This is a genomic window from Streptomyces sp. NPDC059828, assembly GCF_042731955.1.
In the GTDB taxonomy this organism is placed as follows: Bacteria; Actinomycetota; Actinomycetes; order Streptomycetales; family Streptomycetaceae; genus Streptomyces.
Map to the genome: position 1 here is coordinate 41,008 of NZ_JBHWIW010000016.1, position 55,486 is coordinate 96,493.

Here is a 55,486-nt window from a genome sequence, read left to right on the forward strand (position 1 = left end):
CTGGGGGGCTACCCCCGCGCCGGCTGGTGGTGGGGCCGGGGGTGGGGTGGGGTGACCGCGGCCGTCCGGGCGGGGGGCGCGGGGGCCCCCCCGCGGCGGGGCCCCGCCCGGGGGCCCCCCCGGAGCGGGGCTGTTCGCCTGGTGCGTCAGAGCGACTGCGCCGCCGGCTTGACCATGCCCCGGACCGTGCGCGACTTCACGAACTCGCCGATCGCGGTCATCTCCCACTCACCGGAGTACTGCCGGATGAGCTTCGCCATCATGACGCCGGTCTGCGGTTCCGCGGTGGTCAGGTCGAACCGGACCAGTTCCTCACCTGTGGCGGCGTCGAGCAGTCGGCAGTACGCCTTGGCGACCTCGGTGAACTTCTGGCCGGAGAAGGAGTTGACGGTGAACACCAGGCCGGTGGCCTCGGCCGGGACCCGGCCCAGATCCACGACGATCACCTCGTCATCACCCGCGCCCTCACCGGTCAGATTGTCGCCCGAGTGCTTGACCGCACCGTTGAGGATGGAGAGCTTGCCGAAATAGCAGCTGTCCAGATGATTGCGCTGGGGGCCGTAGGCGATCACCGACGCGTCCAGGTCGATGTCCTTGCCACCGAAGGCAGGCTCCCATCCGAGACCCATCTTGACCTGGGAGAGCAGCGGACGGCCGCCCTTGACCAGGGACACGGTCTGGTTCTTCTGGAGGCTGACCCGCCCCTTGTCCAGATTGATCTTCCCGCTCGCGGCCGCGGGTGCCGCAGGCGCGGCAGCGGGGGCGGAGGCGGCGGGGGCCGCCGCGGCAGGCGCGGGTGCCTGTACGGGGGGTGCGGCGGCAGGCTCCTCGTCCACCGAGACCCCGAAGTCGGTGGCGATGCCCGCCAGGCCGTTGGCATACCCCTGGCCCACGGCGCGTGCCTTCCAGGCGCCGCCCCGCAGATAGATCTCCACGACCACCAGCGCGGTCTCGGTGCCCAGCTGGGGCGGGGTGAAGGTGGCCAGCACGGAGCCGCCGTCGGCGTCCCGGATGGTGGCCGTGGGCTCGATGCCCTGGAAGCTCTGGCCTGCTGCGTCCGGGCTCGCCGTGACGACGATCTTCTCGATCCCGGCCGGGACGGCCGCGGTGTCGACGATGATCGCGTCGGGGGCCGCGCCCCCGCCTGATCGATGGGTGACACCGGGCCCCGAGGGCTGGTTGTAGAAGATGAAATCGTCGTCGGAGCGCACCTTGCCGTCGGCCGTGAGCAGCAGGCCCGAGACGTCAAGCCGTACGGGAGCGGTGACGTCCACCGCCACACGCGTGGCGGCCAGGGGGATGTTCGAGCCGGGGGTCATAGCTGTCATGACTGGGGTAACGAGCGAGGCGGCTTTGCCGTTCCCTTACCTTCGGCACCTTCGGCCGAATGGCGTCTATCGCCGACCCGACCGGTTCCTCGGATGCTGGCGGGCCTGCCGCTCGTTCCCGAACCGGTACGCCCCAGTCCAGCGGGCCATCACGAGCTGCGCGTCGCCCGACTCGACCTCGGACAGGAAGGTGCCGGCACGCGCTCCGCGCAGTGTGGCGGCGGAGCGGCCGCGGTGGGTGATGGTGACGGTGCCGTCACCACGCTGCTCGTAATGGAATCCGGAAGGTCTCGGCATGACCGGAATGATGCCCGCGGCCCACCAGGTCCGTCATCCCTATTCCGCGGGCGCCGGTCCCACCCGGGCCCGGCCCGTCGCGCGCATGGCCCTTCACACCGGGACCGCGCGCGCCGCGCTCTCACGGCGGCGCGCGGTGCGGTCGAGGAGCGCCAGCCACACCGCGGGGACCGTCCCCAGCACGCCGACGACGGGGAGCAGCACCCGCACATCGGCCACCGCGACCAGACCCGCGCCCAGGGCGACACCCACCGCGTTCGGCACGAACAGCAGGGAGTTGGCGGTCGCGGCGGTACTGCCCAGCACCGCGTCCGGGGTGTCGCGCTGCACCGCCGTCATGGCCGCGATCAGCACACACGGGAGTCCGAGCCCGATCGCCGCACTGCACACCAGGGCCAGCCCGTCATACGGCAGCGACCGCAGCCCCACCGCCACCGCGAACAGCGCGATGCCCGCCGCGGCGAAGGCCGTGCCCGTCAGCCGCCTCGACAGGGGCCCGGCCACCAGCCCTGCCAGCACGGATCCCGCACCCTGCACCGTGTACAGCACCCCCGTGAAGCCGGGCCCGCGACCGAGCACCGTGTCGACGACCGCGTACACCACCGCGCCGTTCAGCCCGGCGACCAGCATCGTGGCACCACCCGCCAGCACAAGCGGCCGCAACGTACCGGACCGCCACAGACAGCGCGCACCGTCGGCGGCGGTGGCCCACGGGCGCCCCGGTACGCCCGGGGCCGGGCGTACCGGACCGGTGTCGCGTATCCGCATCGCCGCGAACGCCACCGCGGCCAGTGCGAACGTCGCCGCGTCGAGCAGTGCCACCGCCGACCCGCCGAACCGGGCGAACAACCCCGCCGCGACCAGCGGCGCGATCAGCTTCGCGCCTTCGTTCACCGTCATCCTCAGCCCGTTGACATCGGCGAGCAGCCGCTCGTCGACCGTGCTCGCGACCAGGGCGGATTCCGCCGCATCCGCGATGACCCCGCCCGTTCCGTACACCGCCAGGACGCAGAAGAGCAGCCAGACCCGTCCGGCGGAGCCGACCAGCACCAAGGAGGGCAGCAGCAGGGCCATGGCGGCGGCCACCGCGACGACGAGCGTCCGTCGGGGCACCCGGTCGGCGACCGACCCGAGCCAGGGCCCGGCCAGCGCGGGAGCCCACAGGGCGAAGACCGCCAGGGCCGCCAGACTGTCGGATCCGGTCAGCGACTTCACCCAGATGCCGGAGACCAGCCACATCGCGGTGGTGCCGAAGCCGGAGACGACCACTCCGGTGAGATACAGCGCCGTGTCGCGGCGCTGAAGAACTGTCAGGTTGCGCATCCGGGCATGCTGGCAGGGTGAATGGCTTGCCCGGATGGGGAAGCCGCCCTGATGACGGGCCGGTGGGTGCCTTAGATAGCAGATGACGTAACACGGCCCCGGTCCGGGCGGATCCGGCGGCTGACCGACCAGCCGCCGGAACCGGCCCACCGCGGGTGCCGCCGCCACCGCCGAGGAGAGCCATGCCGACTTCGCAGCATCACCACCCCCTCGACCGGTACTTCCGGATCAGCGCACGGGGATCGACCGTCGCACGGGAGGTACGCGGCGGCTTCGCCACCTTCTTCACGATGGCCTACATCCTTGTGCTCAACCCGATCATCCTGGGCGGCGCCGAGGACAAGTACGGTCACACGCTCTCCGGACCGGCGCTCGTCACCTCCACGGCGCTGGTCGCCGCCGTGATGACCGCGATCCTGGGCCTCGGCGGCAATCTGCCGATCGCCATCGCCGCCGGTCTCGGCCTGAACGCCGTGGTCGCCTTCCAGCTCGCCCCGCTGATGAGCTGGGCGGACGCGATGGGCCTGGTGGTGGTCGAGGGCATCGTCATCTGCGTGCTGGTCGTCACCGGACTGCGTGAGGCGGTGATGCACGCCATCCCGCAGACGCTCAAACAGGCCATCAGCGTGGGCATCGGGCTCTTCATCGCGTTCATCGGCTTCATCGACGCCGGCTTCGTCACCCGGATCCCGGGAGAGACGGGCACCGTGCCCGTGCAACTGGGGGCCGGCGGTCAGCTGTCCGGCTGGCCGGTGCTCGTCTTCTGCCTGGGGCTGCTGTTCACCTGCGCGATGATGGCCCGCAGGATGCGCGGCGCGATCCTCATCTCGATCGTGGTGATGACGCTGATCGCGATCCTCATCGACGAGCTCGCGGACGTCGACCCCAACGCCTGGGGGCTGACCGTCCCCGACGTCCCCCCGAACATCATCGCCGCCCCCGACTTCCAACTTCTCGGTCAGTTCAGCCTGTTCGGCGCGTTCGGACAGGCCAGTGCGGTGACCATCGTCCTGCTGGTCTTCACGCTGCTGCTGAGCGACTTCTTCGACAGCATGGGCACGATCGTCGGCGTCACCAACGAGGCGGGACTGCTCGACGAGAACGGCGACGTCCCCAACCTCGGCCGGGTGCTGCTGATCGACGGTGCGGCGGCGGTCGCCGGCGGTATGGCCTCCTCCTCGTCCGCCACCTGCTACATCGAGTCGGCGTCGGGCGTCGCCGAGGGCGCCCGCACCGGGCTCGCCTCCCTCGTCACCGGTGCCCTCTTCGGCCTCGCGCTCCTGTTCACCCCGCTGGCCACGGTCGTCCCTGCCCAGGCCGCCGCCCCCGCCCTCGTCGTGGTGGGCTTCCTGCTGATGACCCAGGTACGGCACATCGACTGGGAGCGCTACGAGGTCGCCATCCCCGCCTTCCTGACGATCGCCATCATGCCCTTCACGTACTCCATCACCAACGGAATCGGGGCGGGATTCCTGTCGTACGTCGTCATCAAGACCGTGCTGGGCAAGGCACGCGAGGTGCACTGGCTGCTGTGGACCGTATCGGCGCTGTTCGTCCTCTACTTCGCGATCGGTCCGGTCGAGGAACTGCTCGGGATCAGTTGACCCGGTGGCCGTGGTCGTCGACGTGGCTGCGGCCACGGTCGCCCGTGCGGGGGCGGGCCTCGTGCCACAGCGCCGCACCCGTCAGCGCCGCACCGAGCCCCTCCCAGAGACCCACCCCCAGAAATCCGGCCGGCGCCCGCCCGGTGACCACCGCGGTCGTGAACACCGCACAGGTCAGCAGCCGGAACGGCACCGTCCACCGGAAGAAGGCCCGCCAGTCGGCCAGGGCGGCCAGGATGTAGTACACGCCCATGTTGACCGCGGCCATCGAGGACGCGGTGAGGAACACCAGCGTGTGGTCACCCGGCGCCCGGTCCCCGCCCGGGTCAGGCACCGGGGCGAAGCCCATCAGACTGATCAGCGCATCCGGAGCGACCAGCCCCACCACGCCGAGCGCGGCGGCGAGCACACCGAACACCGCCATGGTCCAGCCGGACAGGGAACGGGGCAGGGGGCGCACTGAAGTCCTCCGGTCTGCAAGGAAGTTGAAGCCAGGATGGCCGACCTCCTGCATATCGTGCGCCCGGCCCCGCCCGCCCACCGGGGTGCTCAGCGCAGCGCGGCTCGCATCATCTTCTGGGCGACCGGAGCGGCGAGACCGTTGCCGCTCACCTCGGAGCGTTCCGCCCCCGAGTCCTCGATGATCACCGCGACGGCCACCTCGTCACCGCCGGCCGTGTCCTTCGCGTACGACGTGAACCAGGCGTACGGCGTCTTGCTGTTGTTCTCCCCGTGCTGGGCGGTCCCGGTCTTGCCGCCCACCTCGGCACCGTCGATCCGCGCGTTGGCGCCCGTGCCGTCCTCGACGACGGTGACCATGGCACTGCGCAGCTGCCGCGCCGTGGACGAGGACACGATCCGCTCCGATCCCGTTTCCTCGTCGCTCTCCACGGTCGAGCCGTCCGCGTCGACGACCTTGGAGACCATGTGCGGGTCCGCCATGATCCCGTCGTTGGCCAGGGCCGCGGACACCATCGCCATCTGCAGGGGAGTAGCCGTCACGTCGAACTGGCCGATGCCGGTCAGCGCGGTCTGCGCCGCGTCCATCCCGGACGGATACACGCTCTTGGTGGCGCGCACCGGGACGTCCTGTTCCGCGTCGTTGAAGCCGAACTTCTCGGCCGTCGCCCGTACCTTCTCCTGCCCCAGGTCAGCGGCCATCTTCCCGAAGACGTTGTTGCAGGAGTACCGGAGCGCGGTGCGGATGCTGGCGTTCTCGCACGGCGCGGACGGATTCTCGTTCGGCAGCACGGTGCGGGTGTTCGGCAGCGTGTACGGGGACGGGCTGTCCGTGCGCTCGTCCACGGAGGAGTACAGCCCGTCCTCCAGCGCAGCCGCGGCGACCACCAGCTTGAAGGTCGAGCCAGGGGGCAGCGGCTGGCGCAGCGCCCGGTTGAGCATCGGCTGGTCCTTGCTCTCCGTGAGCCGCTTCCAGGCATCGCCATCGTGCGTGCCGCTGATCGTCGACGGATCGTACGACGGGGTGCTCACCATCCCCAGGATCCGGCCGGTCTTCGGGTCGATGGCGACCGCCGCGCCCTTGTTGTCGCCGAGCGCCTCGTAACCGGCTTTCTGTACGGCCGGGTCGATGGTCGTCAGCACGTCCCCGGGCCGCTCCGGCTTTCCGGTGAGCACGTCCAGCGGGTTCTTCAGACGGTTCGCCGAGCCGTCGAGCACCTCCCCGTAGATGCCCTCGAGCTGGGTGGCACCGTACGCCTGCGAGCTGTAGCCGGTGACCGGGGCGTAGAGCTCGCCATCGGTGTAGGTCCGCCGGTACGCGAGATCGCCGCTTCTGGTCCTGCTCGAACCCGTGACCGGTGCGCCGGCCACGACGATGTCGCCGAGCGGCTGCGCGTACTTCGCGATGGTGTTCCGCCGGTTGTTGCTGCCGTCCGTGAGTGCCTCGGCCCGATACGCCTGCACCCAGGTCGCCTGCACCAGCAGGGCGAGCACGAGGAGGAGGCTGAAGACCGCGGCGTGTCTGATCGTCTTGTTCATCCCTGGTGAGGACGACCGGCCCGGAGGCTTTCGTTCCGTTCTGCCGGCTTTCTCAGGAGATCCTCATCCGGGATCCTGCGCCGGTCCGGTCTCAGCGCACCGGAAATCCGAAGTCGTATCCCTGCTGCCGAAGCCACGGCAGGACCTCGCGCAGAGCGGCAACCGTCTGGCTGCGGTCTCCGCCCGCGTCGTGGAAGAGAATGGTGGGCCCGTTGGAGACCTCGTTCTTCACGGTCGCCACCATCTCGGCTGCCCCTGGTCGCTTGAAGTCCTTGGAGTCCACGTTCCAGCCCAGTGGCCGCATGCCCTGCGCGGCGGCGATCTGACGGCTGTAGGGAGTGAAGGCGCCGCCCGGGGCGCGGTAGTAGAGCGGCTTGACGCCCCCTGAGGCCTCGGTGATCATCTTTGCCGCGTCCAGGATCTCCTGGGACTGACGGGCACGTGTAGCGCTGCCCATGGTCGTGTCGTGGGAGACGGAGTGGTCGCACAGCAGGTGCCCGTCCGCCACGACGGCCTTGACCAGATCGGGATGGGCTTTGGCCTGCGTTCCGACCATGCAGAAGGTCGCCTTGACACCGTTGTCCTTGAGTACGGCGAGGACCTGAGGTGTCCAAGTCGGGTCCGGACCATCGTCGATCGTGATGTTGACGCCCTTGTCACCCACGTCGGAGGCGTGCGCGATGTCCATGTTGACGGTGGGTGCCGGCAGCTTGGGATCCGGAACGGAGGTCTGGCCCACGATCGGCTTCGGCTCCGGCTTCGCGGATACGGCCGACTCCGTTCCGGGAGGGGCGGCCTGGCTCGTCCATGCCGCTGCCAGGGCGGTGATCCCCGCCACACCGATCGCCGCCACCATTACACGGCCGTTCATCCCCAGGCTTCGACGCCGCCCCATGTCCGCTCTCCGCTCTCCCCTGCGCCTGACTTGCCACCCGGGAGGACGGGAGTGACGGCGTGACGGATCCGCTTATTACCAATCCCGAACATTTCCGTGGCCGGAGCCGCCCCTCTCGGCGCCGACTGCCCCGTCCGTGCCCGCCTTCACCGCTCTGCGGTGCCCACGGCGGACGCGGCCGGCGTTCGCGTCGGCCTCGGCTGCCGGACACTCAGGCGGGTGGACCCGGGGTGATGAAGCCCGACTCGTACGCCGCGATCACGGCCTGGGTGCGGTCACGCGTGCCGGTCTTCGCCAGCACCGCCGCCACGTGTGTCTTCGCCGTGGCATGACCGACCGCCAGCCGCTCACCGATCTCCGTGTTCGTCAGTCCCTTGGCCATCAGCCGCAGCACGTCCGCCTCGCGCTCCGTCAGCCGCGCCGCCCACCTCGGCGGTTGGGGAGCGAGACGGGCATGGGCGGCGGCGAGACCGCGCAGTGCGGCCGGATACAGCAGCGAGTCGCTGCGCGCCACCAGTCGCACCGCCGCCACGAGGTCCTGGGCACCGGACCTCTTGAGCAGGAAGCCCGCGGCACCGGCGCGCAGGGCGTCGTACACGTACGAGTCGTTCTCGAAGGTCGTCACGACCACGATCCGCGGCGCCGGGTCGAGAGTGCCGAGTATCTGCTCGGTGGCGCGTATGCCGTCGACCTCCGGCATTCGTACGTCCATCAGCACCACATCGGGCCGCAACCGCCGCACCAGCGAAACCGCCTCCGCGCCCGTGGTCGCCTCGCCCACCACTTCCAGGTCCGGTTCGGCGTCGATGATCACCCGCAGCGCGGTGCGGACCATCCGCTCGTCGTCGGCCAGGACGACCCGGACCGTGCTCGTCGAACTCGCTGTGTTCGTCGTGCTCGTCGCCGTCACCGTGCACCTCGCGCGCCGGCGAGCGGGAGCCTGGCGGTCAGCAGCCACGCACCACCGTCGACGGGGCCTGCCTCGGCATGGCCGCCGAGCAGGGCGGCACGCTCGGCGATTCCGCGCAGTCCACGGCCGCCGCCGGGCCGGACCACGGCTCGCCGGTCCGGCAGCGGGTTCTCGACGGTGATCAGCAAGATGTCGTCCTCCCGGGCGATATGCAGCGATACGGGTCGGCGAACTCCGTGTGGTGACCCGGCGGCATCGGTGCCGCCGTACCGCTGGGCGTTGCTGAGTCCTTCCTGCACGATGCGGTACGCGTCACGCGAGATCCGCTCCGGGACCCGGGCGAGATCGGCGCCGAGTCGGTACGCGACGGTCAACCCGCAGTTTCCGATGAGGAGTTCCAAGGACTCCAGGGTGGGTCCGGTCAGCCCATGGGGTTCGTCGGGTTCGTCTTCCTGCCGCAGCAGCCCCAGCACACCGTCGAGTTCACCGACGGTACGGCGCGTGGTCTGCTCGATCGCGGCCAGCGCCTCCCGGACGAAGGCCCGGTGGCCCGGTGCGTCACTGTCCAGGACCCTGAGTGCGGCCCCCGCCTGGAGGGTCACCGCGCTCAGCGCATGCCCCACCGAGTCGTGCAGCTCGCGTGCCAGCCGGTTGCGCGCGGCGAGCTCCGCCGCGCGCCGCTCGGCCGCCGCGACCCGGTCGGCGGGCGTCGGCCCCAGCAGCGCCGGTGCCAGCCACGCGAGCAGCGCCCCGGCCGCTGCCGCGCAGCCGACCAGCGCCAGCAGCATCGCGGCCCCGGCGAACGGCGCGAGGGCCAGGACCCAGGGCCGGTCGAGCGCCGCGGGCAGCCGCACCCACTCGCGGACCCCCGCCGACAGCGGCAGCAGCGCCGTGGTCACGGCGAACGGCGGAAGGGCCAGCGACGCCCCGCTGATCAGCCCGCCCACCCCGACGTGCAGGGTGAACCAGCCAGCCGTGCGCAGCCTGGCCCCCCGCGAAACGGCCGGGGCGTCCGCGAAGAGCTCCGGGGCCACCCCGCACAGCGCCTTGGCCGCGGCCACCGACATGAGCCGGGTCAGCGGGAACACCGCGGTGGCCGCGGCCAGCGGCAGGGCGACGGCGTACGCCCCGAACTGCGCCGCGTACGAACCGCCGAAGATGCCTTCCGCCCCGAGCAGCGGTCCCATCGCGACCATGCCGAGCAGCCAGTACGGCATCAGCAGGGCACCGCCCAGGATCAGATGCACCCAGCGCCGCCGCGCCCGGGCGCCGAACAGAGCCGCGAAACGGCGCCTCATGCGCCCCATGTGCCGCGCCGCCGCAGGAGGACGGCGGTACAGGCAACCACCAGCAGACCGACGATCATGCCGCCAGCGTAGGTCAGCGTGGTCAACTGCGAGACATCTTCGGTGCCTTCGGCCGCGGGCAACGCCGCGGCGATCAGCAGCCAGACGCCCCAGCAGCCGACCGCACCCGATCCCAGCCAGGCCATGCCCAACGGCAGGCGTACCGGAAGGGCCCGCCCACTGCGGAAGGCGAGCATCAGCAGGCCGGCGGCCGCGGCGACGAGATACAGCGCGTCGACCATCTGGAGGACGTGGAAATCCGGCCCGCGCCGGGCCGCTTGGGTAGGGGAGAGGCCGGTGGTCGCGCCGAGCGCCCAGAGTGCGTGCAGCGCGATGAGGAAGAGCGCGAGCACGGCACCGGCCACGGCGGCCGCCCTGAGCCCCCGGCCGCCGGCGGGCAGGTCCCCGACCCGGCCCTGCCACAGGTGCGCCCAGCGCTCGCGGGCGTACAGCACGAACAGCGTTCCCAGGCAGAGGCCCTGGATGATGAAGCCGGTGTAGACGACGTGGAAGACCCACGGATCGAGGAACTTCCCGTCCATGGCGGCCTCTGGATCCGCCGCACCGTTCGTGGCCGCGAGAAGCGCCTGCACCGGAAAGCCGACCATGATCGGCAGCAGCAGTCCGCCCGCGCCCCACATCGGTACGGCGAGCAGCCAGGACGGCAGACACCGGCCCCAGGGCTGGGTCAGCAGCAGGGCGAGGACGATGACGGCACCGTCCATCAGCACGGTCACGCTGTTGGCGACGGCCATCAGCACGCGGTGTTCCAGCAGCACGCTGCCCTCGGGTATGCCGATCCGGCTGCCCGCGATCCAGGCGACCTTGAGGGCGAGATACGGGACGCAGGAGGCGATCTCGACGGCCCGCAGAACCTTGCGGGCCCGGCTGGGCGGCGCCGGGGGGACAGCGGTGAGCGGCGTGTGTGTCATGCAGACCACCCTCGCGGCCCGCACCCTCACGGCACCTCCTGCCCGGAGAGGAACCGTCTCCGCCGTGCGGCGGAGAGCCCACCGCACGTGGGGGGACAGGAGGACACCTGGTGTCCCTTGACCCTGCCAAACACCCGGAAATAGGGTCCGCACCGTTGCGCACATCGATTCCGGGGAAGGAAAGCCGTGGTGGAAGCAGCACCAGTCTGGAGCGTGGACCCCCGAACCGGGAATCAGCGCGAACAGGTCGCGGTCGAGGCCACGGCCGCAGAGGTCGACCAGGTGGTGCGCGCCGCGCACGCCGCCCGGGCCGCGCTGGCCGACCGTACGGTCCGCGCCGCGCTGCTGCGTACCGCCGCCGACCTCCTCGACGAAGCGGGCGAGTACGTCATCGAGGCCGCCGACGCCGAGACCGCGCTGGGTCCGGTGCGCCTCACCGGTGAACTGGCCCGGACCACCGGGCAGTTGCGTGCCTTCGCCGACGCCGTGGACGAAGGCTCCTTCCTCGACATCCGTATCGACCACCCCGACGCGGGCCGCACCCCGCCCCTGCCGGACCTGCGCCGCTGGCGGATCCCGCTCGGCGTGGTCGCCGTCTACGCGGCGAGCAACTTCCCGCTGGCCTTCTCGGTGCCCGGGGGCGACACCGCCAGCGCGCTCGCGGCCGGCTGCCCCGTCGTCATCAAGGCCCACCCCGACCATCCGGCCACCTCCGAACTGTGCGCGTCGGTGCTGCGGCGCGCCGCTCAGCGGGTGGGACTGCCGGAGGACCTGATCGCCCTGGTGCACGGGTTCGACGCGGGAGTGGAGCTGGTGCGCCACCCACTGGTGGCGGCTGCGGGGTTCACGGGTTCGGTACGCGGCGGGCGGGCGCTCTTCGACGCCGCGGCGGCCAGGCCCGTGCCGATCCCCTTCCACGGCGAACTCGGTTCGCTCAACCCGGTGGTGGTCACCGAGGCCGCCGCGGCCGAGCGGGCCGAGGCGATCGGCGCGGGCCTGGCCGGGTCGATGACCCTGGGCGAGGGCCAGTTCTGCACCAAGCCGGGCTTTGTGCTCGCGCCTGCGGGCGATGTGGGGGACAGGCTTCTGAAGTCCCTGACAGCGGCGGTGAGCGAGACCGAGCCGGGGGTGATGCTCGACCACCGGATGCGGGAGGCCTTCATCGCGGGCGTCGCCGAACGGGCCTCGCTGGACGGCGTGGAGACACCCGTGACACCTGGCGCAGGAGGTGAGCACACCGTCAGCGCGGGCTATCTGACCGTACCCGCCGGGCTGCTGGCCACCGAGGGCCCGCACGATCTGCTCCTGGAGGAGTGCTTCGGCCCGGTCACCGTCGTCGCCCGCTACGAGTCCCGCGTCGAGATCGAGGCGGTACTCGCCCGGCTGCCGGGCAATCTCACGGCGACGGTTCACCTCGCCGGGGCCGAGGCCGCGGACGGCACCGCGGCGGAGCTGCTCGACTCGCTCGTGCCGCTCGCGGGCCGGGTGCTGGTCGACGGCTGGCCGACCGGCGTGGCCGTCGCCCCCGCCCAGTACCACGGCGGTCCCTACCCGGCCGCCACCTCCACCTTCACCTCCGTGGGCGCCAGCGCGATCGAGCGCTGGCTGAGACCGGTCGCCTACCAGTCCGTCCCGTCCGTCCTCCTCCCTCCGGAGCTGCGCGACGGGAATCCGCTGGGCCTGCCGCGCCTGGTCGACGGCCGCCCGGAGGGTCTGGAAAGCTGACCGGGTGACCGAGGAGACCACCCTGCCGGAGCTCCCTTTCCCGCTCCGCCCGTACGGCCCCGATGCCCACTGGTCGTACGAGAACGGCACGCTCACCGGCTGGGCGGGTGCCCGCCAGGACCGATTCGTCCCGCCCACCGCCGATGCCCTCGACCCGGTCTCCGACGCACCCCGGCTGCTCGGCGCGCCCGAGGGCGACTTCCAGCTGATCGCGCGTGTCAAAGCCGGCTTCGGCGCGGCCTTCGACGCGGGCGCGCTCTACCTCCACGTCGCCGAGCGTGAATGGGCCAAGCTCTGTCTGGAGCTGTCCCCCGACACCCCGACCGTCTGTACGGTCGTCACCCGGGGGCACTCCGACGACGCCAACTCCTTCGCCGTCGACGGCGACCGCGCCTGGCTGCGCATGAGCCGCACCGGCGGTGCCTTCGCCTTCCACGCGTCCACGGACGGCACCCACTGGACCTTCGTCCGGATCTTCCGCCTCGGCACCCCCGACCAGGCGGAGGCCGCACTGGTCGGCTTCATGGCCCAGTCCCCCGTGGGCGAGGGCTGCGTCGTCGCCTTCGACCACATCGAGTTCCGCCCTTCCTGGCCGGACGGGCTGCGCGACGGTTCCTGACCCGGAATGCACCGGCGTCCACGTGTGTTGCCCCACCGAGCGGCGGCTTCGCCCGTCCGCTCGCCATGACACCCCGACCGAAGAGAAAGCTGTTCCATGCGCGTCGAGATCTGGAGCGACATCGCCTGCCCGTGGTGCTACATCGGCAAGGCCCGCTTCGAGAAGGGCCTCGCGGCCTTCGCCCACGGTGACGAGGTCGAGGTCGTGCACCGCTCCTTCGAGCTCGATCCGCACCGCGCCAAGGGGGAGACCGCCCCGGTGATCGAGATGCTCGCGAAGAAGTACGGGCGCACCCTCGATGAGGCGCGGGCGATGGAGGAGCACGTCGCGGCCACCGCGCGTGCGGAAGGACTCGGTTACCGCATCGAGGGACGCGACCACGGCAACACCTTTGACGTGCACCGTCTGCTGCACCTCGCCAGGGTGCGAGGGCGCCAGGACGCGCTGCTCGACCTCGCCTACCGGGCGAACTTCGCCGAGGAGCGGTCCGTCTTCGACCCCGAGGTGCTGGTCGGGCTCGCCGTCGAGGCCGGTCTGGACGCCGACGAGGCCCGGTCGGTCCTCGCAGACGAGGGCGCCTACGCGGACGAGGTGCGGGCGGACGAGCGCGAGGCCGCCGAGCTGGGGGCGAACGCCGTGCCGTTCTTCGTCCTCGACCGGCGCTACGGCGTCTCCGGCGGGCAGCCTGCCGAGGTGTTCACCCGCGCTCTGGAGCAGGCCTGGGAGGGCCGGGACGGCACGCCCGTGGACACGGGCGGGGCTGTAGGAGCCTGCGAGGCCGACGACGCGTGCGAGGTTCCCCCGCGTCGTTGATCACCCGGGGCCGGGCGGTGATTCCGCGAGCGACGTAGTGTGCACGTACATGGACACTCTGGGAGGCGCCGAGTTCGCGCCCACATCGACCTATCTGAGCACGTCCACCTGCGGGCTGCTGCCCCGGCGTTCGGTCGAGGCCGTCAGGCGGCTCGCCGAGGACATCGCCGCCGGATGGGCGGGAGGCTCGGGCAGTTTCGAGGCCACCGAGGCCGCGCGTGCGTCCTTCGGGCGGATCGTCGGCGTCGGCGCCGAGCGGGTGGCGATCGGGGGCTCGGTGGCCGTCCATGTCGGGCTGATCGCGGCCTCGCTGCCCGCGGGGGCCGAAGTCGTCGCGCCTGAGGGGGAGTTCAGCTCCGTGGTCACCCCCTTCGTGGCCCGGGGCGATCTGAAGGTGCGGTACGTGCCGCTGGAGCGGATCGCCGAGGCGGTCGGTCCGGGAACGGCGCTGGTCGCGCTGTCCGCCGTGCAGTCGGCCGATGGGCGGGTCGCGGATCTCGCCGCCGTACGGGGCGCGGCGAGCGCCCATGGGGCTCGTGTGCTGCTCGACGCCAGTCAGGCCGCGGGGTGGCTGCCACTGGAGGCGGGGGAGTACGACTACACCGTCACCGCCGGCTTCAAGTACCTGCTCTGTCCGCGCGGGGCCTCGTTCCTCACCGTCACGGAGGACGCGCAGCGGTCGCTGGCCCCGGTTCATGCGGGGTGGCTGGCGGCCGAGGACCTGTCGCGGGGCTCCTATGGGCCGGTGGAGGAGTTCGCCCGGTCGGCCCGGCGCTATGACGAGCCGCCGGCGTTCCTCGCGTACCACGCGGCGGAGCACTCACTCGCGCTGGTCGAGCAGGTCGGGGTGGAGCGGATCCACGCCCACGGCACCGCGCTCGCGGCTCGCTTCCGCAGGGGGCTCACGGAGCTCGGGTACGCCCCCGTCCCGGGGGAGTCCGCCATCGTGGCCGTGCCCGGGCTCGGGGACCGGGAGCCGGAGCTGGCCCGGGCCGGGATCGTCGTGGCGGCCCGCGCGGGGAACATGCGGGCCTCGTTCCACCTCTACAACTCGGAAGCGGACGTCGACAGGGCACTCGACGTGCTGTCCGGCTGAGCACCGATCTCCGGGCACTCGGCCGTCTCCGGGCACAGGTTCTCCTCGACCCTGGCCAGGAGCCGGCCGAGCTCGGCGCGTTCGGCCTGGTCGAGGCCGGCGAGTGTGTGCTCCTCCAGCTCGCGCCAGGCCCGGCTGACATCGGCGAACAGCGCACAGCTGGTCTCCGTCGCCTCGACGAGCACCGCACGCCGATCGGCAGGGTCGGGGCAGCGGCGGACATGCCCTGACTGCTCGAGGCGCTGGAGCATCTTGGTGATGGTCGACGGGTCGAGCTCACAGATCTTGATGAGCTCCGACTGCCGCACCGGCCCCTTCTGCCACAGCAGCATCATCACGGCCTCCTGGCCGGGATAGAGCCCGACCTGCCGCAGGAGCCTGCCCGCGGCCATGCGGTGCAGCCGGGCCACCCGCGTGACGGCGTGGCCCACCGGTCCGCAGGCTGCGGCCTCGGGCGGCTGGTCGCCGGTGCAGGAGGGGGCGACCTCGGGCTTCATCAGGCCTCCTGGAGTCTTGAGAGCGGGGTCGTCGGGGTAGCCCCCGACGTTCCCATATGTTCCTCCTTCCAGATTACCTTGGTCGGCCAATCAATGGGGTACAGTGAACCTCGAGCCAATTGCTTGGCCGACCAATGTTCCCGTTCAGGAGGCCCCCCATGACCACCGCCTTCGACCCGATCGACCTGTCCGGTACCCGGCTCGCCAACCGCGTCGCCATGGCCCCGATGACCCGCAGCCGCGCCTTCGGCCCCGGTCTCACCCCGACCGACTCCACCGTGGAGTACTACACCCAGCGCGCCTCGGCCGGTCTGATCATCACCGAGGGGATCCAGCCGTCCGCCGTGGGCCAGGGCTATCCCGACACCCCAGGTCTGCACAGCGCGGAGCAGCTCGCCGCCTGGCGCCGGGTCACCGACGCCGTACACGCCAAGGGCGGCCGGATCTTCGCCCAGCTGATGCACGCGGGCCGGATCGGCCACCCGGATGTGCTGCCCGGCGAGCTGACCCCGGTCGGACCGTCGGCGGTCGCAGCCGACGGCCAGGTGTTCACCCAAGAGGGCCCCAAGGACATCGGCACACCGCGCGAGCTGACCGGCGACGAGGTGCGCGCCACCATCGAGGACTTCGCCGCCGCCGCTCGGCGCGCCGTCGAGGCCGGCTTCGACGGGGTCGAGCTGCACGGCGCCAACGGCTACCTCATCCACCAGTTCATCGCGCCGAACACCAACCGCCGCACCGACGAGTGGGGCGGCGACGCGGAGTCCCGTATCCGCTTCGCCGTCGAGGTCACCAAGGCCGTGGCCGAGGCCATCGGCCCCGAGCGCACCGCCATCCGGATCTCGCCGACCAACCCGTACAACGACATCGCCGAGCCGCTGGACGAGGCGGAGCGGGCCTATCCGGCGCTGCTCGGCGAGCTGGAAGCGCTGGGCATCGCGTATGTGCACATCCTGGAGGCCACCCCCGCGCTGCGACCGCTGACGCTCGACCTGCGCAAGGAGTTCTCCGGCACGATCGTCCTCAACCCGGCGACCGACGGGCCCACCGGCCACGACGCCCTGACCCTGGTCGAGGACGGGATCGCCGACATCGTGGCGTACGGCGCGCTGTTCCTCGCCAACCCGGACCTTCCGGCCCGGCTCGCGGCGGGCGGACCGTACAACACCCCCGACCCGGCCACGTTCTTCGGCGGGAGCGACAAGGGATACATCGACTACCCGGCGCTCACCGGCTGACCGACGGCGAACGGGCCGGTCGCGCAGCACGCGACCGGCCCGTTCTTCCCTCCGGTGTGATCAGCGCACCGGGGTGAAGTCCCGCGCCCCGATGAACGACGGCCGGGGCACCGGCGCCGCGAACGGCTCCTGGGCCGTGTTCTCCACGCTGTTGAACACGATGAAGACGTTGCTGCGCGGATACGGGGTGATGTTGTCCCCCGACCCGTGCATCGCGTTGCAGTCGAACCAGGTCGCGGACCCGGCCTTGCCCGTGAACAGCCGGATGCCGTGCCGGTCGGCGAAGGCGGTCAGCACCTCGTCGGAGGGCGTGCCCGCGTCCTGCATCTGAAGCGACTTCTTGTAGTTGTCCTTCGGTGTCTCACCCGAGCAGCCCAGGAACGTCCTGTGCGATCCGGGCATGATCATCAGACCGCCGTTGGTGTCGAGGTTCTCGGTCAGCGCGATCGACACCGACACGGTCCGCATCCGCGGGAGTCCGTCCTCGGCGTGCCAGGTCTCGAAGTCCGAGTGCCAGTAGAAGCCCGAGGCCCCGAAGCCCGGCTTGACGTTGATCCGGGACTGGTGGACGTACACGTCGGAGCCGAGGATCTGCCGTGCCTTGCCCACGACCCGTTCATCGCGCACCAGCCCGGCGAACAGCTCGCTGATCCTGTGCACTTCGAACACCGTGCGCACGTCCTGGGACTTCGGCTCGACGATCGAGCGCTCGTCGGCCCTGATCGCCGGATCCGAGACCAGGCGGTCGAGCTCGGTGCGGTAGATCGCCACCTCGGCCGGGGTGATCAGCTCATCGACCGCCAGGAAGCCGTCGCGCTCATACGACTGGAGCGCCGACGGGGCGATCGGTCCTGGCGCCCCCGGCGTTGACCAGACGACCGGGTCCTGACGGGGGACGGCCGCCTCGGTCGCCCCGCGGGTCGGGTAGAGATCGGTGATCGCGGTGGTCATGTGTCAGCCCTCCTCGGTCAACAGGGGGTAGACGCCGTTCTCGTCGTGGTCCTCCCGTCCGGTCACGGGCGGATTGAAGACGCAGACACAGCGGAAATCGGTCTTGGGGCGCAGCGTGTGACGCTCGTGCCCGTCCAGCAGGTACATCGTGCCGGGCTCGATCCAGTGCGACTCGCCGGTCTCGTCGTCGGTGAGCTCGGCCTCGCCCTCGACGCACAGCACGGCCTCGATGTGGTTCGCGTACCACATCGACGTCTCCGTACCCGCGTACAGCACGGTCTCGTGCAGCGAGAAGCCCACCTTCTCCTTGGCAAGCACGATGCGCTTGCTCTCCCAGGTGCCGGACTTGGCCCTGACGTGCCGGTCGGTGCTCTCGATGTCCTTCAGTGAACGGACGATCACGGTGGATTCAGAACCTTTCTCTTCCGGGCTTCCAGGTGTGTGGTGATGCAGGTGTGCGGTGATGCAGGTGTGCGGTGATTCAGGCCGTCTCGCGGACGGCGCGGGCGAGGGTGCTGAGGCCCTCGTCCAGTTCGTCGGGCGTCACGGTCAGCGGCGGCAGCAGTTTGACGACCTCGCTCTCCGGGCCGGAGGTCTCCAGCAGCAGACCCAGCTCGAAGGCGCGGGCGCAGACGGCGGACGCCCGGCTCTTGTCGGCGAACTCCATGCCCCAGACCAGGCCCCGGCCGCGGAAGTGGACCCCGGCCGCCGAGTTCTCGTCGGCGATCGACAGGAGGGTCTGCTCGACCTGCTCACCGCGGGCGATGGTCTGCTTCTCCATCTGGCCGTCGGCCCAGTACGTGTCCAGCGCGGCGGCGGCGGTCACGAACGCCGGGTTGTTGCCGCGGAACGTGCCGTTGTGCTCGCCCGGCTCCCAGATGTCCAGCTCGGGTGCGAACAGGCAGAGCGACATGGGCAGTCCGTAGCCGCTGATCGACTTGGACAGCGTGACGATGTCCGGGGTGATGCCCGCCTCCTCGAAGGAGAAGAACGCACCGGTGCGGCCACAGCCCATCTGGATGTCGTCCACGATGAGCAGCATGTCCTGGCGGTGGCAGAGGTCGGCCAGCGCACGCAGCCACTCGGCGCGTGCCACGTTGATACCGCCCTCGCCCTGCACGGTCTCGACGATGACCGCCGCGGGCTTGTTGAGGCCGGAGCCCTGGTCCTCCAGCAGACGCTCGAACCAGAGGAAGTCCGGCACCTGACCGTCGAAGTAGTTGTCGAACGGCATCGGCGTGCCGTGGACCAGCGGTATCCCGGCGCCCGCCCGTTTGAAGGCGTTGCCCGTCACGGCCAGCGAGCCCAGCGACATCCCGTGGAAGGCGTTGGTGAACGAGACGATCGCCTCGCGGCCCTTCACCTTGCGGGCCAGCTTGAGAGCGGCCTCCACGGCGTTGGTGCCGGTCGGGCCCGGGAACATCACCTTGTACGGCAGATCACGCGGCCGCAGCACGATGTTCTGGAACGACTCCAGGAAGGCACGCTTCGCGGTCGTCGCCATGTCCAGACCGTGGGTGATGCCGTCACGCTCCAGGTAGTCCAGCAGCGCGCGTTTGAGCACAGGGTTGTTGTGGCCGTAGTTGAGTGATCCTGCGCCGGCGAAGAAGTCGAGGTAGGAATGGCCGTCCTCGTCGGTGAGGCGAGCGCCCTGCGCACGGTCGAACACGGCGGGCCAACCGCGGCAGTAGCTGCGCACCTCCGACTCCAGGGTCTCGAAGACACTCAGGGCGGGCGGGGTGATGGTCACAGCGTTCTCTCCTGGTGTGGGGTGTTCTGGCTGGAACGAGAGCGGGGAACGAGGGGCTGGATCGGGGGCGGGCCGAGAGCCGGGCTCTGGCGGCGGCCTCGCCGGGGCCGGCGCTCAGCCCGCGATCGGCCCGATGCGGTACAGCACTTCGGGCTGATGCCCCCCGTCGGGGAACAGCCCGCCGTCGAAGAGCACCTCGCGCTCGAGGCTCGCGCCCCGGCGTGCCGCGAAGGAGGCGAAGAGGCGGTCGGACGCGGTGTTGTCGGGCGTGACGGTGGTCTCGATCGCGCGGATCCCCTGTGCGGCGGTGACCCGCACGGCCAGCGCCTCCAGGAGTGTCCCGGCGAGTCCGCGGCCCCGGTGCGCCTCGTCGACGGCGACCTGCCAGACGACCAGGGTGTCCGGGCGCTCGGGCCGGATGTAACCGGTGATGAACGCGATCGGTTCGCCGTCCGTGCCGCGGGCCACCGCGGACGTCGCGGCGAAGTCGCGGCACCACAGCAGATAGCTGTACGAGGAGTTCAGGTCCAGGACCTCGGAGTCGCGGGCTATTCGCCAGATCGCGGCTCCGTCCTCCACGCGTGGGCTGTCGATGCTCAATGTGGTGGTCATGCGAATTGAATTTACCGAGCAAATTGCTGGATTGCATGTGGCCAGGGGGTTGGGTGAAGCGTGGTTGTGTGTTATCGCGCGTGCGCGGGCCTGGCGCGAGTGGTTTCCGAACTGGGCGATTTTGTGGGGGAGTTATCGGGGCAAAGAATCTCTGATGTGGAGTCGGTCACATGCGGGCCGAGCTGGGGATCGTGCCCGGAATGAGGCGCTGCATCCTTGCGGAACCTTGGCGTTTAGGGTGAGGGAAACGGGGCAGGAGAATGCGGGGAGCTACTTTCTTTGGAATTCCTCTGCGTATTCCTGAATTCAGGACCTATTTGTTTCCGTAAAGGTGGTGGGTGGGGGGTGGTGCGGGCTGGGCGGGGATGCCGGGAATTTCCCGGGAGGCCCGGGGGCCGGCGGAGCCGGCGTCCCCTGCCGGTGGCGCCATCGGGGCTCGTAGAGTGCATGCCATGAGCGATGGTGTGGTGCTGCATGTGAAGGGTCGGGTGCTCGTCGGTCCGGAGGAGGTGCGGGACGAGCTGTGGGTGGTCGGTGGCCGCATCACCTTCCAGCGCCCCGTGACCGCGGACGTACGCACCGTGGACGGCTGGGTACTGCCCGGTCTGGTCGACGCCCACTGCCACGTGGGACTCGACGCACACGGCGCCGTGGACGAGGTGACCAGCGAGAAGCAGGCGCTGACCGACCGTGACGCGGGCACCCTCCTCATCAGGGACGCCGGTTCACCCGCCGACACCCGCTGGATCGACGAGCGTGACGATCTGCCCAAGATCATCAGGGCTGGCCGGCATATCGCCCGCACTCGCCGCTACATCCGCAACTACGCCCATGAGATCGAGCCGGAGGACCTCGTCGCCTATGTCTCGCGGGAGGCCCGCCGCGGCGACGGCTGGGTCAAGCTGGTCGGCGACTGGCTCGACCGCGAACACGGTGACCTGGGAGCCTGCTGGCCGCGTGAAGCCGTCGAGGCGGCCATCACCGAGGCGCACCGGCTGGGTGCCCGGGTCACCGCCCACTGCTTCGCCGAGGAATCCCTGCGGGACCTCGTGGAAGCGGGCATCGACTGCATCGAGCACGCGACCGGGCTGACGGAGGAGACCATCCCGTTGTTCGCCGAGCGGGGTGTCGCGATCGTGCCGACTCTGGTCAACATCGCGACGTTCCCGAAGCTCGCGGAAGGCGGCGAGGGCAAGTTCCCACGCTGGGCGGCCCATATGCGACGACTGCACGAGCGCCGCTACGACACCGTGCGCTCGGCGTACGACGCCGGCGTGCCGGTGTTCGTCGGCACGGACGCGGGTGGCTCGCTGCCCCACGGGCTCGTCGCCGCGGAGGTCGCCGAGCTGGTGAAGGCCGGCATCCCCGTGGTGGAGGCGCTCTCCGCGACCGCGTGGGGCGCACGAAGCTGGCTCGGGCGCCCGGGGCTTGAAGAGGGCGCCCCGGCGGACCTGGTGGTGTACGAGGCGGATCCGCGGGCGGATGCGGCGGTGCTGGCCGCGCCGCGAAGGGTGGTCGTCAACGGTCGTGTGATGGCCTGACGCGCGCGTCGGGGGGCCGAAACGTCCACGGGTGAGCGATCGAATGCGAGCACGAAACCACACTTTGGAGTGAACTCACGCCGGGTGCGCGCGGGTTCACTCTTGGTGCGTAAGTATGCGGATGTTCCAGTCGCCGCCGTCGTACACGCGTCCCCGTGGTGGACGAGCCCGGCGACGCCTTGTCTCTTGTGGGGGTTTCACCACCGTGAACAGCAACACCTTCCGCATGCCCGCACGCCGCCCCGGATTCGCGGCCTCGGCGGCCGTCGTCGTCGGACTGGCCGTCGCAGGTCCCCTGGCCCTCGCCGTGCCCGCTCATGCCACGGGTGGCTCCGAAGGGCAGGCGAGTGCGGTCGTCCTGCGCACCGGCCTGGATGTCTCCCTTCTGAACAAGACCGTCCAAGTGCCGCTGAGGACGAGCCTCAACGAGGTGCATGCGCCCGGGAACGCGGAGAAGACCGCGCTCACCGTTCAGCTGGAAGGCGTCGACGAGGGGCGGCCGTTCAGCGTGCTGAGCGCGGACGCCGCCAGTGCCAGGGCCACCGCGAACCGGGAGCGTGCCGAGGGTGTCACCACTCTCGCGCACGCCAAGGTGCACGTCCCCGGCCTCGCCCTGCTCTCGCTGATCGAGGTCGAGAAGGTGACGGCGAAGGCGGTGTGCGCGGTGGGCGAGAAGCCGCAGGCCGCGGCCAATGTGCTCGGCACGGTGCGCGCGTTGGGGAAGAAGGTGACCCTCACGTCGGGGGCTCCGTCGAAGGTCGAGGTGCCGGGGGTCGGCACGGTCACGCTCGATCTGTCCCGTACGGAGACGACGTCCCGCACGGCGGCGGCGACGGCGCTTGAGCTGAAGGTGTCCGTGAACCCGCTGAAGCTGAACGTCGCGGAGGTCGAGGGCACGGTGACACTGGCGGCGGCGAGCTGCGAGTCCCCGGAAGCAGCCGCACCCGCACCGGATGTGCGGACCCAGACCGGAGCGGAACCAGCCGCCCCCCAGGTCTCGGCGTCCCCGGCCGCGGCCTCACCCGGGCCGAGCTCCGAGGGCCTCGCCGCGACCGGCGGCGGCTCCACCACCCCGTATGCCGCTGCGGCCGGTGTCGCGCTCCTGGCGACCGGCGCCGCCGCGGTGGCACTGTCGCGCCGCCGCGCCCGGGACTGACGCCGCCCCCGCGCCGAGGGGCCCGAGTGCTGCCACCGGGGCCGGCGGCTGCCCGCCCCGGGCCCGCGGGCCGGTGCTCCCTGCCCCGTAGCGGCCCGCCGGCCGGTCATTGCGGTCCGGCCGAGGTGCCGTACCGGTCAGGGGTTGCGGCCGGTCACTGCGGTCCGGCCGATGCGCCGTACCGGTCAGGGCTGAGGCAGCACCGTCGACGGCGCTGCGCCGTGCTCGGGGAAGACCCATGCCGCAGCTGTCGTCGAGACCCGAGCCGAACGGCCGGGCTGGACCGGCCTGCGGCGGGGGCCTCCGCGCTGCCGTGGCGCAAGCGCGGCTTCGGCCTCCGAGCCCGGGAAGGCCGGAGCTCAAGCGCGGCCCCGGCCGCCGCTCGTGGTCGCGCCCACTGCCGCCAGTGCCTGGTCCAGTGCCTGGAGGAAACGATTCGTCGTGGCGCGGTCGCGTACCGCCACCCGGAGCCAGTTCCGGTCGAGACCAGGGAACGTGTCGCCGCGTCGTACCGCGAAGCCCAGGCCCCGCAGGAGCTCGCGTACCCGGTCCGCGCGCTCCACGTGGATCAGCACGAACGGGCCCTGCGCCGTCGGCACCGTGCGCACCTCGTCGAACTCCGCGAGACCGGCCAGCAGATGCGCCCGTGCGGTGGTGATCTGCTCCGCCGCCCCGGCCGCTTCCACCAGCGCCCGTGACGACACACAGGCCTCGGCCGCCGCCAGCGCCGGAGTCGACACCGGCCACAGGGGCTGGGCCTGCTCCAGCGCGGCGATCGTCTCCGCGGCGGCCAGCACATAGCCGATCCGCAGTCCGGCGAGCCCCCAGGTCTTGGTGAGGCTGCGCAGTACCACGAGCCCCGGCACGTCGGTCACCGACGCCAGCGCCTCGCGCTCGCCGGGCACGGCGTCCATGAAGGCCTCGTCCACCACCAGGATCCGCCCCGGGCGGGCCAGCCGCGTGATGGCGCCGGCCGGGTGCAGCACCGATGTGGGGTTCGTCGGATTGCCGATGACCACCAGGTCCGCGTCGTCGGGTACGGCTCGCGGATCGAGCCGGAATCCGTCCTCCTCGCGCAGCACCACCCGGGTCACCTCGTGCCCCGCGTCCCGCAGCGCCGCCTCCGGCTCCGTGAACTGGGGGTGGACCACTGCCGGGCGGCTCACCCGCAGTCCGCGCGCCAGGAGCACGAACGCCTCCGCCGCGCCCGCCGTCAGCAGCACCCGTTCCACCGGGAGCCCGTGCCGGGCCGCGACCGCCGCCCGTGCCGTCCGTCCGTCGGGGTAGGCGGCGAGCGACGCCAGGGACGTGGCGATGTGCTCGCGCAGCCAGCGCGGGGGAGTGCCGGTGCGGACGTTGACCGCGAGGTCGGTCAGCCGGGCGTCCCGTACCTCCGCGTCGCCGTGGTGGCGCAGATCGTGGGGATCCAGCGGATCGTGCTGGTCGGTCGGGTCGGTCGGTATGTTCACGGGTGCTCCGCCGATCCCGGGACGGCGCGGGCTCCGCCACCGGCCGCGGACCCATGTCCGGCGCTGGCGGCCGCGATGAGCAATGCGGGCAGGGAAGTCACACGTTCTCCTCGAGGTGGGGCAGCGTTGCCGGTGGTGCCGGGGTTGGTGCTCGTGCTGGGGTATCGGCTCCGGAATCGGAGGCTACGGATCCAGCGGCACTGAAAGTCGTACGATCGCACACGTAACCCTGCCGGGTCGCCCCACCTCCCCCGATGTCGTTTTCGGAACGAGCAGTTCGCCCCCTTCTGCGAGTGCTGCGGCCTCTGCCACCGACGCCGTGCCCGTCGCGTCCCGTGCCACACCCGACGGATGCGGCACCGGCACCCTGGCCAGCACCCCCGCCGGATAGACCCGCACGGGTACCCCGAGCGTCGCCGCGGCGGCGACGATCCCCGGTTCGTCCGCCTTGGCGTCCACGGTCGCCAGGGCCACCACCGACCCCGGCCCGTGTGCGGCCTCCCGCAGCGCGGTCCGGATCAGCTCCAGCACCTCGGCGGCGGGCGCGCCGCGCCGTGCCCCGACACCGACCACCAGGCGGCTCATGGCGTGGCGCCCGCCGCCGACGGGGCGTTATCCGCTAGCAAGAACCCATGGCGGTGTTCGTCGCGCTCGGCGCGTTCCTGATGACGCTGTTCGGCGGCTGGACGGCGCAGCACGTGACCGACCGCAGGCACCTGGTCCTCGGCGTCGCGGGTGGGCTGATGCTCGGTGCGGCGGGTCTCGACCTGTTGCCGGAGGCGATGGCAGCGGCGGGTCACGAGGTCTTCGGAGTGCCGCAGGCTCTGCTGCTGTTCGTCGGCGGGTTCCTGGTCGCCCACCTCGTCGAGCGGATGCTGGCCGCCCGCCAGGCCTCGCACGGCGCGTACAACGGGGCGCGGAACGGTCATGACCACCGAGTACCGCAGGTCGGTATGACCGTGGCCGCGGCGATGGTGGGGCACAGCCTCATGGACGGGATCGCCATCGGCGCGGCCTTCCAGGCGGGCGGCGGGATGGGCGCCACGGTCGCGCTCGCCGTCATCAGCCATGACTTCGCCGACGGCTTCAACACGTACACCGTCACCAGCCTGTACGGGAACGAGCGCCGCAAGGCCCTGGCCATGCTGGTGGCCGCCGCTCTCGCGCCCGTCGTCGGCGCGGCGTCGACCCTGCTGTTCACCTTGCCGCCGGAACTGCTCGGCAGCTATCTCGGCTTCTTCGGCGGTGTGCTCGTCTACCTCGCGGCGGCCGAGATCCTGCCCGAGGCGCACCACCGCCACCCCGCACACTCCACGCTGCTGTGCACGGTGGGCGGTGTGGCATTCATCTGGCTGGTGACGGGCGTCGCGGAATGACACCGGACCGTGGCCGGTGCCGCCACAACGGACAGCCCGAGGCCGTATCGGAGAATTCCCGCCCGGCCCGCGACGCCTGGCCCGCGCACTCGCCGCGTTGTCGAGATCGTCCAGGTACGCCCCGTACGAGCCCGGCTTCCCCCAACCTCCGGTGGGGGTACCCGCACCGCCGTGCGATCGCACGCACCGGACACCGCGAGCCGCGCTCTCCGGGCGGACGGCGCCCGTTCTCGAACACGGCCTAGCCCGCATGTCCGGACCACTGGGCGCAGTGCCGAACGAAGCGGTACGCCGTGTCCGGAACCGCTGCCCAGTGCGTGTGGACGTAGCTCGCGTGCACCCCGCCCCGCACGAAGCCCTCCACCCGACGCTCCGGCTGCCGCAGCCCCCACGCCGCCTGGGCACCCGCGCCCGGCTCGGTGACCGTGCGGTGGAACTCATGGCCCCGCATCCGGGTGCCCGCCGCGGCCAGGACACTGTCGCTCACCGCCACCGCGTCCCGGTAGCCGAGGGTGAGCCGCGGCGACATCCGCGCATCCGCCTCAAGCACCCCGCACATGGGCTTCTCGTCCAGCGAACGCGCCAGATAGAGCAACCCGGCGCACTCCGCCGCGATGGGCGCGCCCGCCTGCGCCAGTTCCGCGACCGCCTTGCGCAGCCGGGTGTTGGCGGACAGCTCGGGCGCGTACATCTCGGGGAAACCGCCGCCGACGACCACGCCGCGGGTGCCTTCGGGCAGGTCCTCGTCGCGCAGCGGGTCGAAGGGGACGACGTTGGCGCCGGCCGCGGTGAGCAGCTCCGCGTGTTCGGCGTACGAGAACGTGAACGCCGCACCGCCGGCCACGGCGACCACCGGCGCCCCGGCGACCGGCCCGGGCTCCCGGCCGGGGGCCGGGTTCCACGGCTCCGCGCTGAGCGGCGGAGCACTGCGCGCCAGCGCCAGCAGGGCCTCCAGATCGCAGCCCGCCCGCACCTGCTCCGCCTGCGCCCGCACCGCGTCCAGCGCCTCCGTGTGCCGTTCGGCCACCGGCACCAGGCCGAGGTGGCGCGACGGGGTGCTGACGGCGGGAGCCCGGCGCAGTACACCCAGCACAGGGACGCCCGACTCCTCGAGAGCCTCCCGCAGCAGCACCTCATGGCGGTCCGTGGCGACCTTGTTGAGGATCACCCCGCCGAGCCGTACCTCCGGATCCCATGACGCGAAGCCGTGCACCAGTGCCGCGACCGACCTCGACTGCGACGAGGCGTCCACGACCAGCACCACCGGCGCCCGTAGCAGCTTCGCCACCTGCGCCGTGGACGCCAGCTCACCCTCGCCCGCCGCACCGTCGTACAGCCCCATCACGCCCTCGATCACGGCCAGATCGCAGCCGTGCGCGCCATGCGTGAAGAGCGGCGCGATCAGCTCCGTACCGCACATGTACGAGTCGAGGTTGCGGCCGGGCCGACCGGTGGCGAGCGCGTGATAGCCCGGGTCGATGTAGTCGGGACCCACCTTGTGCGGGGACACGGCGAGACCGCTCGCCGTGTACGCCGCCATCAGGCCGGTCGCGACGGTGGTCTTGCCGCTGCCCGACGCGGGTGCGGCGATGACGAGACGTGCTACCACTCGATGCCCCGCTGGCCCTTCTGACCGGCGTCCATCGGGTGCTTGACCTTGGACATGTCGGTGACGAGGTCGGCGAAGTCCTGGAGCTCCTGGGGGGCGTTGCGGCCGGTGATCACCACATGCTGGGTGCCCCGCCGCTCCCGCAGCACCTCGATCACCTCGGCCACGTCGACCCAGCCCCAGTGCAGCAGATACGCGAACTCGTCCAGGACGTAGAACCTGTACTTCTCCGCCGCGAGATCACGCTTGACCTGCTCCCAGCCCTCGCGCGCCTTCTCCTCGTGGGACGGCTCGCCCTCGCCCGGCGGGCGCTGGATCCAGGACCAGCCCTCGCCCATCTTGTGCCAGTCGACGGTGCCGCCCTCGCCGGTGGCACCCAGCGCCTTGAGCGCGTTCTCCTCGCCGACCTTCCACTTCGCCGACTTGACGAACTGGAACACCCCGACCGGCCAGCCCTGGTTCCAGGCGCGCAGCGCCATTCCGAAGGCGGCCGTCGACTTCCCCTTGCCGACACCCGTGTGCACCATCACCAGCGCGCGGTTGCGGCGCTGACGGGTGGTGAGTCCGTCATCCGGCACCGTGCTCGGCTGTCCCTGCGGCATTACGCGGCCCTCCTGTTGGTTCCCGTCGTCCTGGTACCCGTGCCCGCCTGTACGTCCCTGACCAGTCCGGCGATGCTGTCCGCCCGCAGCTCGTCCAGGGTGACGGCGCTGCCGCCGAGTTCGCCCGCGAGACGGCCGGCGAGACCCAGCCGCACCGGCCCGCTCTCGCAGTCCACGACCACACCGGCGGTGCCCTCGGCGGCATGCAGCCGGGCGGCCCGTGCGGCCAGACCCACGGCGTCCTCGCCGCGCACCCCGGTCGCACGCCCGTCCGTCACCACGACCAGCAGCGGGCGCCGCGAGGGGTCGCGCAACCGCTCGACCCGCAGCACGTCATGTGCCTTCAGCAGGCCGGCGGCGAGCGGGGTACGCCCGCCCGTCGGCAGCTGCTCCAGCCGCGTGGCGGCGGCGTCCACCGACGAGGTCGGCGGCAGCACCACCTCCGCGCCCCGGCCGCGGAAGGTCACCAGACCCACCTTGTCCCGCCGCTGGTACGCGTCGAGGAGCAGGGACAGCACCGCGCCCTTGACCGCGCTCATCCGGCGGCGTGCCGCCATCGACCCGGACGCGTCCACGACGAACAGCACGAGATTGCCCTCGCGGCCCTCGCGGACCGCCTGGCGCAGATCGTCACGTCGTACGACAAGCCCCGGTCCCGAGCGTCCGCGCGCTCGCTGGTGGGGGGCCGCGGCCTGCACGGTCGCCGGGAGATGGAGCTTGCTCAGCGTGCCCCGGGGCCGCCGCGCCCCGGTGGTCCTGCCGTGCTCGGTGCGGGCGCGTGAGCGCCGCCCCGCGGCGCCGTCGCCGAGACCGGGCACGCTCAGCATCCTCGTACGGAACGGCTCCGCGGCCGCCACGGGGGACTGCTCGCCCGCGCCGGGACGCGGTCCCGCCGCCGTGGACGGCTCGGGCGCTTCGGATTCACGGGACTCATCGGGCTGGCCGGGCTCGTTGGTGTGCGGCGGCTCGGCCTCGGGCCCCTGGCCCTGCGGCGGAATCCCGCCACCGCCCCCGGGACCGCCATCCGGACCGTCGGGGCCGTTGCCAGGGCCGTCGGAACCACCGTCCGGATCCGGATCGGGCTCCGGCTCGTCGTTCCCGCCGAACTGCTCCAGGGTCTCGTCCAGCTTGTCCTCGTCAAGCCCCGGCGCGTCGAAGGGATTGCGCCGCCGCCGGTGGGGGAGTGCGAGCAGGGCGGCCTGACGCACATCCTCCTCCCGTACGTCGGTACGCCCCGCCCACGCCGCCAGCGCCGTCGCCGTACGCGCCATGACGATGTCGGCACGCATGCCGTCCACCTCGAACGCCGCACAGGTCGCCGCGATCTGGCGCAGCGCCGCGTCTGCGAGCACGACGGACGGCAGCAGGGCCCGCGCGGCCACGATCCGCGCGCGCAGCGCCGCCTCCTCGTCCGCCCAGCGCGCGGCGAAACCGGCCGGGTCGTCGTCGTACGCCAGCCTGCGCCGTACGACCTCCACCCGCTGTTCCGGCTCGCGCGAGGCGGCGACCTCCACCGTGAGCCCGAAGCGGTCGAGCAACTGGGGCCGCAGCTCGCCCTCTTCGGGGTTCATGGTCCCGACGAGCAGGAAGCGCGCGGCATGGCGTACGGAGACGCCTTCGCGCTCCACGTACGAGGCACCCATCGCCGCCGCGTCCAGCAGCAGGTCCACCAGGTGGTCATGGAGCAGATTGACCTCGTCGACATAGAGCACCCCGCGGTGCGCGTCGGCCAGCAGACCGGGCTCGAAGGCCTTGACGCCGTCCGCGAGCGCCCGCTCGATGTCGAGCGCACCGACCAGCCGGTCCTCGGACGCGCCGACGGGCAGCTCCACCATGCGGGTCGGGCGGGCGGTGCCCGGCGTGTCCTCGTGCGGGCCGTCCGGGCAACCGGGGTCGGGTGCGCCGGGCGCGCAGGAGAAGCGGCAGCCCGCGACGACCTCCACATCCGGCATCAGCGCGGCGAGGGCGCGCACGGCGGTGGACTTGGCGGTGCCCTTCTCGCCGCGTACGAGGACCCCGCCGACAGCGGGTGAGACCGCGTTCAGCAGCAGTCCCAGGCGTAGATCGTCCATGCCGACGATCGCGGTGAAGGGGTAGTGCACGGCACCACTCATACGTTCCGGTCCTCCCGTTGCTCTCGTTGCTCCCGCTGTTTCCGGTCGAGCCGATTCGGCACGTGGACGCGGTCGTTGGCCTTGGCGCGGACGGAGTCCGGGGCCGCCCGCCTCATGGTGCCCCCGGAGGGACGAAGGGCAGGCCCGCGGGGGCGCCGCGCTCGATCAGTTCGAGCAGGGCGGCGGTGTCGGCGTGTTCCTCGATCAGATCGCCGAGGCGGTCGAGCTGTTCCTCGCGCAGCAGACCGAAGCTGGTGTCCGGCGCCGGTACGAACCGGCGTCCGGCCGCCGCGGCGACCTCCCGGAGGAACGCCCGCCGGAAGCCGTCGCTCTCCAGCGAGCCATGCCAGTGGGTGCCCCAGACGGCACCGACCCGGCAGCCGTCCAGGAAGGGCTCGCCGCCCAGCACCTCGGCGACGCCATGGTGGATCTCGTAGCCCTCGACCCGCTCGCCGAGCGCTTCGCCCACCGGCCGGGCCAGGGTCTTCTCCCGCGCGAACCGCACGCGCACCGGCAGCAGTCCGAGTGCGTCGACCTCGCCCGCGCGTGACTCCACCTCGTCCTCGATGTGCTCGCCGAGGGCCTGGAAACCGCCGCAGATCCCCAGCACGGGCCTGCCCTCGGCGGCCCGCCGCGCGATCGCGTCCGCGAGCCCGCGCTCACGCAGCCAGGCGAGCGCCTTCACGGTGCCGCGGGTGCCGGGCACGACCACCAGGTCCGCGTCGGCAAGCTCCTCGGCGCGGTCCACGAACCGCACGATCACGCCCGGCTCGGCCGCCAGCGCGTCCACATCGGTGAAGTTGGACATCAGCGGCACGGCGCACACCGCGACCCGAAGCACGTCATCGCCCAGCGGCGCGGCGGTCACCGACTCGCGTACGGCGCCCCGCAGCGAGACCCGCAGCCCGTCCTCCTCATCGATGCCGAGGCCGTGGGCGTAGGGCAGCACACCGAACGTCCGCCGTCCGGTCAGCCCGTGCAGCATCTCGAGCCCCGGCTCCAGCAGCGTCACGTCGCCGCGGAACTTGTTGACCAGATAGCCCGCGACCAGCTCCTGGTCCTCGGGCGCGAGCAGCGCGGTCGTCCCGAAGAACTGCGCGAAGACCCCGCCCCGGTCGATGTCCCCGACCACCACCACGGGAAGGCGGGCGGCCCGTGCGATGCCCATGTTGACGATGTCGGTGCGGCGCAGATTGATCTCGGCGGGGCTGCCGGCGCCCTCGCAGATCACGGCGTCGTAGGTGCTCCGCAGCTTCTCCAGGCATTCCACCACCGGCTCGAACAGCGTCTGCTGTCTGCCGCCGTGGTAGCCGCGTGCGCTCAGCTCGCCCACCGGCTTGCCCATCAGTACCACCTGGCTGGAGCGGTCACTGCCCGGCTTGAGCAGCACCGGGTTCATCAGCGCCGTTGGTTCCACGCGCGCCGCCTGGGCCTGCATGGCCTGCGCCCGGCCGATCTCGGCACCCTCGCGGGTGACGAAGGAGTTGAGCGACATGTTCTGCCCCTTGAAGGGGGCGACCTTCACACCCTGGCGCACCAGCCACCGGCAGATCCCCGCCGTGACGACGCTCTTGCCCGCGTCCGACGTGGTGCCGGCGACCAGCAGTCCTCCGCCGCTCACTTCCGCCTCCCCCTCATGTCTCTCATGCCGTTCCTGCCCCGCATCGCCGTCGCCGCCGTGCAGGCGAGCCGTGCGCCCGCGCATGCCGCGAGCGCCAGCACGCCCACCCGGCGCGACAGCCGTACCGCGCGCTCGATGTCCGCCACCTCGACGGCCCGGCCCTGTCCGTTGAGCACGGGCCGTTCCTCGGTGCGCCCGCCGTACGAGAGCGTCCCCCCGAGACGTACCCCGAGCGCACCCGCGAACGACGCCTCCACCGGACCCGCGTTGGGACTGGGATGCTTCGCCGCGTCCGCACGCCAGGCCCGTACGGCACCTCGGGGGTCGCCGCCGGCGAGTACGGCGAGGCCGGCGGTGAGCCGGGCGCCCGGCCAGCCCGCCACATCGTCGAGGCGAGCCGATGCCCAGCCGTACCGCCGGTAGCGGGGCGACTTGTGGCCCACCATGGCGTCCAGGGTGTTCACGGCACGGAAGCCCACGAGACCGGGCACGCCCGCCACCGCGCCCCACACCAGCGCGCCGACCACGGCGTCCGAGGTGTTCTCGGCGACGGACTCCACGACGGCGCGGGCGATCCCGGGGCCGTCCAGTGCCTGGGGGTCACGGCCGCAGAGATGGGGGAGGCGCTCACGGGCGGTCTCGATGTCACCGACCGCGAGGGCCCCGCCGATCGCCCTCGCCTCCCTGCCGAGGGTGGTACCACCCACGACGGCCCAGGTGGCGGCGGCGGTCAGGGCCAGGGACGCGGTACGGGACCGGCGTACGGAAGCGGTGCCCAGCGCACCCGCGGCGATCGCGCCCCCGGCGCACAGCGCCGTGTGCAGGGCACCCCAGCCGCGGTGGTCGCGCCAGAGTCCGCGCTCGACGGCGGCGGCGGCCCTGCCGAAGGCGGCGACCGGATGCCCTCGGCGGGGATCGCCGAAGAGCAGGTCGCCGACGAGTCCGGCCGTGGCGCCGTAAGCGAACGTGATGGCAGGGACAGCGACAGCAGGGACGAGTCCCCCCGGCGCCCGCTGCTCGGCAGGCATGTTCGTCCTCACTCAGGGTCCGCGCCCTGGCTCGACGTGATCCGGCGGGAGAGAGTTCCTGGCTTCGGGGAGCGCCCTGGTGGAGGGGGTGCGCCCGGTGACAGTGGCGGGACCGCGCCGGATTCGCACCGGCTTCCTCTTCTGCCGCCGTAAGTGGCCCCGGAAGTCCACCATGGGCCGCGAACACCCGTCAACTCACCTTTGACCTGCGACGGGACAGTGTGCGCAGGCCCACACCGCGGTGTGTGTGGGGGGTGCGCAGAGAGCGGGAGCCGGACACCCCCTCGGGGGTGTCCGGCTCCCATGCGTTGTTCTGTCGGCTGCCGTGCCGCCGATCGTCAGGAGACGATCAGATAGATCCCGTATGCCACGGCGGCGGCGCACAGGGCGAAGCAGGCGTACGCGCCGGTGCGGGCCAGGCCGGCGGAGCCCCCCTGCGCGGCTGCCGCCTCCTGCTTGGAGAGGCCCACGATGCCCAGGGTGAACAGGCCCACCAGGGCGACGGTCACGATGAGGCTCACACCGAAGACGGAGCCCAGAGCTGCCCAGTCGATCTTCATGCTGATTCGTTTCTTCCTTACACCGTGGCGGTGGGCGCGGGAGCGGACTCACTGGCGGGAGCCGGGATGGTGGCCTTCAGCTCCTCGGCCGCGGCCACGGTGGGCGGCGGGGTCACGGCCGCGATGGCGGTGGTGACCACACCCGGAGCCTCGGTGATCTCGTCGGCGGTGACGTTCGTGTGATCGACCGGCTTGCGGCGCGACAGCGCCCAGATGGCGGCCGAGCCCGCGACGAGCAGTACGGCGACGGTGGCGGTGCCCCAGGCGCCCTGGCTGGTCAGGAATTCCGCGGCGGCACCGACCAGACCGGCCGCGGGGAGGGTGAGGCCCCAGGCGACGAACATCCGGGTCGCGGTGGACCAGCGGACCACACCGCCCTTGCGGCCGAGCCCCGCGCCCATCACGGCACCGGAGCACGACTGGGTGGTGGAGAGCGAGAAGCCCAGGTTCGAGGAGGCCAGAATGACCGTCGCGGCGCTGGTCTGGGCGGTGAAGCCCTGCTGCGGCTGGAGGTCGGTCAGTCCCCTGCCCATGGTGCGGATGATGCGCCAGCCGCCCAGGTACGTGCCGAGCGCGATCGCCAGACCCGCGGAGACGATGACCCACATCGGGGGGTTGGAGCCGGGGGCGAGCACGCCGCCCGTGACCAGGGCCAGGGTGATGACGCCCATGGTCTTCTGCGCGTCGTTGGTGCCGTGCGCGAGGGAGACGAGGCCGGCCGAGGCGATCTGACCCGCCCGGTAGCCCTTGGACGTGGCCTTGTCGTCGGCACCGTTGCCGATCTTGTACGTCAGCCTCGTCGCGAGGAACGCGGCGAGACCGGCGACCAGCGGCGCGGCGACGGCCGGGATCAGCACCTTGGTGACGATCGTCCCGCCGTTCACGGCCGAGAAGCCCGCGGACATCACGGCGGCGCCTATGAGACCGCCGAACAGGGCGTGCGACGAGCTGGACGGCAGGCCGAGCAGCCAGGTGAGCAGGTTCCACAGGATCGCGCCGACGAGCGCGGCGAAGATCACTTCTGTGCGGATGCCCTCTTCCTTGATGAGCCCGCCGGAGATCGTCTTGGCGACCTCGACGGACAGGAAGGCGCCGACGAGATTCAGCGCGGCCGACATGGCCACCGCCGTCTTCGGTCTGAGTGCCCCGGTCGAGATGGTTGTGGCCATCGCGTTGGCTGTGTCGTGGAAACCGTTCGTGAAATCGAACACGAGAGCGGTGATGATCACGATCCCGAGGAGAAGCGTGATGTGTTCCATTTACCCAGGCTTCTATTGGACGTCAGTGGCCAGCCGAACGTAAGCAAGCTGAGTGAACGGAAGATGAACTCAGCACGGCTCATGAGTGACTCCAGAAGGGTATGGCCATTCCGCTTGGCGGAGAAGGTGCTTGCGCGGGCCGAAGCGCGGAGTCCGCGGCCGGGTGCCTGGCATGATCAGCCCATGAGTCGGCGGCAGCAGGACGAACGGTACGACGGGCAGCACGAGCCGGTCGCGCGGGCGTGGATGGACCTTGTGGCCGCCGCCCGCAGGACCGTGGCGGACGGACTCGTGGTCGGCACTTCGGGCAATGTCTCCGTACGGGTGCCCACCGAGGCCGGGGATGTGATCCTGGTCACGCCCAGTGGGGTGCCCTACGACCGGCTCGGGCCGCAGGACGCCGTCGGTGTCGCTCCGGACGGACGCCGCGTACTGGGTGACCTGGTCCCCACCAGCGAACTGCCGATGCACCTGGAGATCTACCGCGCCACGGACGCCGCCGCTGTCGTGCACACCCACGCGGTCCATGCCACCGCCGTATCGACACTGGTCACCGAGCTGCCGCTGATCCACTACATGGCGGCCGTCCTCGGCGGACCCGTCCGCGTCGCCCCGTACGCCCGCTACGGCACCGAGGAACTCGCGGCCCGGATGCTCGACGCCCTCGCGGACCGCACGGGCTGCCTGCTCCAGAACCACGGCACCGTCGCCTACGGCGCCACGCTCGACCAGGCGTACGACCGCACCGCGCAGCTGGAGTGGATGTGCCGGGTCTGGCTCACCGCGAGCTCCGTGCCCGGCCGGGAGCCGAACCTCCTCTCGCGGGCCCAGGTCGACGAGGTGCGTGAGAAGCTCCGCACCTACGGCCAGCCGGGCTGAACCGTTCGATACGTGGTCGTGCACGAGAAACCGGCGCCCGGCGGCTGAGATCAGCGCCCTGCGCATCACCCTTGGTGGCGCGCCCACTGGCAGCCTGGCGAGGACGTCACCACACTGGAACGGTGCGCCCGGCTAAAGCGACGGCAGCGGCCGTCACCACCCTGCTCGGTCTTGGAGCTGCCGCGTTCGCCGCGGGCCGGTACGCGAGCGACGCGGCACTCAAGGCCACGCCCGAACGCCCCCTGCCCGGCGAGCCCCGGCTCACCGTGCACGCGACCGGGCCGGGCCGGATCACCCTCACCCGCAGCCTGGCCTCGCTCCGCCCCGGCCTGTACGGACTCACCGGCCAGGGTGTCCACGCCGTCGTCGGCCCGGTGCTCGAGGACGTTCCCCACGCCGCGGACACCGTCGTCCGCCGGCTGGAGAGCGTGGGCCACGGCGGCCTCGACATCGGCAACAAGGTCCGCTTCACCCCTCGGCTGCACAGCGGCACGCCGAGCAGCGCCCTCGGGATCGACCACGAGGACGTGGAGGTCCACGGCGAACTGGGGCCCCTGCCCGCCTGGTTCGTCCCCGGGCCCCGCGCCACATGGATCATCGCCGTGCACGGTCTGGGCGCCACCCGCGAACACGTCCTGAACCTGATGCCGTTCCTGGCCGGGCGGCGCGTGCCGGTACTGGCGATCGCCTACCGCGGCGACCCCGGAGCACCCCGCTCTCCCGACGGCCTCTGCCATCTCGGCGACTCCGAGTGGCGCGATCTCGACGCGGCCATCCGGTACGCGGTCCGCGGCGGCGCCGAACGCGTGATCGTGCACGGCTGGTCCGTCGGAGCCGCGATGGCCCTGCATGCCGCGGCCAACTCGGCCGCACGGGACCGGATCGCCGGGCTCGTGCTGGACTCCCCGGTGCTCGACTGGGAAGCCACACTGCGCGCCCTCGCCGCCGCCCGCCACACCCCGTCCATGCTGCTCCCCCTGGCAGTGCGCGCCGCCCAGGGGCGCACCGGACTGCACGGTGACCGGCTGAGCGAGGCCGCGGATCCGGGCAGCCTCGGCGTGCCGACGCTGATCTTCCACGGCCCCGACGACCGGCTCGCTCCCTGGGGCCCCTCCCGGGAACTCGCTGCACGCCGACCCGACCTGGTCAGCCTCCACACCGTCACCGAAGCCCCGCACTCGGCGATGTGGAACGCCGACCCGGCACGCTACGAGGAGGCTCTCCGCCGCTTCCTCACCCCCTTGATCTGAGCAAGCGGTCCGAGCGGTGCCCGGGCCCCGCGAACCGGTCGAAGGAGGCCCAGCCCTCGCCCCGTGAGCGGCCCGGCGGCGCGATCCGTCCTTCCGATTGGGCTTTCGGGCCGACAGCGGGAAGACTGCTCCCCGTGACGTCCCGTAACGTGCGCGACTCCAGACTCCGTCTTGTCCGTCCCCGTCCCACCGCCACGGCCCGACGTGCCGTGTCGAACCGGCGTACGCGTCCCGCCCCGCGCCCGCCCGAGGGCACCCCGCCCGCCTCCGAACTGGCCCGCCAGGCGCGCGAGGCTCTCGCCGACGCCGTGCGCATCGCCCGCTGGGCCGCCTCCGCACCCGACGCGGCCGTCCACGCCGTACGGGAACAGGCCGCGAAGGCGCTGGAGCTGACCCCGGACCAGGCGAGCGCGAGCTGGGACCGCGCACGTCTCGCCGGGCTCGTCGAACTCCACGGCAGCACCGCCCGTCCCGGTTGGCGGCTCAACGCCTGGGACCGGGACGACACCGCCGTGCTGCGGGGCTGGGTCGCGCTGTTCGACGCATGGTCGCTGGTCCACCCCGCACCCGATGACGTCGCACCCGCAGCTGTCGCCGAAGTCGTCGAGGCCGTCCCCCAGGTCCTCACCCTCCTCCAGCTCTCCGCCGGCCCGGTCCTGGTGTCCGCGCTGCTGGACCTGCTCCAGCAGCGCGTCGCGGAACTGCGCGACGAGCGCTGCGAAGTGCCCATCGCCCCCTCGCAGCGGGAGCCCGCCGCACCCCCGGCCGCCGCAGTCTCCCCGGACGACCGGGCCGTCGCCGACGCGCTGCTCCCCGCGCTGATGGACTGGGCCCTGGAGGGCCTCGCCGCTGTCGACGCACTCACCCTCGGGCAGAGCCAGGCCACCCTCACCCCGCTCGGCAACTGGGCGGTCTGGGTCAAGCTCGAGCAGATCTGCGTCGCGGCCCAGAGCCCTGCCGGCCACATCGAGCACCCGGCCGAGGACCTGCTGCGGGCCTGCGCCCGGCTCAGCCCGGGACCCGCCCGGGACGAGTACCGCGCCTGGCTGGCCGCGCGCACCGTCTCCAGCGCCGTCTCCGAGCTCCTCGTCGCGGCCCGCGGCGAGGACGCGCTGCTGCGCGGTCTCGCCTTCGAGGCACTCCGGGTCGTCGGCGCCCCCGCCGAGGCCGGGGTGCGGGCCGCCGCCGAGGAGCCGTCCCTGCGCCCGTACGCCCTGCTCTGGCTTGCCGAGTACGAGGGAGCGGATCCGGACGACGCGGCAGAAGTGCTCACCCGCGACGAGGCGACCTGGCTCTGGGTGGACACCGCGGCTGCCGTCGCCGACCACGGTGAGACCACCCTTCTGGTCCGTCACCTCGACGCTGCCGTGCAGGGCACCGTCCCCGCCCTGCTGGACGAGGTCAGGGCGGTCGGCCACCCCCGCACCGTGCAGGTCCTGGTCGCACTCGCCGCTGCCCACCCCGACCCCGCCCTGTCCAAGGCACTTCGCCGGGCAGCCTTCCAGGTCCACACCGGAGGAGCCTGAAGACGCGCCGGGTCATTCCGCGCTCGCACCCGGCCGGTACGTCCCGAAGCTCCAGACGTTGCCCTCCAGATCGCGCACCATGTAGTCCCGCGAGCCGTAGTCCTGGTCGGTGGGCGGCAGCACGATGTCCGCCCCGTGCTCCACCGCGCGGAGGTGGTGTGCGTCCACGTCGTCGACCTGGACGTACACACCGACCGGGCCGCCGGTCTCCATCAGTTTGTCGAACTCGCTGCCGGTGCCCTTGCTGCCCAGCATCACCATCCCGTTCCCGTACGACAGTTCGGCGTGCACCACCTTGCCGCTCCCGCCCTCGTACACGGCGTGCTCGGTGAAGCCGAAGGCCTCGGTGAGCTGCCTGATCGCGGCCTTGGCGTCCGTGTACAGCAGCGTCGGACAGATGCTCGGTGCCTCCGCCATCTCGATCCCTCCTCCGTCACCCGCCCACAGGGGTGTGATCCGGATCTCAGTCTGGCAGGGGGCACTGACAATGCCCGGGATCCCCGGGGCTCGTCCGGGCGGAGTCCGGGGGAGCGGCTCAGCGGAAGGTGTTGCACGCGGCCATGTCGCCCGTGCGGTAGCCGGTGTCGAACCACTGCTGACGCTGCGCCGCGGAGCCGTGCGTCCAGGTCTCCGGGGTGACCCGCCCTTGCAGCGCCTGCTGGATCCGGTCGTCGCCCACGGCCGCCGCCGCGTCGAGGCCTTCCCGGATGTCCGCGTCCGTCAGCCGGGTCAGCAGCGGCTTCCCGGTCTTCTCGTCCGGGGTCGTCGTGGCGTGGTGCGCCCACACGCCCGCGTAGCAGTCCGCCTGCAACTCCACCCGGACCGCGTTGCTCCCCGCCCCCGCCCGGTTGTCCTGGGCCATGGCCAGGGTGCCCATCTGGTTCTGGATGTGGTGGCCGTACTCATGGGCGACGACATAGGCCTGCGCGAACGGACCGCCGGAGGCTCCGAACCTCGTGCGCAGGTCGTCGAAGAAGCTGAGGTCCAGATAGACCTTGCGATCGGCGGGGCAGTAGAACGGCCCGACCGCCGATGTGGCCGATCCGCACGCGGTCCCGACCCGGTCGGTGAACATCACCGTCGGCGCGTCCGTGTACCGCCCGCCGCGCCGGGTGTACTCCGCGCGCCAGAAGTCCTGCACGCTGTTGACCACACCCACGGTCCGGCAGTCGTCGCGGGTGTTGGCGTCCACGCCCTTGCGGCAGGTCTGGCTCACCTGCGCGGCGGTCGAGGCGCTCGGCCGGGTCTCCTGGCCGCCGTCCGTGAGCCCGAGCTGGTCGGGGCCCACGCCGAAGATCAGCCCGAGCACCAGTGCGATGAATCCGACGATCCCACCGCCGACGGTCGCCCTTCCCCCCGGCAACCGGCTGCCCCGCACATCCTGGACCTCCGAGGTGTCCAAGTCGGCGTCGTCGTCGAACTGCATGATCCCGAGTATCGATCAGCAGGGTGCCGCGCGCCCCTTTTACGTGGCGGCCAGGGGGTGTGCAGCGCCACAGGAAACCGGTTGCACGAGCCCGGTAGACTGCTCCGTATGGCAGTTCTCCTCGTGGATTAGACGGCGTCGAGCCTTCGCACGCCCTGTCGTCCCTCCGCCGTCCGTCCCGTCCTGGAGTCTTTCCGTGATCACCGCTTCCGGCATCGAGCTGCGCGCCGGCGCCCGAGTCCTCATCGAGTCCGCCACCTTCCGCATCGCCAGGGGCGACCGCGTCGGCCTTGTCGGCCGCAACGGAGCGGGCAAGACCACCCTCACCAAGTGCCTCGCGGGTGAGGGCATCCCCGCCGCAGGACAGATCGCCCGCTCGGGCGAGGTCGGCTACCTCCCGCAGGACCCGCGCACCGGCGACCTCGACGTCCTGGCCCGTGATCGCATCCTCTCCGCGCGTGGCCTCGACGTCCTGCTCCGCAAGATGCGCGAGAACGAGCAGCGCATCGCCACCGGCAAGGGCGCCACCCAGGAGAAGGCGCTGAAGCAGTACGAGCGCCAGGAGACGGAGTTCCTGACCAAGGGCGGTTACTCCGCCGAGTCGGAGGCCGCCACGATCGCCGCGGCGCTCAACCTGCCCGACCGTGTGCTGGGCCAGCCGCTGCACACGCTCTCCGGTGGTCAGCGCCGCCGTGTCGAGCTGGCCCGGATCCTGTTCTCGGATGCCGACACCCTGCTGCTCGACGAGCCGACCAACCACCTCGACGCCGACTCGATCGTCTGGCTGCGTGACTATCTGAAGACCTACCGTGGCGGCTTCATCGTGATCTCCCACGATGTCGACCTCGTCGAGACCGTCGTCAACAAGGTCTTCTACCTCGACGCCAACCGCTCGACCATCGACGTCTACAACATGGGCTGGAAGCTCTACCAGCAGCAGCGCGAGGCGGACGAGAAGCGCCGCAAGCGCGAGCGCCAGAACGCGGAGAAGAAGGCGGCGGCGCTCAACGCCCAGGCCGACAAGATGCGCGCCAAGGCCACCAAGACCGTCGCCGCGCAGAACATGGCGCGCCGCGCCGAGCGGCTGCTGTCCGGCCTCGAGGACGTGCGGGCCGCGGACAAGGTCGCCAAGCTGCGGTTCCCCGAGCCCGCGCCGTGCGGAAAGACCCCGCTGATGGCGGAGGGCCTGTCCAAGTCCTACGGCTCCCTCGAGATCTTCACCGATGTGGATCTCGCCATCGACAAGGGCTCCCGCGTCGTGATCCTCGGGCTGAACGGAGCGGGAAAGACCACGCTGCTGCGGCTGCTCGGCGGGGTCGAGAACGCCGACACCGGCGAGGTCGTCCAAGGCCACGGCCTCAAGCTGGGCTACTACGCCCAGGAGCACGAGACCCTTGACCCGGACCGCACCGTTCTGGAGAACATGCGGACCGCGGCGCCTGATCTCGATCTCGTCGAGGTCCGCAAGGTGCTGGGGTCGTTCCTGTTCTCCGGCGACGACGTCGAGAAGCCGGCCGGGGTGCTGTCCGGCGGTGAGAAGACCAGGCTCGCGCTGGCCACGCTGGTGGTCTCCGCGGCCAATGTGCTGCTGCTGGACGAGCCGACCAACAACCTCGACCCGGCCAGCCGCGAGGAGATCCTCGGTGCGCTGCGCACCTACAAGGGCGCGGTCGTCCTGGTCACGCACGACGAGGGCGCGGTCGAGGCGCTCCAGCCGGAGCGGATCATCCTGCTCCCGGACGGTGTCGAGGATCTCTGGGGCGCGGACTACGCGGATCTCGTGACCCTCGCCTGACGCCCGGTGGTCCCGTGGCCCGGGCCGGGGCGTCCCGTCCGGAGCGCCCTGATCCACTCCGTATGGATCATTCGGCCCACCGCTTGTCCTTCATCTGGGTGAGAACGTCTCATCCTCCGGCGTGGCGGCAGGTTCCGCGGGCCGCTGTGCTCGCGCAGCGCAGCGGAATCACGCCGTCCAGGTCGCACCGGCTCTGACCTGGCGTTTCTCGGCGCGGCGCGCGGAAACGTCTCGGCAGCCGCAATCGGAATCCGTCCCAGCGGTGGCGATCGGAAGCCCGCCGCGGCCAAACCTTGTGGCACGGACCTTGTCGAATGGGTGGCCAGGAGGCCCGGTAGGGGTGATCATGAGAAGTCCAGAGCGCACTTCCCATGAGGAGGCACGGGTGGCCGAGACTCTGAAGAAGGGCAGCCGGGTGACCGGCGCCGCGCGCGACAAGCTCGCGGCAGACCTGAAGAAGAAGTACGACTCCGGTGCGAGCATCCGGGCGCTGGCCGAAGAGACTGGCCGCTCCTACGGGTTCGTGCACCGGATGCTCAGCGAGTCCGGAGTCACGCTGCGTGGACGCGGCGGAGCTACGCGGGGCAAGAAGGCCGCCACGGCCTGACATTCCGCGCACAGCCGTCGAGTCGACGGCGTCTGAGGTCGACCGGACGGTTCCGGTGTCGGCCACTCGGTCGATCGAAACGGTCGACGGAGTGGTTACTGTGCAGTAACTTAAATCTTCGCTGCACTGACCGCACCGGAACCGGAGGTTCCCTATGACTTCGTTCGACTCGCTGGACTCTGTGCTCGACAAGGACGGCGTACGGCTCACCGTCGATGACGCGGTGGCCACGGTGACCCTCACCAACCCGGCCAAGCGCAACGCCCAGTCCCCCGCTCTCTGGCGGGCGTTGACGGAGGCCGGTCGGATGCTGCCGGGCAGTGTGCGGGTGGTCGTGCTCCGCGGAGAGGGCAAGTCCTTCTCCGCGGGGCTCGACCGCCAGGCCTTCACGCCCGAGGGCTTCGACGGCGAGCCGTCGTTCCTCGACCTCGCCCGCGGCTCCGCCGAGGAGCTGGACGCGGTCATCGCCGAGTACCAGGAGGCATTCACCTGGTGGCGCCGCAATGACCTGGTGTCGATCGCGGCGGTGCAGGGGCATGCGATCGGGGCGGGCTTCCAGCTCGCTCTCGGCTGTGACCTGAGGATCGTCGCGCAGGACGTCCAGTTCGCCATGCGCGAGACCAGCCTGGGACTGGTCCCGGACCTCACCGGGACGCATCCGCTCGTCTCGCTGGTCGGGTACGCCCGCGCGCTCGAGATCTGCGCCACGGGACGCTTCGTCCAGGCCGAGGAGGCCGAGCGGATCGGTCTCGCCAATCTGGTGGTGCCCGCCGAGGAGCTCGACGGTTCCGTGCGCGACCTTGCGGCAGCGCTGCTGGCTGCCCCGCGTGACGCCGTGATCGAGACCAAGGCGCTGCTGCGCGGTGCTCAGGACCGCACCTACGAGGAGCAGCGCAAGGCCGAGCGGGCTGCCCAGGCCCGGCGCCTGCGGGACCTCGCGGGTCTCGCGGACTGAGCCCACGCACGTCGGGCCATATCGCGGAGCCCCCACGGCCCGGGGCGCTCGCGGCTCCGCGCTTTCCTCCCGTCCGGGAAGTGGTGACCACCTCTGCTGTGCCCCCGCCTGCCGCATCCCCGGCGCGGGACGGGGCAAGCGCACTTAGTGTGGGCAGCGGAGCCAGGAGTTCACCACCTCCCGGAAGGGACGTACGGCGATGACCGACACCGGCGTCAATGTCAGCAAGGAACCGTCGGGGGACGTGGGGGGCACCGGGCCGAGCAGGCGGGCCGCTGGTGATCCGGGCGCCCGGGGGCGTACCACCATCGCCGACGGAGTGGTCGAGAAGATCGCCGGACTGGCAGCCCGGGACGTGATCGGAGTCCACGCGCTGGGCAGCGGGGTCTCCCGCACCCTCGGTGCCGTGCGTGACCGGGTGCCCGGCGCAGGCGGACGCTCCGGTGTCACACGTGGCGTGAAGGCCGAGGTCGGCGAGGTGCAGACCGCCCTCGACCTGGAGATCGTCGTCGACTACGGGGTGTCGATCACAGACGTGGCCAGAGCCGTCCGTGGGAACGTCATCTCATCCGTGGAGCGGATGACCGGTCTCGAAGTCGTGGAGGTCAACATCGCGGTGACCGATGTGAAGCTCCCGGACGAGGAAGACGAAGAGCCGGAACCGCGGATCCAGTAGCGGAGCTCACGAGAGGAGCTCACGAATGAGCATGGCGGTGGTCGGCCTGCTGGCCGGCATGGCGCTCGGATTCGCCGGGTACTTCGGCGGCTTCGGGGCCTTCCTCCTGGTGGCCGCGCTCGGCGCGGTCGGGTTCGTGGCCGGCCGCTTCCTGGAGGGCGACCTCGACCCGGGGGCCTTCTTCCGGGGCCGTGAGCACGGCGACCGTAGGTGATCCGGGATGGCCGTGGACCCGACCCCGCCCGTGTCGTCCATGCCGCCGCAGCGGATCGAGGCGGCCGAACGCGGAGAGACGACGATCGCCGACCGGGTCGTCGCGAAGATCGCGGCACGGGCGGCGCGTGAGGCGCTGGGGCGTGTGCCCGAAGGATGCTCACCCCCGCATGCCACGGTCATCGTGCACCACGACCACGCCCGCGTCCGTATCAGCCTCGAACTCGACTACCCCTCCGACATCGGCGCCCAGTGCGGTGCGGTGCGCCGGCGCGTGGCCGAACGGGTGGCGGCTCTGACCGGGATGGAGGCGTCCGAGGTGGCGGTACAGGTCGAGCGGCTGCATTCCGTCCATACCCGCCGGACGGATCAGGGGAGGCTGAGATGACCGAGCCCGCGACTGAGTCCGGGGCCGAACCAGCGATCGAGCCCGCTCCCGCGAACGAATCCGCACCCGGGAAGGCTTCGCGCTTCTGGTCCAAGCGGCGGATCCCGGCCGGACTGGTCGCGGCCCTGCTGACCGCCGGTGCGGGGCTGTTCCTGTACGACGTCGCCGCCGTACGTGCCGAGCGGCCCGGTGTGGCATGGCGCCGGACACTCGCCGACGAGCTTGACCGGAGGCCACTCGACGACACCTGGGTGCTGGTGGGCGCGAGCGTCGCCGTGACACTCGGGCTGTGTCTGATCGTGCTCGCCGTCACCCCCGGACTGCGGGGCCTGCTGCCGATGAGGCGCTCGGCGGCCGACCCCGCGCTGAGAGCAGGACTCGACCGGGACGCAGCGGCGCTCGTCCTGCGCGACCGGGCGATGGAGGTGTCCGGCGTCCAGTCCGTGCGGGTGCGGATGAGACGGTCCTGGGTCGGCGTACGGGCGGTGTCCCATTTCCGTGAGTTCGACGAGGTGCGCAGCGACCTGGAGGCCGTGCTGGACGCCGGCGTCCGCGAGCTGGGCCTCGCGCACCCCCCTGCGCTGTCCGTGCAGGTCCGCCGGCCTCCCGAGAGGGGATGACCCGTGACCACCGTGCTCCCTGTCGTCAACCGTGTGCTGCTCGGACTCGCCGGTCTGGTGCTGCTGGCCGCCGGGGGAGCGGTACTCGCCGCCGCGCTCGGGGCCGCGGTGCCGTCCTGGTGGCCCTGGTCGGGGCCGGGCGACGTGCTGCTCACCCAGGGCGCCCGGCAGCGATGGCGTGCCGAGAGCTGGTGGTGGCCGGTGGTGATCGTGGCACTCGTGGTGGCCCTGCTGATGGGCCTGTGGTGGCTGCTGGCACAGTTCCGCCGCTCGCGCCTCGCCGAGATCCTGGTCGAGACCGCCGACGGCGAGGGTGCGCTGCTCAGGGGCCGCGCCCTGGAGTCCGTACTGGTCGGCGAGGCGGAGCAGCTCGACGGCGTGGCCCGGGCCCAGATCGCTCTTCACGGCCGCCGTACGGCTCCGACGGCCCGCGTCCGTCTGCTCCTGGAGCCCTATGCGTCACCTGGCGAGACCCTCCACCGTCTCTCGGCCGAGGCTCTGACCCACGCCAGGGCGTCGGCGGGCCTGGCCGCGCTGCCGACGGAGGTCCGCCTCCGCGCGGAGCGGCACCACGCCAGGCGCGTGGTGTGACCTCCGGATGCGAGGTCGCGGCGGCACTGGTTCGCTGAGAGGTGCCCGCTCATCCGATGACGTATGAGGAGTGATCATGAGCGTTTCAGGCGAGGCAAGTGGTCGTGTGCGCCAGATGCGCCAGAAGGCGGACGAACTGAAGCAGGCCGCGGAACGGGCCTCGGACCCGGAGGAGCGCCGCCGACTGGAAGAGAAGTCCCGGAAGCTGCGGGATCAGAGTGACCAGGAGAGTGCGATGGGGGCGGGGGACATATTCCCGGAGGTGTGACGGGGTTGCCCGGGCTTGCCCTCCACGGTGCACGGCAGGCCCGGAATCCCCAGCCCCGTCCGGCGGTTCCCGGACGGAGTCCGGGGCTTGAGGACGGTCACCCGGGGGCGGGCCACCGCGACGGGTTCCGGCACAGCGGCGACCTGCCCACCCCGCGACCACGAGTCCCGACCGGTGCTGGGCACGCCCACAGGAGTCCATTCCCTCTCGTGAGGCTAGAACCCGTGGCGGGCGCCGCCGTCCACCGGGAGCATCACGCCCGTCAGGTAGGACGCCGCAGGTGACAGGAGGAACGCGGCCGTGCGGCCGAACTCCTCCGGGGTGCCGTACCGCCGCAGGGGGATGCGCTGCTCGTTCGCGGCGCGGGAGGCGTCCGCGTCGCCGGAGAGCTCGTCGAGCTGGCGCATGCGGTCCGTGGCGATGCGCCCCGGAAGCAGGCCCAGGACGCGAATGCCGCGCGGTCCCAGCTCGTCGGCGAGGGACTTGGCGAAACCGGCCAGGCCCGGGCGCAGCCCGTTGGAGATCGTCAGGCCAGGGAACGGCTCGTGGACCGAGGCGGAGAGCACGAAGCCGATCACCCCGCCAGGACCCAGCGCCGCGGCGGCGGCCCGCGCCAGCCGGACCGCGCCGAGGAAGACCGCGTCGAACGCCGCCTGCCACTGCTCGTCCGTGTTGTCGGCGACGAAGCCGGGCGGCGGGCCGCCCACGCTGATCAGTACGCCGTCGACGCGGCCGAATCGCTCGCGCGCGGCCGTGACGAGCCGTTCGGCCGCGTCCGGGTCGGCGTTGTCCGCCGCGACGCCGAGTGCGTCCGGCCCGAGTTCGGCCGCCGCCGCCTCGGCGGCCTTCTGCTCCCGGCCTGTGACGATCAGCCGCGCGCCCTCCGCCGCCAGCGCGTGCGCCGACGCGTTGCCCAGACCCCGGGTCGCCCCGGTGACGATGTAGACACGGTCCTTCAGTCCAAGATCCATGTGCTTATCCTGCCTTGCACCCCGTGGCACGGGCGAGGGCCGGTCCCGGGCTCTCTCAGACGGCTGCCGACTCCGGAGCGGCCACCGGTTCCTCGGACGCTGCCGCCGCGCGGTCGCGCTTCTCGCGGCGCACGAGGATCACCCAGCCGACGGGCACCCCGGCCGCGAACAGCCACCACTGGACGGCGTAGGCCATGTGGGCGCCGATGGAGTCGTGGTCCGGCTCGGGAATCAGCTCGGGCGATCCGCCCGACGGCTCGGGTGCGGTCTGCTCGATATAACCGCCGAGCAGGGGCAACCCAAGGGACTTCGCCTGCTGCCCACTGTTGATCAGCATGATCTGACGAGGCGGCAGCCCGGACAGGTCCCTGATGCCGCTGGCGCCGGTCGTCTGGTCGGCCATCAGCCGGCCGGTGACGGTGACCCGGCCCCTGGGCGCGGGCGGCACCTCGGGGAACGCCGCCTGGTCGGCCGCCGCAGGCACCCAGCCGCGGTTCACCAGCACCGCGCGACCGTCTGCGAGGACCAGCGGAGTCAGCACGTGGAACCCGACGCGGTCGTCCGCGTTGGTGCGGCGGCGTACCGCGACTTCGTGCGCGGTGTCGAAGGTGCCCGTGGCTGTGACCTGCCGCCAGTAGTCGGCGCGCGGAATGGTGTGACCAGGTGAGGTGAGTGCGGTGACCGGCGTCGGCCGGGCGGCGAGGTTGTCGGCGATCAGCTGGTTCTGGGCGACGCGGTGCTGGTGCCGGTGCAGCTGCCAGAAGCCCAGTTCGACCATCGTGGGGATGAGGACGAGGCTGACGAGGGTGAGGATCACCCACTGCCGGGACAACAGGAAGCGGTACACCCCATGACCGTACAACTCGGCCATGGGGTGCTCTGACGGAGGGGTGCTCGAGGAGGCTCGTTGCCCGCGGCGTCAGACCCTGTCGACGATGCCCGCCCTCCCCTCGGCGCGGGCGCAGTGCGCTCCGCAGTACCAGTGGCCCTCGGCCTCGACGCCCTGGCCGATGATCTGGACCTTGCAGTGCTCGCAGATGGGGGCCATCCGGTGGATGGCGCAGGAGAAGCAGTCGAAGACGTGCACGGCGCCCTGCGCGTGCACCTCGAAGGACATGCCGTAGTCGTTTCCACAGACCTCGCAACGTGCCATGCGCCGCATGCTGCGGAGCGCGGGCGGCCAGAGCAAGATCCGTGGGGGCGGGTCGGCGCGGCAGCACCCGACCGGCGCAGTGCCCGTGCCGGGGGGCAGAGCCTCCGCGTCACCTCCCCGCCGGGCTCACATCCCGCAGCAGCTGGGTGAACGCCGCCTCGTCGACCACAGGCGTGCCGAAGGCCTTCGCTTTGACGGTCTTCGACGTCCCCGCGTCCGGGTCGTTGGTGACCAGGAGGCTGGTGAGCCGAGACACGCTTGTCGCGATATGCAGTCCGGCCTCTATCGCGCGGTCCTCGAGCAGCTCCCGCTCGATGGAGGTATCGCCCGAGAACGCCACCCGCATGCCTTGCTTGAGCGGTTTGTCCGCTTCGTAGCGCCCGGGGTTGGGGTAGGGGCAGGCGGGCCGCCTGCGGGAGGGCCGCCAGCTGTTCTGCCAGTACGAGGACCCTGCTGACGAGAAGCCGGCCGACGAGGAGCCCGTCGCCTGCCGGCCGATGCGCGGCGCGGGCGCGGCGGTGGACCACTCGGTCAGCGGCCGGCACTCCAGCAGCGGCAACCGCACCCCCCGCTCCGCGGCGGCGTGCAGACTGGGCCGGAACGCCTCGGCCAGCACCCGGGCATCGTCCAGGGCGTGGTGTGCGCGCTGCTGGACCACGCCGAAATGGGCGGCCAGCGACTCCAGCTTGTGGTTGGGCAGCGGCAGCGCCAACTCCTTGGAGAGCGCGATGGTGCAGAGCCGCTGCCGCACCGGTACGACATGGTCCGCCCGTGCGTACTCCCTGGCGATCATGGACCAGTCGAAGATGGCGTTGTGCGCGACCAGGACCCGGCCGTCCAGCCGGTGCGCGAACTCCCGGGCGATATCGGTGAACAGAGGCGCTCCATCGAGCAGATCACTCGTCAGACCGTGGATCCAGACCGGCCCCGGATCCCGCTCGGGATTGACCAGTGTGTACCAGTGGTCCTCCACGTTCCCCTGGGCGTCGAGGCGGTAGACGGCAGCAGACACTATCCGGTCGTCGCGGGCGAGTCCGGTGGTCTCCACGTCGACGACCGCGTACCCCTCCGGGTACGCGGCCGGCCACGCTGCTGCGGTCGTACGGTCGTCGAGCATGGTCACAGAGCTTACGGGGCGCCACTGACAAACCGGTCGAGCGCCCCATGGGCGACGGCACGGCCGAGCGCCGCTACAGGCCCCCGCCCGACAGCCGTTCCCGCCCGCAGCCGCACGGCTATCCTCCGGCCTGCGTCAGCAGGGAGTCCACGAGTGCCCGCACCGAAGTGGTGAACAGCTTCTCCGGCCTTGGCTGCCGGGCGAGCGCGCGGGCCAGGCCCGGGTCGTCCTCGGCGGCTTCCGCGTCCCACAGCACGTCCTGTCCCGGCGACTGCGCGGGGGCGCGTTCCTGGTTGCGCTCGACGAGGACGAAGCCGACTATCTGGAACTGCACGGCACGAACCGCCTCCGCCGCGCGCGCCCCCCGCAGCCCCGCCGTGTGCGCCTCGTGGACCAGGGCGCGCTGCGCGGGCAGGAACATCCGCTCGGTCAGGCCCCGTTCATGGACCATGGCGATCAGATGCGGACGGGCCAGCAGCTCCAGGCGCAGCTGCCGGGCCACCGACACGATCCTGGTGGCGGGGGTGCGGCCGGTGGGCCGGATCGCGCCCATCTCCCGCACGGTCCGCTCCACAAGCGCGTCCAGCAGCGACTCGCGGTTGCCGACATGCCAGTAGATCGAGGTGACCGCGGTGCCGAGCCTGGCCGCGAGGCCCCGCATGGTGAGGGCGTCGGGGCCGTGCTGCCTGACGAGCTCCGCCGCGGTGTCGAGCACCTCTTCGCGGGTCAGGGCAGTGCGTGGCATGAGTCCCCCAATTCCGTTACGTGCAAGGCTCTTTACCCTTCATCGGCAACGGTGTAACTCTGTTACAGGTTCGCCGAGAGAGCCGAACGGACCCGTCCCCCTGCGATGCATTCGGCGCACGACGAAGGGTGGTACGACATGGCACGTGTACGGTACGGAGCGCGTTCCGAGGCCGAGATCACAGCAGCCCGCGCAGCCGCCGCCACACTCCCCGAGATCTGGTCCACGGGCGTCGTGGCCGTGTGGGAGACCGACCCGGACGTGATCGCGGCCGTGCTGCCGCCACCGCTCAAACCGACCGAACAGCCCCTGGTGCGGGTGAACATCAGCCAGGTCGACCTGCCAGGGCATCCACTCGGCGCGGGCTCCGTCGCGGTCGCGGCCGCGCATGGTGAGCAGCAGGGCTGGTATCCGCTCGTCATGCCGATGACCACCGAACGCGCCCTCATCGGCGGCCGTGAGGTGTTCGGCGAGCCGAAGAAGCTGGGCGAGGTGTCCGTCGAACGCGACGGCATGGTCGTACGGGCTTCACTCGCCCGGCACGGGATCGCCTTCGTCGAGGTACGCGGCGCGGTGTCCGGACCGCTGCCGCTGCCCGAGCCTGCCGAGAAGCTCGACTTCTACTTCAAGTGCCTCCCGTCGGTGGACGGTTCGGGCTCGGGATTCGACGCCGACCCCGTGCTCGTGCACTGCGTCCGTCACGAGAGGTTCCGCACGCTCGAACGCCTCACCGGCGATGTGGTGCTGCGCGAGTCCATGTACGACCCGGTCGCCGATCTGCCCGTACGGAAGCTGGTGGAGCTCACCATCGGCGAGAAGACCAGTGACCAGAAGGGCCGTGTGGTCGAGCGGGTCAGCGCCCAGGCTCTGCTGCCCTATCTCCACCAGCGCTACGACGACGCCCGGCAGATCCTCGACGGACCCCCGCAGGGGAGTGTCCGATGAGGCCCGCGCCCGGGCAGGTCGCCGTCGTCACCGGCGCGGCGAGCGGGATCGGCCGCGCCATGGTCCGCCGCTTCGCCGCCGAAGGACTGAAGGTCGTCCTCGCCGACGTCGAGGAGGAGGCACTGCACAAGACCGCCGGCGAGCTCACCGCGGACGGCGCCGAGGTGCTCGCTCGCGTGGTCGACGTCTCGGACCGGGACTCGATGTGCGCCTTCGCCGACGAGGTGTACGAGACCTTCGGCGCCGTCCACGTGCTGTGCAACAACGCCGGTGTCGGTTCCGGTGCCGAGGGCCCCATGTGGCAGCACGAACCCAACGACTGGACATGGGCCTTCGCCGTCAACGTCTGGGGCGTCTTCCACGGCATCCAGGCATTCGTCCCCCGGATGATCGAGAGCGGTGAGCCGGGCCATGTCGTCAACACCTCGTCCGGCGACGGCGGTATCGCCCCACTGCCCACCGCCTCCGTGTACGCCGTCACCAAGGCGGCGGTCGTGACGATGACCGAGTCGCTCTACGCACAACTGCGGGCCGAGCAAGCCCTGATCGGAGCCTCCGTGCTCTTCCCGGGACCCCATATGCTCCGCACCGGGCTGTGGGAGTCCCACCGCAACAGGCCCGACCGCTACGCCAAGCAGCGGCCCCGCCGCACCCCCTACCGCAGCCTGGCCCAGTGGGAGGCGGCGATGCGGGACGCCGGGCACGAGGTGCGGTTCACCCCGGTCGACGAGGTCGCCGAGCACGTCCTGGAGGGCATCAGGGCGGACCGCTTCTGGATGCTCCCGCCCGGGGAGCACAGCGATCGCCAGATCCGCGCCCGCGCCCAGTCGATGCTCGACCGCGCCAACCCTGCCTATCTCGAGCGCTTCATCCTGGACTGACCGCGGAAACCGGAACGACCGCACGAAACCGCACTGCTGGACGACCGACCGCAGGAGTGACGTGCCATGACGGACCCGTACGCACCGGCACCCGACGACCCGTATCTGATCATCTCCTCCGACTGCCACGCCGGGCTGCCCACCGAGCAGTACCGCCCCTATCTCGACGCCCGCCACCATCGTGACTTCGACGAGTTCCTCGCCGGACGCGACCGCCGGCGCGAGGAGATGACCCGGCTCGGCGTACGCAACGAAGCCTTCGCCGACAAGTGGTTCAGGGACAACGAGGAAGGCCTGCGCGGCGGCTGGGACCCAGGGCAGCGCGTCAAGGAGCTCGACGGGGACGGGGTGGCCGCCGAGGTGGTCTTCCCCGACGCGGACGCCGTCGACAGCAGCACCGCCGCACCCTTCGGGGTCGGGCTCGGGCTCTCCGGTGACCAGGACCCGGAGCTCGGCATGGCCGGGGCACAGGCGCACAACCGCTGGCTGGCCGACTTCGTGTCCGAGCACCCGCAGCGGCACTGCGGAGTCGCCCTGCTGCCCGTCACCGGCGAGGTGGACCGGGTCGTCGCCGAGGTCCACCGGGCCAAGGAGTCCGGACTCGGGGCGCTGATGATTCCCTCGATGTGGGTCGACAAGGCCCCCTACCACGACCGCCGTTACGACCCCGTCTGGGCCGCCGCGGCCGAGACCGCCATGCCGCTGATCACCCACTCCGGCGCCGCACCCCGCCATGAGTACGGCGACCACCTCGGCATCTACGTCTCCGAGGTCACCTGGTGGCCCGCCCGGCCGCTGTGGTTCCTGCTCTGGTCCGGGGCGTTCGAGCGCCATCCCGGCCTCAGGTTCGGTGTGGCCGAGTCCGGCTGCTGGTGGCTGCCCAACCTGCTCTGGTTCATGGACCGGCTCTACCTCGGCGCACACGGCGGCAAGAAGCTGTCGCCCTTCGCCGAGATGAAGCGTCCGCCGAGCGAGTACCTCGACCGGCAGGTCTTCATCTGCGCCACCAACACCAAACGGCGCGAGCTCGCCCAGCGCTACGAGATCGGCGTCGACAACATCCTCTGGGGCTCCGACTTCCCCCACCCCGAGGGCACCTGGCCCCGCACCCGGGCCTGGCTGCGGGACACCTTCCACGACATCCCCGTCGCCGAGACCCGCCGCATGCTGGGCCTCGCCGCGGCCGAGGTCTTCGGCTTCGACACGGCGGCGCTGGCACCGATCGCCCGGCGTATCGGGCCCACACCGGCCGAGTTGGGGCAGTCACCCGACCAGGCCGCGGTCGAGACGTCCTGGGCTCGGTCGCGCGCGGTGGGACGCCACTGGCGGACCGGCGAGGACTTCCCCGTACTGGGGGTGACGCCATGACCGGGGAGCGCTACACGGTCATCTCCGCCGACTGCCATGCCGGAGCCGATCTCCTCGACTACAAGCCCTACCTGGAGAAGCGGCACCACGACGACTTCGACGCCTGGGCGGCCACCTACGTCAACCCCTACGAGGACCTGCTCGCCGACACCGCCGACCGCAACTGGAACTCGGCGCGCAGGCTCGCCGAGCTCGAGGCCGACGGCATCGTCGCCGAAGTCGTCTACCCCAACACCATCCCGCCCTTCTTCCCCTCCGCGTCCCTGATGGCCCCGGTGCCGACACGGGAGGAGTACGAGCAGCGCTGGGCCGGCCTGCGCGCCCACAACCGCTGGCTCGCCGACTTCTGCTCGCTCGCCCCCGGGCGCCGGGCGGGCGTCACCCAGATCCTGTTGAACGACGTGCACGCGGCCGTCGCCGAGGTCCGCCGCAGCGAGGACGCGGGCCTGACCGGCGGAGTCCTGATCCCGGGGACTCCACCGGGATCGGGCATCCCGGAGCTGTACTCGTCGGTGTACGACCCGCTGTGGGCGGTCTGCGCGGAACTCGGCGTACCCGTCAACCACCACGGTGGCTCGGCGTCCCCGCCGCTCGGCGACGAACCCGCCGCGCGGGCCGTGTTCATGGTGGAGACCACATGGTTCTCGCACCGCGCGCTGTGGCATCTGATCTTCGGCGGCGCCTTCCGCCGCCATCCCGGGCTCAACCTCGTGCTCACCGAACAGGGTTCGGGCTGGATCCCCGGGGTGGTCGAGATGCTGGACTACTACCACGGGCGGCTGGTCTCCGCGGCCTCCCGGGCCGTCACCGCCGAGTCCAAGTTCGGTACCGGACTGGCCGCCTCGATGGGCAAGGGCCCCAGCGAGGTCTGGCGCGACAACTGCTTCGTCGGCGCCAGTTTCATGCGTCCGCACGAGGTGCCGCTGCGCGACCGGATCGGGCTCGACAAGATCATGTGGGGCAGCGACTACCCGCATGACGAGGGCACGGCCCCGTACTCCCGCGAGGGCCTCCGCATCGCCTACGCGGGGCTGCCGCGCGACGAGATCGCGGCGATGGTGGGCGGGAACGCGGCCCGGGTGTACGGCTTCGACCTGGAACTGCTCGACGCCGTGGCGGCACGCGTCGGCCCCACGGTCGAGGAGATCGCCGAGCCGCTGAAGGAGGTCCCCGCCGACGCCACCAGCCCCGCCTTCGCGCCGGGCGGTTCGGTACGCGTGTGGTGACTGTCCCCGGACCCTCAGGGATGAGACCCTCCGTGGCGTGACGCAACCGACCCACCACGAGCCCCACGATGACACCCTCGGCACCCGTCTCAACTGGCTGCGCGCCGCGGTACTCGGCGCCAACGACGGCATCGTCTCCACCGCGGGCCTCGTCGTCGGCGTCGCGGGCGCGACCAGCGAGCGGAGCGACCTGCTCACGGCCGGACTCGCGGGACTGCTCGCCGGCTCCATGTCCATGGCGGCCGGCGAGTACGTCTCGGTCTCCACCCAGCGCGACTCGGAGAAGGCCGCGCTGGCTCTCGAAAAGCGTGAACTGCGCGAGCAGCCCGAAGCCGAACTCGAGGAACTCACCGAACTGCTGGAACAACGCGGCCTCACCCGGGAGGTCGCCCACGAGGCCGCGGTCCAGCTCACCCGACGCGACGCGCTCCGCGCCCACGCCCGGGTCGAACTCGGCATCAACCCCGATGAACTGGCCAACCCCTGGCACGCGGCAGGCGCCAGCTTCCTCGCCTTCACCGTGGGCGCCCTGCTGCCGCTGCTGGCCATCGTGCTGCCGCCCGCGTCGGCACGGCTGTGGGTCACCGTGCTGTCGGTGCTGACCGCGCTCACCTTCACGGGCTGGTGGAGCGCCCGCCTGGGCACGGCGCCGGTGGGACAGGCGATGGCACGGAACGTGGTCGGGGGAGCGCTGGCGATGGGGGTGACGTACGCGGCGGGGTCGCTGCTGGGCGCGGCGGGGGTCTAGGGCCTCCAGGCGACCTGGCCGGGGCGAAGAGCTCGGTGCACTGAGCGTTGTCCCCCTCTGCCAAAGCCCGTCGGCACTCGGCTCGCGTACTTGTCGGTAACGACATCTAGCCGCGCGCGCACCACCGCCTCTACGGTCCTCGCATGGCGCCCAACCTGCCCGATGTCGTGCTGTGGTCGATCCCCGCCTTTGTTCTGCTCACCGTCGTGGAGGCGGTCAGCTACCGGCTCCATCCCGACGAGGACGCTGCCGCCTACGAGGCGAAGGACGCCGCCACCAGCATCACCATGGGGCTCGGCAGCCTCTTCTTCGATCTCCTCTGGAAGATCCCGGTCGTGGCGATCTACACGGCGGTGTACGAGCTCACACCGCTGCGCGTACCGGTGCTGTGGTGGACGGTCCCGCTGATGCTGCTCGCGCAGGACTTCCTCTACTACTGGTCGCACCGAGGCCACCACGTGATCCGGATCCTGTGGGCCAGCCATGTCGTCCACCACTCCAGCCGCAAGTTCAACCTCAGCACCGCGCTGCGCCAGCCCTGGACCGGGTTCACCACCTGGCCGTTCTACCTGCCGCTGGTGGTCTGCGGGGTGCACCCGGCCGCACTCGCGTTCTGCTACTCGGTGAATCTCGTCTACCAGTTCTGGATCCACACCGAACGGATCGACAGGCTGCCGCGGTTCTTCGAGTGGGTGTTCAACACGCCCTCGCACCACCGGGTGCACCATGCCTCCCAGGGAGGCTATCTGGACCGGAACTTCGGCGGCATTTTGATCGTCTGGGACCGGCTGTTCCGCTCCTTCACCGCGGAGACCGAGCGGCCGGTGTACGGGCTCACCAAGAACATCGAGACCCACAACCCGCTGCGG

57 protein-coding genes and 1 riboswitch (1 of these 58 cut by a window edge) are annotated in these 55,486 nt (G+C 71.5%); of the genes, 27 read left to right on the forward strand and 30 right to left on the reverse strand.

The window, feature by feature from the left end:
• Nucleotides 1-146 precede the first annotated feature (146 nt).
• The 3 genes from ACFV6V_RS12545 to ACFV6V_RS12555 all read right to left on the reverse strand — a co-directional run bounded on the left by ACFV6V_RS12545 (nt 147) and on the right by ACFV6V_RS12555 (nt 2,948).
• Complete coding sequence (locus ACFV6V_RS12545; RefSeq protein WP_385563235.1) at nt 147-1,319, reverse strand: TerD family protein; 1,173 nt, start codon at nt 1,317-1,319, stop codon at nt 147-149.
• A gap of 75 nt (nt 1,320-1,394) precedes the next feature.
• Nucleotides 1,395-1,625: a hypothetical protein gene (locus tag ACFV6V_RS12550; RefSeq protein ID WP_385563034.1), complete on the reverse strand. Its 231-nt coding sequence runs from the start codon at nt 1,623-1,625 to the stop codon at nt 1,395-1,397.
• Nucleotides 1,626-1,718: 93 nt separating this feature from the next.
• Complete coding sequence (locus ACFV6V_RS12555) at nt 1,719-2,948, reverse strand: MFS transporter (protein ID WP_385563036.1); 1,230 nt, start codon at nt 2,946-2,948, stop codon at nt 1,719-1,721.
• A 182-nt stretch (nt 2,949-3,130) separates the two neighbouring features.
• On the opposite strand from ACFV6V_RS12555, the gene ACFV6V_RS12560 reads away from it, so the two are divergent.
• Nucleotides 3,131-4,552 carry an NCS2 family permease gene (locus ACFV6V_RS12560; protein WP_385563039.1) on the forward strand — a complete coding sequence of 474 codons (1,422 nt, stop codon included), beginning with the start codon at nt 3,131-3,133 and terminating at the stop codon, nt 4,550-4,552.
• Here the strand turns inward: ACFV6V_RS12560 and ACFV6V_RS12565 are convergent.
• From ACFV6V_RS12565 to ACFV6V_RS12590, 6 genes are all read right to left on the reverse strand, one after another.
• A complete protein-coding gene (locus ACFV6V_RS12565; protein ID WP_385563238.1) occupies nt 4,545-4,976 on the reverse strand; it encodes a hypothetical protein in 432 nt (143 codons plus the stop codon). The genes ACFV6V_RS12560 and ACFV6V_RS12565 overlap by 8 nt on opposite strands.
• 125 nt (nt 4,977-5,101) lie before the next feature.
• Nucleotides 5,102-6,550 (reverse strand): peptidoglycan D,D-transpeptidase FtsI family protein, encoded by a 1,449-nt coding sequence (locus ACFV6V_RS12570; protein WP_385563042.1) that lies wholly within the window; start codon nt 6,548-6,550, stop codon nt 5,102-5,104.
• 91 nt (nt 6,551-6,641) lie between these two features.
• On the reverse strand, nt 6,642-7,445 hold the full coding sequence (locus ACFV6V_RS12575) for a polysaccharide deacetylase family protein (RefSeq protein ID WP_385563045.1): 804 nt from the start codon (nt 7,443-7,445) through the stop codon (nt 6,642-6,644).
• A 211-nt stretch (nt 7,446-7,656) separates the two neighbouring features.
• Nucleotides 7,657-8,355, reverse strand: coding sequence for a response regulator (locus tag ACFV6V_RS12580; protein ID WP_385563048.1), 699 nt, complete (start codon nt 8,353-8,355; stop codon nt 7,657-7,659).
• Nucleotides 8,352-9,653, reverse strand: a complete 1,302-nt coding sequence (locus ACFV6V_RS12585) for a sensor histidine kinase (RefSeq protein WP_385563050.1) — start codon at nt 9,651-9,653, stop codon at nt 8,352-8,354. Before ACFV6V_RS12585 ends, ACFV6V_RS12580 begins: the two co-directional genes overlap by 4 nt.
• Complete coding sequence (locus ACFV6V_RS12590) at nt 9,650-10,633, reverse strand: hypothetical protein (RefSeq protein WP_385563053.1); 984 nt, start codon at nt 10,631-10,633, stop codon at nt 9,650-9,652. Before ACFV6V_RS12590 ends, ACFV6V_RS12585 begins: the two co-directional genes overlap by 4 nt.
• Nucleotides 10,634-10,822: 189 nt before the next feature.
• Here ACFV6V_RS12590 and ACFV6V_RS12595 point away from each other — a divergent pair, with 189 nt between their 5' ends.
• From ACFV6V_RS12595 to ACFV6V_RS12610, 4 genes are all read left to right on the forward strand, one after another.
• On the forward strand, nt 10,823-12,358 hold the full coding sequence (locus ACFV6V_RS12595) for an aldehyde dehydrogenase (NADP(+)) (RefSeq protein WP_385563056.1): 1,536 nt from the start codon (nt 10,823-10,825) through the stop codon (nt 12,356-12,358).
• Nucleotides 12,359-12,362: 4 nt separating this feature from the next.
• A complete protein-coding gene (locus ACFV6V_RS12600) occupies nt 12,363-12,977 on the forward strand; it encodes a DUF1349 domain-containing protein (RefSeq protein ID WP_385563058.1) in 615 nt (204 codons plus the stop codon).
• Nucleotides 12,978-13,073: 96 nt separating this feature from the next.
• Entirely contained in the window at nt 13,074-13,790 is a 717-nt protein-coding gene (locus ACFV6V_RS12605) for a DsbA family oxidoreductase (protein ID WP_385563061.1), read from the forward strand.
• A gap of 49 nt (nt 13,791-13,839) precedes the next feature.
• Entirely contained in the window at nt 13,840-14,886 is a 1,047-nt protein-coding gene (locus ACFV6V_RS12610; protein ID WP_385563064.1) for an aminotransferase class V-fold PLP-dependent enzyme, read from the forward strand.
• Here the strand turns inward: ACFV6V_RS12610 and ACFV6V_RS12615 are convergent.
• Entirely contained in the window at nt 14,835-15,383 is a 549-nt protein-coding gene (locus ACFV6V_RS12615; protein WP_385563067.1) for a MarR family winged helix-turn-helix transcriptional regulator, read from the reverse strand. The genes ACFV6V_RS12610 and ACFV6V_RS12615 overlap by 52 nt on opposite strands.
• 158 nt (nt 15,384-15,541) lie before the next feature.
• On the opposite strand from ACFV6V_RS12615, the gene ACFV6V_RS12620 reads away from it, so the two are divergent.
• Nucleotides 15,542-16,621 carry an alkene reductase gene (locus ACFV6V_RS12620; RefSeq protein WP_385563070.1) on the forward strand — a complete coding sequence of 360 codons (1,080 nt, stop codon included), beginning with the start codon at nt 15,542-15,544 and terminating at the stop codon, nt 16,619-16,621.
• A gap of 60 nt (nt 16,622-16,681) precedes the next feature.
• Here the strand turns inward: ACFV6V_RS12620 and thpD are convergent, their stop codons facing one another.
• The 4 genes from thpD to ectA form a co-directional block, all read right to left on the reverse strand.
• Nucleotides 16,682-17,572 carry an ectoine hydroxylase gene (thpD, locus tag ACFV6V_RS12625; RefSeq protein WP_385563073.1) on the reverse strand — a complete coding sequence of 297 codons (891 nt, stop codon included), beginning with the start codon at nt 17,570-17,572 and terminating at the stop codon, nt 16,682-16,684.
• 3 nt (nt 17,573-17,575) lie between these two features.
• Nucleotides 17,576-17,974, reverse strand: a complete 399-nt coding sequence (locus ACFV6V_RS12630; RefSeq protein ID WP_385563076.1) for an ectoine synthase — start codon at nt 17,972-17,974, stop codon at nt 17,576-17,578.
• A gap of 79 nt (nt 17,975-18,053) precedes the next feature.
• Nucleotides 18,054-19,322 carry a diaminobutyrate--2-oxoglutarate transaminase gene (gene ectB, locus ACFV6V_RS12635; RefSeq protein ID WP_361277968.1) on the reverse strand — a complete coding sequence of 423 codons (1,269 nt, stop codon included), beginning with the start codon at nt 19,320-19,322 and terminating at the stop codon, nt 18,054-18,056.
• 114 nt (nt 19,323-19,436) lie between these two features.
• Nucleotides 19,437-19,934 carry a diaminobutyrate acetyltransferase gene (gene ectA / locus ACFV6V_RS12640; RefSeq protein WP_385563079.1) on the reverse strand — a complete coding sequence of 166 codons (498 nt, stop codon included), beginning with the start codon at nt 19,932-19,934 and terminating at the stop codon, nt 19,437-19,439.
• 452 nt (nt 19,935-20,386) lie between these two features.
• On the opposite strand from ectA, the gene ACFV6V_RS12645 reads away from it, so the two are divergent.
• Nucleotides 20,387-21,475: an amidohydrolase family protein gene (locus ACFV6V_RS12645; protein WP_385563082.1), complete on the forward strand. Its 1,089-nt coding sequence runs from the start codon at nt 20,387-20,389 to the stop codon at nt 21,473-21,475.
• Between the two features lie 205 nt (nt 21,476-21,680).
• Nucleotides 21,681-22,631 carry an SCO1860 family LAETG-anchored protein gene (locus tag ACFV6V_RS12650; RefSeq protein WP_385563085.1) on the forward strand — a complete coding sequence of 317 codons (951 nt, stop codon included), beginning with the start codon at nt 21,681-21,683 and terminating at the stop codon, nt 22,629-22,631.
• Nucleotides 22,632-22,990: 359 nt separating this feature from the next.
• Here ACFV6V_RS12650 and cobC read toward each other — a convergent pair whose 3' ends face one another.
• Nucleotides 22,991-24,100 carry an Rv2231c family pyridoxal phosphate-dependent protein CobC gene (gene cobC / locus ACFV6V_RS12655; RefSeq protein ID WP_385563088.1) on the reverse strand — a complete coding sequence of 370 codons (1,110 nt, stop codon included), beginning with the start codon at nt 24,098-24,100 and terminating at the stop codon, nt 22,991-22,993.
• A 183-nt stretch (nt 24,101-24,283) separates the two neighbouring features.
• Nucleotides 24,284-24,685, reverse strand: a complete 402-nt coding sequence (locus tag ACFV6V_RS12660; RefSeq protein WP_385563091.1) for a cobalamin biosynthesis protein — start codon at nt 24,683-24,685, stop codon at nt 24,284-24,286.
• A 47-nt stretch (nt 24,686-24,732) separates the two neighbouring features.
• Here ACFV6V_RS12660 and ACFV6V_RS12665 point away from each other — a divergent pair, with 47 nt between their 5' ends.
• Nucleotides 24,733-25,476 (forward strand): ZIP family metal transporter, encoded by a 744-nt coding sequence (locus tag ACFV6V_RS12665; protein WP_385563094.1) that lies wholly within the window; start codon nt 24,733-24,735, stop codon nt 25,474-25,476.
• A 241-nt stretch (nt 25,477-25,717) separates the two neighbouring features.
• Here the strand turns inward: ACFV6V_RS12665 and ACFV6V_RS12670 are convergent, their stop codons facing one another.
• The 7 genes from ACFV6V_RS12670 to ACFV6V_RS12700 all read right to left on the reverse strand — a co-directional run bounded on the left by ACFV6V_RS12670 (nt 25,718) and on the right by ACFV6V_RS12700 (nt 34,269).
• Nucleotides 25,718-27,085, reverse strand: coding sequence for a cobyrinate a,c-diamide synthase (locus tag ACFV6V_RS12670; RefSeq protein ID WP_385563096.1), 1,368 nt, complete (start codon nt 27,083-27,085; stop codon nt 25,718-25,720).
• Nucleotides 27,079-27,687 (reverse strand): cob(I)yrinic acid a,c-diamide adenosyltransferase, encoded by a 609-nt coding sequence (gene cobO, locus ACFV6V_RS12675; protein ID WP_385563099.1) that lies wholly within the window; start codon nt 27,685-27,687, stop codon nt 27,079-27,081. The genes ACFV6V_RS12670 and cobO overlap by 7 nt, the downstream gene beginning before the upstream one ends.
• The gene (locus ACFV6V_RS12680; RefSeq protein ID WP_385563102.1) at nt 27,687-29,801 is read right to left on the reverse strand and encodes a putative cobaltochelatase; all 2,115 of its coding nucleotides are present in this window, start codon (nt 29,799-29,801) and stop codon (nt 27,687-27,689) included. Before ACFV6V_RS12680 ends, cobO begins: the two co-directional genes overlap by 1 nt.
• A gap of 112 nt (nt 29,802-29,913) precedes the next feature.
• The gene (locus ACFV6V_RS12685; protein WP_385563105.1) at nt 29,914-31,422 is read right to left on the reverse strand and encodes a cobyric acid synthase; all 1,509 of its coding nucleotides are present in this window, start codon (nt 31,420-31,422) and stop codon (nt 29,914-29,916) included.
• The gene (locus tag ACFV6V_RS12690; RefSeq protein WP_385563108.1) at nt 31,419-32,450 is read right to left on the reverse strand and encodes a cobalamin biosynthesis protein; all 1,032 of its coding nucleotides are present in this window, start codon (nt 32,448-32,450) and stop codon (nt 31,419-31,421) included. Before ACFV6V_RS12690 ends, ACFV6V_RS12685 begins: the two co-directional genes overlap by 4 nt.
• A 28-nt stretch (nt 32,451-32,478) precedes the next feature.
• A riboswitch (cobalamin riboswitch) is annotated at nt 32,479-32,629 on the reverse strand.
• 159 nt (nt 32,630-32,788) lie between these two features.
• Nucleotides 32,789-33,010: a hypothetical protein gene (locus tag ACFV6V_RS12695; RefSeq protein WP_361277946.1), complete on the reverse strand. Its 222-nt coding sequence runs from the start codon at nt 33,008-33,010 to the stop codon at nt 32,789-32,791.
• Between the two features lie 17 nt (nt 33,011-33,027).
• A complete protein-coding gene (locus ACFV6V_RS12700; protein WP_385563111.1) occupies nt 33,028-34,269 on the reverse strand; it encodes an anion permease in 1,242 nt (413 codons plus the stop codon).
• Between the two features lie 183 nt (nt 34,270-34,452).
• Here ACFV6V_RS12700 and ACFV6V_RS12705 point away from each other — a divergent pair, with 183 nt between their 5' ends.
• The 3 genes from ACFV6V_RS12705 to ACFV6V_RS12715 all read left to right on the forward strand — a co-directional run bounded on the left by ACFV6V_RS12705 (nt 34,453) and on the right by ACFV6V_RS12715 (nt 37,924).
• Nucleotides 34,453-35,148, forward strand: coding sequence for a class II aldolase/adducin family protein (locus ACFV6V_RS12705; protein ID WP_385563113.1), 696 nt, complete (start codon nt 34,453-34,455; stop codon nt 35,146-35,148).
• Between the two features lie 122 nt (nt 35,149-35,270).
• Nucleotides 35,271-36,398 carry an alpha/beta hydrolase gene (locus ACFV6V_RS12710; RefSeq protein WP_385563115.1) on the forward strand — a complete coding sequence of 376 codons (1,128 nt, stop codon included), beginning with the start codon at nt 35,271-35,273 and terminating at the stop codon, nt 36,396-36,398.
• Nucleotides 36,399-36,532: 134 nt separating this feature from the next.
• Nucleotides 36,533-37,924, forward strand: a complete 1,392-nt coding sequence (locus ACFV6V_RS12715) for a hypothetical protein (protein ID WP_385563117.1) — start codon at nt 36,533-36,535, stop codon at nt 37,922-37,924.
• A gap of 12 nt (nt 37,925-37,936) precedes the next feature.
• Here the strand turns inward: ACFV6V_RS12715 and ACFV6V_RS12720 are convergent, their stop codons facing one another.
• Together ACFV6V_RS12720 and ACFV6V_RS12725 are read right to left on the reverse strand one after the other, a co-directional pair.
• A complete protein-coding gene (locus ACFV6V_RS12720) occupies nt 37,937-38,341 on the reverse strand; it encodes a VOC family protein (protein WP_385563119.1) in 405 nt (134 codons plus the stop codon).
• Between the two features lie 118 nt (nt 38,342-38,459).
• Nucleotides 38,460-39,350: a neutral zinc metallopeptidase gene (locus ACFV6V_RS12725; RefSeq protein ID WP_385563122.1), complete on the reverse strand. Its 891-nt coding sequence runs from the start codon at nt 39,348-39,350 to the stop codon at nt 38,460-38,462.
• 196 nt (nt 39,351-39,546) lie between these two features.
• On the opposite strand from ACFV6V_RS12725, the gene ACFV6V_RS12730 reads away from it, so the two are divergent.
• The 9 genes from ACFV6V_RS12730 (at nt 39,547) to ACFV6V_RS12770 (ending at nt 45,463) form a co-directional block, all read left to right on the forward strand.
• Entirely contained in the window at nt 39,547-41,145 is a 1,599-nt protein-coding gene (locus ACFV6V_RS12730; protein WP_385563125.1) for an ABC-F family ATP-binding cassette domain-containing protein, read from the forward strand.
• A gap of 385 nt (nt 41,146-41,530) precedes the next feature.
• Nucleotides 41,531-41,752, forward strand: coding sequence for a helix-turn-helix domain-containing protein (locus ACFV6V_RS12735; protein ID WP_018518904.1), 222 nt, complete (start codon nt 41,531-41,533; stop codon nt 41,750-41,752).
• A gap of 154 nt (nt 41,753-41,906) precedes the next feature.
• Nucleotides 41,907-42,707: an enoyl-CoA hydratase/isomerase family protein gene (locus ACFV6V_RS12740; protein ID WP_385563128.1), complete on the forward strand. Its 801-nt coding sequence runs from the start codon at nt 41,907-41,909 to the stop codon at nt 42,705-42,707.
• A gap of 199 nt (nt 42,708-42,906) precedes the next feature.
• Nucleotides 42,907-43,383 (forward strand): Asp23/Gls24 family envelope stress response protein, encoded by a 477-nt coding sequence (locus ACFV6V_RS12745; RefSeq protein ID WP_385563131.1) that lies wholly within the window; start codon nt 42,907-42,909, stop codon nt 43,381-43,383.
• A 25-nt stretch (nt 43,384-43,408) separates the two neighbouring features.
• Entirely contained in the window at nt 43,409-43,597 is a 189-nt protein-coding gene (locus ACFV6V_RS12750; RefSeq protein ID WP_385563134.1) for a hypothetical protein, read from the forward strand.
• 6 nt (nt 43,598-43,603) lie between these two features.
• A complete protein-coding gene (locus ACFV6V_RS12755) occupies nt 43,604-43,984 on the forward strand; it encodes an Asp23/Gls24 family envelope stress response protein (protein WP_385563137.1) in 381 nt (126 codons plus the stop codon).
• Complete coding sequence (locus ACFV6V_RS12760) at nt 43,981-44,604, forward strand: DUF6286 domain-containing protein (protein WP_385563139.1); 624 nt, start codon at nt 43,981-43,983, stop codon at nt 44,602-44,604. The genes ACFV6V_RS12755 and ACFV6V_RS12760 overlap by 4 nt, the downstream gene beginning before the upstream one ends.
• Nucleotides 44,605-44,616: 12 nt before the next feature.
• Nucleotides 44,617-45,195 (forward strand): alkaline shock response membrane anchor protein AmaP, encoded by a 579-nt coding sequence (gene amaP / locus ACFV6V_RS12765; protein WP_385563241.1) that lies wholly within the window; start codon nt 44,617-44,619, stop codon nt 45,193-45,195.
• A gap of 76 nt (nt 45,196-45,271) precedes the next feature.
• Complete coding sequence (locus tag ACFV6V_RS12770) at nt 45,272-45,463, forward strand: DUF6381 family protein (protein ID WP_361277922.1); 192 nt, start codon at nt 45,272-45,274, stop codon at nt 45,461-45,463.
• 215 nt (nt 45,464-45,678) lie between these two features.
• Here ACFV6V_RS12770 and ACFV6V_RS12775 read toward each other — a convergent pair whose 3' ends face one another.
• From ACFV6V_RS12775 to ACFV6V_RS12795, 5 genes are all read right to left on the reverse strand, one after another.
• The gene (locus tag ACFV6V_RS12775; RefSeq protein WP_385563142.1) at nt 45,679-46,434 is read right to left on the reverse strand and encodes an SDR family oxidoreductase; all 756 of its coding nucleotides are present in this window, start codon (nt 46,432-46,434) and stop codon (nt 45,679-45,681) included.
• 55 nt (nt 46,435-46,489) lie between these two features.
• Nucleotides 46,490-47,281 carry an SURF1 family protein gene (locus ACFV6V_RS12780; RefSeq protein ID WP_385563243.1) on the reverse strand — a complete coding sequence of 264 codons (792 nt, stop codon included), beginning with the start codon at nt 47,279-47,281 and terminating at the stop codon, nt 46,490-46,492.
• Between the two features lie 72 nt (nt 47,282-47,353).
• Complete coding sequence (locus ACFV6V_RS12785) at nt 47,354-47,587, reverse strand: hypothetical protein (RefSeq protein ID WP_361277918.1); 234 nt, start codon at nt 47,585-47,587, stop codon at nt 47,354-47,356.
• A gap of 109 nt (nt 47,588-47,696) precedes the next feature.
• Nucleotides 47,697-48,710 (reverse strand): DEDDh family exonuclease, encoded by a 1,014-nt coding sequence (locus tag ACFV6V_RS12790; protein WP_385563145.1) that lies wholly within the window; start codon nt 48,708-48,710, stop codon nt 47,697-47,699.
• 112 nt (nt 48,711-48,822) lie between these two features.
• The gene (locus ACFV6V_RS12795) at nt 48,823-49,449 is read right to left on the reverse strand and encodes a TetR/AcrR family transcriptional regulator (protein WP_385563148.1); all 627 of its coding nucleotides are present in this window, start codon (nt 49,447-49,449) and stop codon (nt 48,823-48,825) included.
• A gap of 138 nt (nt 49,450-49,587) precedes the next feature.
• On the opposite strand from ACFV6V_RS12795, the gene ACFV6V_RS12800 reads away from it, so the two are divergent.
• From ACFV6V_RS12800 to ACFV6V_RS12825, 6 genes are all read left to right on the forward strand, one after another.
• On the forward strand, nt 49,588-50,394 hold the full coding sequence (locus ACFV6V_RS12800; protein WP_385563151.1) for an acetoacetate decarboxylase family protein: 807 nt from the start codon (nt 49,588-49,590) through the stop codon (nt 50,392-50,394).
• Entirely contained in the window at nt 50,391-51,275 is an 885-nt protein-coding gene (locus ACFV6V_RS12805; RefSeq protein WP_385563154.1) for an SDR family NAD(P)-dependent oxidoreductase, read from the forward strand. The genes ACFV6V_RS12800 and ACFV6V_RS12805 overlap by 4 nt, the downstream gene beginning before the upstream one ends.
• Nucleotides 51,276-51,341: 66 nt before the next feature.
• Nucleotides 51,342-52,643 carry an amidohydrolase family protein gene (locus tag ACFV6V_RS12810; protein ID WP_385563157.1) on the forward strand — a complete coding sequence of 434 codons (1,302 nt, stop codon included), beginning with the start codon at nt 51,342-51,344 and terminating at the stop codon, nt 52,641-52,643.
• Nucleotides 52,640-53,869, forward strand: a complete 1,230-nt coding sequence (locus ACFV6V_RS12815; RefSeq protein WP_385563160.1) for an amidohydrolase family protein — start codon at nt 52,640-52,642, stop codon at nt 53,867-53,869. The genes ACFV6V_RS12810 and ACFV6V_RS12815 overlap by 4 nt, the downstream gene beginning before the upstream one ends.
• Before the next feature lie 37 nt (nt 53,870-53,906).
• A complete protein-coding gene (locus ACFV6V_RS12820) occupies nt 53,907-54,617 on the forward strand; it encodes a VIT family protein (protein ID WP_385563163.1) in 711 nt (236 codons plus the stop codon).
• A gap of 143 nt (nt 54,618-54,760) precedes the next feature.
• Nucleotides 54,761-55,486, forward strand: partial view of a sterol desaturase family protein gene (locus ACFV6V_RS12825; protein ID WP_385563166.1) — the 5' portion only. The gene runs 255 nt beyond the window's last position; only the first 726 of its 981 coding nucleotides appear in the window; it begins with the start codon at nt 54,761-54,763; its stop codon lies off the right edge, out of view.

Coding starts and splice junctions, on each gene's coding strand:
- ACFV6V_RS12590 (WP_385563053.1), bottom strand. CDS start 10,633: ATGACACACACGCCGCTCACCGCTGTCCCCCCGGCGCCGCCCAGCCGG.
- ACFV6V_RS12740 (WP_385563128.1), top strand. CDS start 41,907: ATGACTTCGTTCGACTCGCTGGACTCTGTGCTCGACAAGGACGGCGTA.
- ACFV6V_RS12565 (WP_385563238.1), bottom strand. CDS start 4,976: ATGGCGGTGTTCGGTGTGCTCGCCGCCGCGCTCGGCGTGGTGGGGCTG.
- thpD (WP_385563073.1), bottom strand. CDS start 17,572: ATGACCACCGCGATCACCGATCTCTACCCGACCCGCGGGGCGACCGAG.
- ACFV6V_RS12800 (WP_385563151.1), top strand. CDS start 49,588: ATGGCACGTGTACGGTACGGAGCGCGTTCCGAGGCCGAGATCACAGCA.
- ACFV6V_RS12645 (WP_385563082.1), top strand. CDS start 20,387: ATGAGCGATGGTGTGGTGCTGCATGTGAAGGGTCGGGTGCTCGTCGGT.
- ACFV6V_RS12695 (WP_361277946.1), bottom strand. CDS start 33,010: ATGAAGATCGACTGGGCAGCTCTGGGCTCCGTCTTCGGTGTGAGCCTC.
- ACFV6V_RS12660 (WP_385563091.1), bottom strand. CDS start 24,685: ATGAGCCGCCTGGTGGTCGGTGTCGGGGCACGGCGCGGCGCGCCCGCC.
- ACFV6V_RS12610 (WP_385563064.1), top strand. CDS start 13,840: ATGGACACTCTGGGAGGCGCCGAGTTCGCGCCCACATCGACCTATCTG.
- ACFV6V_RS12570 (WP_385563042.1), bottom strand. CDS start 6,550: ATGAACAAGACGATCAGACACGCCGCGGTCTTCAGCCTCCTCCTCGTG.
- ACFV6V_RS12705 (WP_385563113.1), top strand. CDS start 34,453: ATGAGTCGGCGGCAGCAGGACGAACGGTACGACGGGCAGCACGAGCCG.
- ACFV6V_RS12545 (WP_385563235.1), bottom strand. CDS start 1,319: ATGACCCCCGGCTCGAACATCCCCCTGGCCGCCACGCGTGTGGCGGTG.
- ACFV6V_RS12560 (WP_385563039.1), top strand. CDS start 3,131: ATGCCGACTTCGCAGCATCACCACCCCCTCGACCGGTACTTCCGGATC.
- ACFV6V_RS12615 (WP_385563067.1), bottom strand. CDS start 15,383: ATGAAGCCCGAGGTCGCCCCCTCCTGCACCGGCGACCAGCCGCCCGAG.
- ectA (WP_385563079.1), bottom strand. CDS start 19,934: ATGACCACCACATTGAGCATCGACAGCCCACGCGTGGAGGACGGAGCC.
- ACFV6V_RS12770 (WP_361277922.1), top strand. CDS start 45,272: ATGAGCGTTTCAGGCGAGGCAAGTGGTCGTGTGCGCCAGATGCGCCAG.
- ACFV6V_RS12575 (WP_385563045.1), bottom strand. CDS start 7,445: ATGGGGCGGCGTCGAAGCCTGGGGATGAACGGCCGTGTAATGGTGGCG.
- ACFV6V_RS12620 (WP_385563070.1), top strand. CDS start 15,542: ATGACCACCGCCTTCGACCCGATCGACCTGTCCGGTACCCGGCTCGCC.
- ACFV6V_RS12775 (WP_385563142.1), bottom strand. CDS start 46,434: ATGGATCTTGGACTGAAGGACCGTGTCTACATCGTCACCGGGGCGACC.
- ACFV6V_RS12805 (WP_385563154.1), top strand. CDS start 50,391: ATGAGGCCCGCGCCCGGGCAGGTCGCCGTCGTCACCGGCGCGGCGAGC.
- ACFV6V_RS12680 (WP_385563102.1), bottom strand. CDS start 29,801: ATGAGTGGTGCCGTGCACTACCCCTTCACCGCGATCGTCGGCATGGAC.
- ACFV6V_RS12665 (WP_385563094.1), top strand. CDS start 24,733: ATGGCGGTGTTCGTCGCGCTCGGCGCGTTCCTGATGACGCTGTTCGGC.
- ACFV6V_RS12700 (WP_385563111.1), bottom strand. CDS start 34,269: ATGGAACACATCACGCTTCTCCTCGGGATCGTGATCATCACCGCTCTC.
- ACFV6V_RS12795 (WP_385563148.1), bottom strand. CDS start 49,449: ATGCCACGCACTGCCCTGACCCGCGAAGAGGTGCTCGACACCGCGGCG.
- ACFV6V_RS12555 (WP_385563036.1), bottom strand. CDS start 2,948: ATGCGCAACCTGACAGTTCTTCAGCGCCGCGACACGGCGCTGTATCTC.
- ACFV6V_RS12755 (WP_385563137.1), top strand. CDS start 43,604: ATGGCCGTGGACCCGACCCCGCCCGTGTCGTCCATGCCGCCGCAGCGG.
- ACFV6V_RS12585 (WP_385563050.1), bottom strand. CDS start 9,653: ATGAGGCGCCGTTTCGCGGCTCTGTTCGGCGCCCGGGCGCGGCGGCGC.
- ACFV6V_RS12690 (WP_385563108.1), bottom strand. CDS start 32,450: ATGCCTGCCGAGCAGCGGGCGCCGGGGGGACTCGTCCCTGCTGTCGCT.
- ACFV6V_RS12550 (WP_385563034.1), bottom strand. CDS start 1,625: ATGCCGAGACCTTCCGGATTCCATTACGAGCAGCGTGGTGACGGCACC.
- ACFV6V_RS12605 (WP_385563061.1), top strand. CDS start 13,074: ATGCGCGTCGAGATCTGGAGCGACATCGCCTGCCCGTGGTGCTACATC.
- cobO (WP_385563099.1), bottom strand. CDS start 27,687: ATGCCGCAGGGACAGCCGAGCACGGTGCCGGATGACGGACTCACCACC.
- ACFV6V_RS12725 (WP_385563122.1), bottom strand. CDS start 39,350: ATGCAGTTCGACGACGACGCCGACTTGGACACCTCGGAGGTCCAGGAT.
- ACFV6V_RS12815 (WP_385563160.1), top strand. CDS start 52,640: ATGACCGGGGAGCGCTACACGGTCATCTCCGCCGACTGCCATGCCGGA.
- ACFV6V_RS12760 (WP_385563139.1), top strand. CDS start 43,981: ATGACCGAGCCCGCGACTGAGTCCGGGGCCGAACCAGCGATCGAGCCC.
- ACFV6V_RS12810 (WP_385563157.1), top strand. CDS start 51,342: ATGACGGACCCGTACGCACCGGCACCCGACGACCCGTATCTGATCATC.
- ACFV6V_RS12750 (WP_385563134.1), top strand. CDS start 43,409: ATGAGCATGGCGGTGGTCGGCCTGCTGGCCGGCATGGCGCTCGGATTC.
- ACFV6V_RS12720 (WP_385563119.1), bottom strand. CDS start 38,341: ATGGCGGAGGCACCGAGCATCTGTCCGACGCTGCTGTACACGGACGCC.
- ACFV6V_RS12785 (WP_361277918.1), bottom strand. CDS start 47,587: ATGGCACGTTGCGAGGTCTGTGGAAACGACTACGGCATGTCCTTCGAG.
- ACFV6V_RS12745 (WP_385563131.1), top strand. CDS start 42,907: ATGACCGACACCGGCGTCAATGTCAGCAAGGAACCGTCGGGGGACGTG.